We start from the raw sequence: 56,018 nt of genomic DNA on the forward strand, positions 1-56,018 counted from the left end.
GGGGGTTTTACTCCCCCCCCGGCTCGGCGCACCCCCACGCCGGCGCCGCCCCCCCCCCCCGGGGGGGGGGGGGGGGGGGGCGCCCCCCCCCCCCCCCCCCCGGCCCCTTCGCCGCGTGGCTATGCGCCGTACGCCTTGAACGCGATCACATGCGCGTGCCGTGCCCCGTGCGTCGCGTCCACCACGAGCCGCAGCGCGTCGGTGCGCACGGGCCCGCCGTCCGCGCCGTTCAGCTCGTGCACGCGGTGGCGGCGGCGGTTGCCCGTCACCGTCAGCAGTGTGCGCCAGGTGCCGTCGGGCTCGCGGCTCTGGACGCGGTAGTCGCGGACCAGTTCCGGCATGACCTCGAACGGGGTGCGGTGGCGGTGCAGGTTGTTGAGGTACTCGTCGACGTCGTCGTCGAACACCAGGCGCGTTTCGCTGAGCTGCTGCTCCTCGTCCCAGTCGAGGCGCAGCCACTGCGCGGCCCGGTCCGGGTCGGGCAGCAGCTCGGACGACCACATCTGCGGGCCCCCGTAGGCGCGCTGGAACCCCCCGACGGCCCGCTCGGGGAGGAACGCGGCAGTGTCCGGGGTAGCACGGAAGCCGAAGGTCCGGCGGCGCAGGCCCCGGGCCTGCCATTCCAGGACCAGCTGGCCGTCCTCCTCCGGGATGTCGTGGTCGACGGCCGCGTCTCCCTCGACCCTGCTGCGCAGGGCGAGGACGCCGTCGGTGCGCTCGGGGACGAGGACGAGCGCAGCACCCGGGCAGGCGCGCACGATCAGGACGACGTTCCGAGGGGTGTCCGGGTGGTGGTCGAGGCGGGCCGCGACCCAGTGGGGGCCGGCGGCCGGAACGGTCACCGTGGTGGTGAGCAGGTGGTCGACGGGGACCGCGTTCTCGGGCCGGCCGGTGCTCCACAGTTCCACGGTGAGTTCGCTCGGCCCCTCGCCCGGGGCGCCGTGGACGAGCAGGTCGACCGTGTCGAGCGCGGGGTCCACCGGCAGCAGCAGCGCGAGGTCACGGGTGAGCGGGTACGGCTCGCCGGGCGCGGCCTCCGTGGGCTCGGCGGCCAGGCGGCTCAGGTGCGAGGAGGCGCTGACGCGGGCCGTGCGCGCCAGGTTGTCGGGGTCGTCGTCGGCGAGGCCGATGACCGAGGCGTCCTGCCGCAGCAGGGCGCGGCGCACCAGTTCGGGGCGCTTGGCGGCGAGTTCGCGCGGCCCGATGCCCTCGGCGACGCACAGCGCGGCGGCCGTGCCCGCGGCCTCGCCGAGCGTGGCGCAGGTGGCCATGACGCGGGTGGCGCCGAAGGCGATGTGGGTGGCGGAGATGTTGCGCCCGGCGAACAGGAGGTTCGTGACGTTCGCCGAGTACAGGGAGCGCAGGGGGATGTGGAAGATGCCGTCCGCGTAGCGCTGGCGGGCGCCGGGCTCGTCGGCGTACATGCCCTGCACCGGGTGGAGGTCGACGGACCAGCCGCCGAATGCGACGCGGTCGTCGAACTGCCGCTGCTCCAGGATGTCCTGCTGGGTCAGCATGTGGTCGCCGAGGAAGCGGCGGTACTCCCGCTTGCCGGGGAGGCTGCCGACCCACTCCAGCGTCAGGTTCTCGGCGTCCGGGAACTCGCCGGAGTTCTTGATGTGGTCCCAGATACCCATGATCACGGACTGGAGTTCGTCGCGGATGCGCTCGTTGTCGTGGACGGTGTCGAGCTCGCCGCCCCACTCGATCCACCAGTAGTCGCAGCCGTTGTCGCCGGTGCGCAGCACGCGGTTGCGCAGGATGGGCGTGGTGGTGAGGTCCCGGGCGGAGGCGGGCGGTACGAACTTCACCGGCCGGCCCGTGTCCTTGGTGTGGAACAGGATCGTCGATCCGAGCAGCGCCTCGTCCTGCTCCTCGGGCGCCCAGGGTTCACCGAACTCCGACCGGGACTCGCGGCCTATGCGGTAGCGGGCGCCGGCGAGGTGGCCGAGCAGGCCGTCGCCGGTGCAGTCGAGGAACTGCTTCGCGTGGAAGGTGATGCGCCGCTCGGAGCCCATCATCCAGCCGGTGCAGGAGTGCACCTCGCGTGCGTCGTCAGGGCCGCTCGCGTCGGCCTCCCGTACGTCGGTGTTGAGGTACAGGTCGATGCCGGGCTCGGCACGGACGGCGTCGAGGACCACCTGGTCCCAGTAGTAGGGGTTGCCCTCGGGGTTGCGGTACTGGTTCTCGGTGTACAGCTCGCCCATGATGCCGGTCTCGCGGGCCCAGCGGTGCACGCCGTGGGCGGTGGCGCCGCAGACCCAGACGCGTATCTCGCTGCTGGCGTTCCCGCCCAGCACGGGCCGGTTGTTGACCAGGGCGACGCGTCGGCCGAGCCGGGCCGCGGCAATGGCCGCACAGGTCCCCGCCAGGCCACCGCCGATGACGGCGATGTCGTAATGGACCTCTTCTTCCCGCACGGTGCGGCCTCCTTGGTGTGAAGCTCGGATACTCTCCGCCGCAGCGGAGCCGCCATGAACGTACATCACATCCATATTGTGCAACCACTGTTCATCCAGTGGGATGTGTTGTAAATTTCCGGCGCAGCCTGACGACACCGCCGCCGTGGGCCGACGGCCGAGTCCGGCCTGCTCGGCGATGTCGCCGGCCCTGCGCAGAACCGGCGATTCACCGACCAAAAGGGTTGACGCCGTCGCACGATATGGAGAACGATCCCGCATGCTGCAACTTGCGTTCAATGGAGCATGCATGGCATTCACACAGGGCTTCGGTCGAAGCAGGGGACGGGGCGGCTCACCGCTCACACCCGGCCGCGTCGCATCCGCCCATCGGCGCACGACGCCCCGTGCCACGCCCCGCACCAACGCTCCCGCCCCGTTCGAGAGGACACACCCATGAGTACGGCCGCACCTCCACAGAAGGCCGCTCCACGCCGTGAGCGGTCCGGCGGACGGCTCTCCAACGGCGCGTTCGCACTGCTGCTGACCGCACCGGGGCTCGCCCTGTTCGCGACGATCATCATCTACCCGCTGGTGTCGGCGCTGTTCACCGGCTTCTTCAAGCAGGATCTGCGGCTTCCGGGCCGGGAGTTCGTCGGCCTGGACAACTTCGCCTACTGGCTGGACGGCGAATTCCTCACGATCCTCAAGCAGACGGTCGTCTTCACCGTCGGTGCGACGCTCGTCCCCTTCGTGATCGGCTTCGCGCTCGCGCTCGCACTGAACTCGGGTCTGAAGGGAAGCGGCTTCCTGCGCGGCCTGTTCCTGTTCCCGTGGGTGATCCCCGGCGTGGTGGTCTCCTTCCTGTGGATGTGGATCTTCAACGCGAACTACGGCGTCCTGAACGGCATCCTCATGAAGGCCGGAATCATCGAGGAGTCCATCTCCTGGCTCGGCCAGCCCGGCACCGCCATGCTCGCCGTCATCGTCACCAAGACCTGGGCGAGCTTCCCCTGGATGATGGTGATGCTCCTGGCCGGTCTGCAGACGGTGCCCAAGGAACTGCACGAGGCGGCCTCGATGGACGGGGCGGGCTCGATCCGGCGCTTCTTCGCCGTCACCTGGCCGCAGGTCCGCGGCGTCGCCTCGATCGTGCTGCTCCTGGAGTTCATCTGGAACTTCCAGCACTTCGACACCATCTACGTGCTCACCGGCGGCGGACCGGCCGGCACCACCGAGACCTTCGCGACCGCCGTGTACCAGACCGCCTTCAAGGGCTTCGACATCGGCCGGGCGACCGCGCTGGGCGGCCTGTGGATGCTGCTCCTGCTCGTCCTCGTCGCCGTCTACCTCAGGATCACCGAGCGGAAGGGCGACGCCCGATGACCTCCACGACCTCCACCCCCCTGACCGGCACGGACCGACCGGCACCGTCCGTCACATCCGCCGGACGCACCGCGCGGCGCAGGATGCGCAAGGACCTGCTGCGCTCTCGGATCGCCGCCTGGACCGCGGTCCTGGTGATCGGGGCCTTCGGCATGCTGCCGGTCTACTGGCTGCTGGCCACGGCCCTGAGCAGCCCCGAGCAGACCTTCCAGTTCCCGCCGAAGCTCGTACCCACCGACATCACCTTCAGCAACTTCACGGCGCTGGCCGAGAACGACCAGCTGATCCAGTACCTGGTCAACTCCCTCATCGTCGCCTCGATCACCGCCGTGCTGAGCGTGGTCGTCGCCACGTACATGGGCTACTCGTTCTCCAAGTTCCGCTACCGCGGGCGGCGCTCGCTGATGCACCTGGTGCTGGCGTCCCAGATGTTCCCGCAGGCGCTCCTGCTGGTGACGCTGTACGCCGTGTTCTCCAGCTTCGGCCTGCTGAACACGTACACCGCCCTGGTGCTGTCCTTCACCACATTCACGATGCCGCTGTGTGTCTGGATGCTGAAGGGCATCTTCGACACCATCCCGGACGCGCTGCTGGAGGCGGCATCCATCGACGGCGCGTCCCGATGGCGGACGCTGCACTCCATCGTGGCGCCGCTGGCCGCGCCCGGAATGATCGCCGCCGGCCTGTTCGCCTTTGTCCGCGGCTGGAACGACTTCATCTTCGCGGTGACACTGGCCGACAAGGAGAAGCAGACCCTTCCGCCCGGCCTCGTCTCCACCTACATCGGCGAGTTCCAGGCCGCCTGGCCCGAGCTGATGGCCGCCTCGCTGGTGGTGTCCGTCCCGGTGGTCGTCGCGTTCATGTTCCTGCAGCGCTACCTCGTCGGCGGCATGACCGCCGGCTCGGTCAAGAGCTGAGCCCGCGGGCTCCGTCCGCACCCTCCACCACGCACGTCCTCCCTTCCGCCCACTCCCCCAGGAGACACCATGACCACCTCTGGTATCAGCCGGCGCGGCGCGCTGCGCATGTTCGGCATCGGCGCACTCGGCGCTGCCGGCGTCGGCGTGCTGGGCGCCTGCGCACCGTCCGGCGCCGGCACCTCCTCCAACGGAGGCGACACGAAGTCCAAGAACTTCGACTTCACCTCCTGGTCGCTCAACGAGGAGGCCGCCAAGCCCGCGATCGAGAAGATCATCGCGGCGTGGGAGAAGGCCGAGAACTCCAAGATCCGCGCGGTCTCGTACCCGTACAACGAGTACCTGAGCCAGCTCACCCTCAAGCTCGGCGGCGGCGAGACGACCGGCGCGGTGCACCTCGACATCGCCTGGCTCGCCGCGGTCGCACAGATGGGCAAGCTCGCCGACCTCGGTTCCGTGGCCCTGAAGGGCGGCTACACGGACGTGGCGCTGGACAGCGGCGTGTACGACGGCAAGCAGTACGGCCTGCCGTGGAACACCGGCTCGATCGGTGTGATCGCCAACTCCAAGCTCCTGGAGAAGGCCGGCATCAAGAAGCACCCCACCACCGTCGAGGAGTTCGAGGACGCGCTGCGGGAGCTGAAGGGGCTCGGCGGCGGCATCGTGCCCTACGCCGCGGCCACCAAGGTCGCGCAGCTCAAGGACATCTTCCCGTGGATGCAGACCTTCGGCTGCACGCTCATGGAGGACGACAAGGTGACCATCGGCGACGACGCCTCCGTCGACGCGGTCACCTGGTACAAGAAGCTGCACGACGCGAAGCTGATAGCCGCGGACGTGGACCGCTTCGACGCACGCGCTCTGTTCGGGCAGGGCAAAGCCGCGTTCTACGACGACGCCGTCATCGGCAAGGGCGTGACCGCGGCCCAGTCCAAGGACAAGACACTGGCCGACGCGATGCAACCGATGCAGCGCCCGGTGCTGCGCTCCGGCGACACACCGCAGGCGCTGCTGTGGGGCGGCGTGATCGCGGTCGTCAAGGGCAAGGGACAGGAGGCCGCCACACAGTTCGCGCTGCACGCCACCTCCGACCGCGCCACCGTCACCGAGTACTTCGCCTCCCGCGCCCTCCCGCCGTCCACCACCGCCGGCCTGTCCGACCCGAAGGTCGCGAAGGACACCTTCACCACCGAGTGGACGGACAAGATCACCAAGACGGCGACCGGCAGCCCGTTCTGGCAGTTCGCACAGAACGCCCAGATCGAGGAGGCCGTGGCCAAGCAGGTCCAGGCCGTCCTGGTCGGCAAGTCGAAGCCGAAGGACGCGATGAAGAAGGCCGGTGAGGAGATCACCGCCCTCATCAAGCGCTGAGCCCGCACGCGGCAGCTCCAGGGTCCGGTGAAGGCCGTTTGGTCTTCACCGGACCCTTCGTCATGCCGCACACGCCTTCCCTAAGACGTATCTCAAATCCGCATTGTGCAAGCTCTATTCATGATCCGGGATCTGTTGTAAGTTTCCGGCGCAGCGCAGGGGGTGGACCCGGCCCGCGAGGCCGCTCCCGTCCGCCTCACCATCACGCCCGCGAAGGAGTTCACCTTGCGACGTCCCACAGCACTCGCCCACGCCGCCTCGGCCGCGGCCCTGGCCGCCCTGCTCGCACCCGTCCCGGCCGCCCAGGCCGACAGCGCGGGCCGCACGGCAGCCGCGACGGCGGTGATCGAGAAGGTCCCCTACGCGATGGACTCGTCGAACCAGGCCGCCTGGTGGACGCCTGTCGCCACGTACAAGGGCCGCGGCCAGTACACCTACTTCGCCTTCAACGAGCCCGGCGCGACGGCCGCCACGCACCGCCCGGCCATCGCGCGGCGCGACCCGGACGGGGTCTGGAGCCGTCTGCCGCTGCTCGACAAGAGCGGGCAGCAGGCCGAGTTCCCCGACGACAACGGGCACAACCAGCCGTCCGTCGCGCGCGACGGCAGCGGCCGTCTGCACGTGTTCGCCTCCATGCACGCCGACGCCTGGCGCTACTTCCGCACCGAAGCCCCCGGCGGGGACGTCACGGACCACGCGGCCGAACTGCCCGACCAGGGCGTGGGCATCACCTACCCGGTCGTGACCACCGCACCCAACGGCGATCTGTACCTGGCCGCCCGCGTCGGCGCCGGCGCCGACCAGCGTCCCGGCAAGCTGTACCGCTGGGACAACGCCGCCGCACGCTGGAGCACGGTCGCCACCTTCGCCGGCGCGCTGAACCGCTCCGTGTACCCCGACGACCTGATGGTGGACGCCGCCGGGCGCGTGCACCTCCTGTACGAATGGGCCAAGGCCCCGGCGACCGGCTTCCGGCATCAGCTCTCCTACCTGCGCTACGACCCGGCGACCGGTGCCTTCACGAGCAGCGCGGGCACGGCCGTCACCACGCCGGTCACGCCCGGCACGTCCGACGTGATCCAGGACCTCACCGCAGGTGAGGAGTGGAGCATCGACAACGCCTACACGGGACCGGCGGTGCAGAGCGCCAAACTCACCCTCGACGGCTCCACCCCGAAGATCGCCTACCGCTACCGCTCGGCCGACGGCAGCGGCAACTTCCGCGTGTACTACGCGTATCCGAGCAGCGGCGGCTGGGCCCGCCAGACCGTGTACGCCGGCGGCCAGACCGCCGCGGCCCTCGGCCTCACCTGGGACGAGACCGACGCCAAGCGGGTCTACTACGTGACCGGCTCAGGCACCGACCGTGTCTTCGCCGCGACCGAGTCGGGCGGCACATGGACCTCGCAACCCGCCGCGCCGGGCGTCAGCGCGGACCGGCTCGCAGTACGGCGCGACTCGGACGGGAACGACGTACTGTACCTACCGGACACCGCGCACAACACGCTCTACTACGCACGCCGCTGACACCCCGCACCACCAGCACTCCCGACAACGGGGCAACGGGGCACACCCGGTGCCGACGGTCGCACGTCCGGGGCGGCAGGCAAATCGCCGGCTCGCAGAAGGTCCCGCACCCGGCAGCAGCGGATTTCCTTTCCCACGCACATGGCCTTCATCCGGAGGAAAAGGTAGGGCCCATACGGCCCGGACTCCGCACACTGGCACCGCCCAGGTCCCTTCGCTTCCTACGACTTGATCGGCTGGGGGTGCGCTGCGGCCCTGGTGGCCCGGACGGGCAGGCTGCCGTCGCGCAGGCGGCGGCCGCCGCGTCCATTCTCCACCGCGACGAGTTCGCCGAGGATGGACAGGGCGCTCTCGGCGAGGGACGCCCCGCCGAGATCGAGGCCTGCCGGGCCGACCAGGCGGTCCAGCCCGGGGGTGTCGGTCAGGCGCCGCAGACGTTGCGCGTGGGTGGCGCGGCTGCCGAGCGCGGCGACGTATCCGGCCGGGCCTGCCAGAGCCGCGCGCAGGGCGCGATCGTCGATGCGCGGGTCGTGGCTGAGCACGACGACGGCGTCGCGTGCGGCGAGCGGGTGGCGGGCGATCCAGTCGTCGGGCCAGGAACGGACCACGTCGGCGGTGGTGCCGGTGAACGCTCCGGAGGCGACGTGCCCCGGCCGTGGGTCGAGGACGACGACCTTGCGGTGCAGGGTCGTGGCCAGGGTGGCGAGGACTGCGGCAAGATCTGTGGCGCCGATCAGCAACAGCCGTGGTCGGCGGGTCAGTTCCTCGGTGAACGCGTCTCCCATGTCGGGCAGTTGGTCGGTCGTGGCTGCTGTCGACCAGCGCTGGGGCGGTCGCAGACCGACCCGCACCGCGAGCGGGCGGTCCTCGGCCAGGGCTGTGCTGATGGCGGAGCGGGCCGGCTCGGGTGGTGCGGGCGTGATGAGGACCCGAAGCTCGCCCGCGCAGGCCGGGGCGTCTTCCCAGGGCAGCAGGTCCTCCCCCGGGTCGACGGCGGTCATGTGGGGCGGGTCGCCTGCCAGGACGGCACGGGCCCTGTCCAGGACGATGCCCTCGACACAGCCGCCCGACAGCGAACCGCGCCATGTGCCGTCGTCGGCGACGGCCATGGTGGCCCCCAGCGGTCGTGATCCGGGACCGTCCCGGCCCACCAGTCGGGCCAGCACGACGGGCCGACCTGCCTGGTGGTGGGTTTCGACGAAGGGCCAGACTTCGCTCAGCACGTGTGTCTCCCGGTCAGGTGCCGGGCCCGGGCCGAGACGGCCGCGTTCGGGCTGCCGGCCGGTGTGGGCGGCTCACGATCCGGGCCGTTCTTCGAGTACGCGGTCGAGGCGGATGGGCAGGGCTCGCCGGCGGAGGCCGGTGGCGTGCCAGACGGCGTTGGCGATCGCGGCCGCGGTGCCCACGGTGCCGATCTCACCGACGCCCTTGACCCCTGCCGGAATGTCGGGTTCGAAGTCGGGTACGAAGTCGGCTTCGATGTCGGGTACGTCGGCGTGCGCGGCGATGTGGTAGCCGGCGAGGTCCGTGTTGATGTGGCGTCCTGTGACCGCATCGCGCACGCCTTCTTCGTGCAGGGCCATCGACAGCCCCATGATCATGCCGCCGACGAGCTGGCTGCGCGCGAGCAGTGGGTTGATCACACGGCCCACGGCGAACATCCCCAGAAGCCGGCGTACCCGTACTTCGCCCGTCGCCGGATCCACGGTCGCCTCACAGAACACGGCGCTGTAGGCGTGCCGTTCCATGAGGGGCAGCTTGCCGAGCGCCTCGGTGGTCTCGTACGAGGCCGTCAGGGGCAGTGCGGTGCCGTCCAGTTGGGAACGGAGCCTGGCCGCGGCCTCGGTGATCGCCCACGTCCAGGACGCGGTCCCCCGGGATCCGCTGGCGCCCCACGCGGGGCCGAGGTCGCTGTCGGCGATGAGCAGACGTACCCGTTCGGAGGGGACGCGCAGAGTTTCCGCCGCCACCGCGGTCAGCGCGGTGCGCGTGCCCTGGCCGATGTCGCTGGCGCCGACGGCCACGGTGAAGGTCCCGTCGGTCTCGGCGGTGATCGATGCCGAGGAGGGCAGCGCCCCCGCGGCGAAGGACGTGGCCGCCAGCCCGGTGCCGACGAGGAGATGTCCTTCCCTGCGCATGCGCGGCCGGTGGTCGCGGGTGGCCCAGCTGAACCGGCGGGCGCCCTCCGTGAGGCATGCGACGAGGTTGCGGCGGCTGAAGGGCAGGCCGGTGACAGGGCCGACGGCGGGTTCGTTGCGCAGCCGGAGTTCGAGGGGGTCCATGCCCAGGCGCTCGGCGACCTCGTCCATGGCGGATTCGAGGGCGAACGAGCCCGGGGTGGTGCCGGGCCCGCGCACCGAGTACGGCGGCAGGATGTCGATCGGAACAGCGGTGCGCCGGGTACGGATCGCCCGTGCCGCGTAGAGCGTGTTGGTGAGTTCGGTGCAGTTCTCGAGGTAGTCCGCGAGCTTGGAGATCTCGAAGGCCGCCGCGTGGTCGATGGCCCGCAGCCGGCCGTCGGGGTCCGCCCCGATCCGTACGCGCTGGTCGGTCGCCGGGCGCATCGAGACGATCTGAAACACCTGGGTGCGGGTCAGGGTGACGCGTACCGGCAGGTCGAACATCTTCGTCGCCATCACCGCGAGGACCAACTGAGGTCCGCACGTACCCGACTTGGATCCGAAGCCGCCGCCGACGTGGAGGGACCGGACGCGCACCTCCTTCGGGTCCAGGCGGAAGAGCGTGGCCACGGTCATGGCGACCAGGAAGGGTGCCTGGTTGGAGTCGACGATCTGCAGGCGCTCGCCGTCCCACCAGGCGGTCGCGGAGTGCGGCTCCACGGCGGCGCCGTGTTCCTCGGGCGTGACGTAGCGCTCGTCGACGACCACCGCGCTCGCGGCGAGTTCCGCGTCCACGTCGCCGACGGTGGCGTCCTCTCCGAAGTGCGGTGTGGCCGGGCGGGCGGCGGGGTGGCCGGGCGAGAAGTCGACGTCGTGCGGTTCCTCGTCGTACGTGACCCGTAGTGCCATGGCAGCCGACCGGGCCTGCTCCGCCGTCCTTGCCACCACCAGGGCGATCGGCCGGCCGGAGTGCGGGATCTCCTCGCTCTGCAGCAGGTGCATGCCGCCGTCGGGGCCGAAGAACGATCCCGCTTCCGGGTTGAGCCGGGGCGCGTTTCGGTGGTCGATCACACCCAGGACGCCGGGCATGGCCAGCGCGGCGGTGGTGTCGAGTTCGCGGATGCGTCCGCGGGTCACCGTGGAGGTGACGACCCAGCCGTGCGCCAGGTCGCTCATCGGCTCGTCCGCGGCGTAGCGCACCGCGCCGGTGACCTTGGCCGGTCCCTCCACCCGGGGCCGTGATGTGCCGACGGGCCCCGGCGGTGGTTCGTTCGTGTCGGCCGGCGGGACGGCAGGTGTCGGGGCGAGGCTGGTCGAGGAAGTGTCGTCCATGTGGTGATCTCCTTCAGGACCTGTGACGGGAGCGGTTCGTCACTCGGCCCGGTGGGCGAGCTCGGTCAGGACGGCCACGACGAGGTTGCGGGCCAGCGTGACCTTGTACGCGTTGTCGCGCAGCGGACGCGCGGCGGCCAGTTCCGCGTCGGCGGCGGCTCGGAAACGGTCGGAGGTGGCGGGGGCGTCCCTCAGGGCGGTCTCGGCGGCGTGGGCACGCCAGGGCCGGGAGGCGACGCCGCCGAGCGCGATCCGCGCACCTTGCACGACACCCTCGTGGACGTCCAGCGCGGCTGCGACAGACACGTTGGCGAAGGCGTAGGAGGCGCGTTCGCGGACCTTGCGATAGCGCGATCGCGGGCTCGCCGCGCCGGCCGGCAGGGTGATGGCGGTGATCAGGGCGCCGCGGGGCAGCGCCGTTTCCCGCTGCGGACTCTCACCGACCGGCAGGTAGAACTCGGACAGCGGGATCTCGTGGGCCCCGTCCAGGGTCTCGTAGTGCACTCGGGCGTCGAACGCAGCCAGTGCCACGGTCATGTCCGAGGGATGGGTGGCCACGCAGAGCTCGGACCGGTCGAGGATCGCGTGGTTGTGGTGCTCTCCGTTGATCGCGGCGCAGCCGCTGCCGGGGCCGCGCTTGTTGCACGGCTGGGAGAGGTCTGCGAAGTACCCGCACCGGGTGCGCTGCAGGAGGTTGCCGCCGACCGTCGCCATGTTGCGCAGTTGTCCCGACGCGCCTGCCAGCACTGCCTGGCTGAGGGCCGGGTACCGGCGGCGCACCTCGGGGTGGGCCGCAAGGTCGCTGTTGGTCGTCGTCGCACCGACGATGAGGCCTCCGTCGGGTGTCTCGCGGATGCCGTCCAGCGGCAGGTGACGCACGTCCACGAGTCGCGTGGGCATCTCGATGCCGTCCTTCATCAGGTCGACGAGATTGGTTCCGCCGCCCAGAAAACGGGCGCCGTCGTCGGCGACCAGGGCAAGCGCGTCACGTACGTGTGCGGGCCGCTGGTAGGTGAACTCCTTCATCCCGTCGCCTCCGTCCGGGACGCTGTCTCCAACACGGCACGGACGATGGACGGGTATGCGCCGCAGCGGCACAGGTTGCCGCTCAGGCGCTCGCGTACCTCCGCGGCGTCCAGCTCCGGTGCCGGTCCCCCGGGTGACACGTCGGCGGTGACCGCGCTGGGCCAGCCTGCCGCGTGCTCGGCCAGCATCCCGGCCGCGGAGCAGAGCTGCCCGGGTGTGCAGTACCCGCACTGGAATCCGTCGAGCTGGACGAACGTCTGCTGCAGCGGGTGCAGTTCACCGTCGGAGGCCAGCCCCTCGACCGTCGTGACGTCCGAGCCGTCACCGGCGACCGCCAGCGTCAGGCAGGACACCACGCGCCGGCCGTCCAGCAGCACCGTGCACGCGCCGCACTGCCCGCGGTCGCAGCCCTTTTTCGGTCCTGTGTGACCAATGTCTTCACGGAGCGCGTCGAGCAATGTCCTGCGGTTGTCGACCTTCAGACGATGCGTCTGTCCATTGACGCGGAGAAGAATTTCGCTGTGGGTTCCGTCTGTCATTTCGCTCCTCCTTCCTCAACTCAACGGGCCGGCGAATTATGAACCGTGGGGGATGACTGAGATTCAATCAGGTCGCCTGCGCAACTTCTTTGCCCGATAGTCGCGAAGCCTTGCACAATGCTCTCGGCCGTCTCGCAGGGGCAGCAAGGAATGTTGGACCTGTCCCCGTCTTCGGTGTATCAATCGGTGCATGCTGCTGGATGAGCTCCGAACCCTGTTGGCGCGTCATGTCCGAGCCGACGCGACGACTGCCATCGAGGGCGTACTGATAGGCCGTGAGGAGTCGCCGGCCTCTCATGCGGTCATGAGCGGAACGGTCATGGCGCTGATCGCCCAAGGCACCAAACGTCTCGCTCTGGGCGAGTACGTGCACGAGTACGGACCCGGCCAGTACCTGGTCGCATCGGTGGACCTGCCCGTCTCCGGTCACTTCGTCGGGGCCACGGCGGACCGGCCGGCCCTGGGGCTCGGCCTGCTCCTGCAGCCTTCGGAGATCGCCGAGATGATGCTGCAGGCCGCATCCGGCAGTTTCCCGGCGAACGGCAGCGCACCCCCGGCCATCGCCGTCAGCACCGCGTCCGACGAACTCCTCGACGCCGCCGTGCGCCTGGTGCGCCTGCTCGAACGGCCACGGGACAGGGACATGCTCGCCCCCCTGGTCAAACGCGAGATCCTGTGGCGCCTGATCACGAGCGAGCAGGGGGCGACGGTCCGCCAGATCGGTCTCGCCGACAGCAAGCTCTCGCACATCGCCAGAGCTGTGCACTGGATCAGGGAGAACTACAAACAGCCGTTCCGGGTGGACGACGTGGCCGAGCTGATCGGAATGAGCACTTCCGCGTTCTACCGGAATTTCCAGGCGGTCACCGGAATGAGTCCGATCCAGTTCCAGAAGCAGATCAGGCTCCATCAGGCTCGCCTTCTTCTAGCGGCACATCCGAAAGACATCGCGTACATCGGATATCGCGTGGGATACGACAGTCCGTCCCAGTTCAGCCGAGAGTACCGGCGCCTCTTTGGCGCGCCGCCCAGTCAGGACGTGATGCGATTCGCGGCCGCCGACGCAGTGAACTGACCGGCTCGCACACGCGGCCTGCGAGCGGAATACACAAGGGCGGGAGGCAGGTTGCGGTGCACGGTCCTGCTGGTGACGGCCCGGTTCGGCCTGGGTGAACTGCCCGGTGACCGACCGTACTTCCTGACGCAGCGGCCGCTGCCCCTGATGGCGGACGGCGGCGCCATCGTCAACACCAGCAGCAACTCAGCGGCAGCCCTGAAGCCCGGCTACTCGGCCTACGCGTCGATGAAGGGCGGCCTGAATGTGCTGACCCGCTACATGGCCAAGGAGTTCAGCACGCGAGGCATTCGCGTCAACGCTGTCTCACCGGGATCGACCCGCACCCGGATCGCCGACGACGCCTTCACCCGGTTCCCCGAGGTCGTCCCGGCCCTCGCCGCCAGAACCGCGCTCGGCCGCGTGGGCGAACCCGGCGACATCGGCGCGGTGATCGCCACGCTGGTCTCCGACGAGAGCCGCTGGGTCACCGCTCAGAACATTGACGTATCGGGTGGCTACAACCTCTAGTTGATCGAATCCAAGGGGTTCAGTGGCCGTAGGCGGTCAGGACTGGCTGGTCGGTGTGGTCGTTGTGCCAGATCGCGGCGGTGAGAGCGAGGGTGCGTTGCAGGACGCGGACGGCCACTGGTCGGAAGTGCGGCTGCGGTGCCGCTCGAGGTCGAGTTGCCCCTTGCGTCGCTGGGCGGAGGGCCGACCTCGTGTGACCCGGAAGGTTGCGAACGGGCCATGCGGGTCTCGGCCTTGCCAAGTCCACGGAGCCCAGTGATGCTGAGCCGATGCCAGGGCAGCGGAAGAGAAGACGTCAGCGGCAGGATGAGGCGCGGGGGGCTGCTTCTCGCTTCGCGCGCGAGGCGGGCCGCTGGGAAGTGCTCTTCGAGACGCAGGACGAGGCGGCATGGCGCGCTCACATCCACCGTCTCCGGGCGTCGGACGCGCAGATCGACTGGACGGCGGCGCGGATGGACACGTTCTGTGGGCGCCTGATCCAGCCGACCACCTACCGGCTGAGTCTCTTCGTGCCGAACCCCGCGCCCGAACCGGGCCGGAACCCCTCCGGCAACTGATCTCGTGGCTGGTGGCGGTGAGCAAACGAATTCGGCATGAGGCGAATGGAGCGCCTGCTGCCGCAGACGACGGGCGTGCCGGGCGCCGTGACCGGATCGCCGGCCACAGAAGGCGCGGCGTCCGGGCGGTGGCATCCGGAACTTCTGCGGGCACCGGTGCCTGGCGCTTGCGGACCTCGCCCACTGCCTCCCCGACTACGACATCGTCATCGCGCAGCCCCCGCCGCGTCGTTCACCGAGGCGACCGATCGCTGTCGTCACCGTGCGCCCTCTCCGCTCGTCCGGGAGGGACGACGGTCCTCGGCATCGAACACCGCCAGGGAGCGCGCCCCAGGCAGAAGCGCTCGTTCCAACGGGCGCACGAGTGTGTCCTCCAGGCCCCCCAGCGCTTCGGCGAGCTCTTCCGAGACATCCCGGGTGATCTCCTCCGCCACAGCATCCATCGGAGTGCGGGGGCCCATCTTGCTGACCACGGCGGCCGCGCGAGCGGGCGTGAGGAGTGCCGAAGCCTGGGCCAGGAGCCAGGCGGGAACTCCGGCCGCTCCCTGCGGCGGTGGCAGATAGGGACGCGCGCCGTCGAACCGCTCGTCCTCGGCGAAAGCCTTCTGCTTCACCTTGACCACAGGACGCATGCCCGCGCCCTCGGAACCCGCCTCCGTCCATTCGCCGGCCGGCTTGAGGACGTACCCTTCGGCGAGGTTGCCCGCGAGTTCAGGAAGCCCGAAAAGGGCCGGGACTCCTGTGGGGAAGGCGGACGGCAACTCCTGGAGCTTGTTCAGCGCGCCGTGCCCGACAGCGGGAGGGCACAGGAGCCCCGCCGCCGCCGCCGCTCCACGCAGAGCACGGTCAGAGATCCAACAACGTCCCTCAGTCTTCTCGACCGATGCGTCGAACGGCAGCCAGTGCAGGCCCGGCGCGTACCACACGCCCGTCTGCACCGGCTCGACCCCGGCGACGGCAGGAACATCCGGGTGCGGGTAGCACCCGCCGGCCAGCTCACCGTAGATCGTCACCACCTCAGCGCCACCCCGCACACTGCGCAGTGCCGAGGCGAATCGGGCCGCGGCCACCGACAGCACCGGCCAGACCCTGCTCACGCCGAAGAAGCCATCCAGCGCATCGTCGCCCAACAACTCACGCCGCTTTGCCGGATGAACCCCCGAGCCGTCGCACACCACCGCAAAGTGTGCTCCGTGCACCTTTTCCACCGCGACCCACTCCCGGACCCCGGACACGCCGACCCGTCCCTTGGCAGAGATCTTGGGATACGGCCGTAGCGAGGAACCCGCAGACGCAGCGTCGGACATGAGGAGAATCATCGCCGTCCGCCGAGCCCCGGGCAACCAAGAATCACCGTGACCGACGCGGAGGGCCAGCACACGCAGGGCGGCCCATCACGCGCGGGGTCCGTCGTCACGCCAGTCGCGGTCGTCTCCACAGCAGCGTGATCGCCAGTAGGGCCGCCAGGCAGGGAGCCATCCCGGCCCAACCCAGCGCCGGCGGCAGGCCGGTGGCGCCGGAGGTGTCCTTGGTGAGCAGCCCGGTCAACCCGACACTTGTGCCGAGCACGAACATCACGGTCGCGGCAGGACGAGCCCACCGCTTGCCCGTCCTGACCGCCCGGATCGTCCAGAGCCAGGCGATGACGCCGAGCGCTCCGATCACGGACAGGAGGACCAGGTACGTGGAGACAGCCGAGTCGACTCGCGCCTGGGTGTACGTGGGATAGCCGGCCCGGATGTGCTCGGCGAGCAGATGGGTGGTGGCACGGTCGACATACGGAACGGTCGTCGCGACGACGGTGAGCCCGAGGCCCGTGTACATCGCTCCGACGGCCATTCGCTCGTGACGTGTCTTCCTCATTGGAGTGCTCTCCTTGCTGGTCACGCGGTGAGGGTGGCTCGGAGGAATTGGAGGATCTCGGTCCGCGCGGCCCGGGCCTGCGGATCCACGCCCGGCATGGTGAGGAACGCGTGTCCCGATCCGGGGTATTCGGTGAGCCGCGTGGGTGTCCCGGCCGCCCGCAGCCGTTCGGCGTAGCGTCGGCCGTGATCGGCGACAGGGTCGTGGGTCGGCACCACGACGAGCGCCGGAGCCAGTTCGCCGAGGTTGTCGGCGTAGAGAGGTGAGAGCGCACGGGGGTCGGTTCCCGGTGGAACGGAGAGTCGCTGGAAAAGTCGCAGTTGGGGCACGGTGAGGGTCTTATGGGCGTGTTCGGTGACCGAGGCGTGGTCGAGCATCGTGCCGGTGACATCGACAGCGGGGTTGACCAGCACCTGCCCCTGGAGATGCAGGCCGGTCCGCTTGGCCCGGATCGCTGCCAGGGCGCTGATCAACGCGCCGCAGCTCTCGCCGAAGACGGCGATCCTCGCCGGGGCGATGCCCCACCGCGCGGCGTGCCGCACCACGTGCTGGAGCACGTCCCATCCGTCGTCGACGGCCGCTGACAGCGGAGTTCCCGGGTCGAGGAGGCGGTGCTCGACCGAGACGACGACCGCGGGCAGTCGGGCGGCGAGGTGACTGTTGGTCCAGTCGCACTGCACCGCCGTGCCCACGAAGCTGCCTCCGTGCACATGGAGCACGAGGGGCAGCTCCGCCGGGTCGGCGCCTTCGCCGTCGTCCCCGGGGGCCGGCCGGTACACCCGAACCGGAAGTTCGCGCCCGGGCAGCGCAACCTCCTGCCAGCGGATCGTGGCGCCGGGATCCGGTTCCCCGATGATCGCCCGCGCTGCCCGTGATGCCCGAAAGCGGTTCTCCGCGTCGCGGTAGGCGACCAGTTCCTCGGCCGTCATCGCCGGCCAGTCCGGCTCCGGCGGCCGCTCCGTGACAGTGACCTCATCCATATCTCCTCCTCGGCCGGATGACGGTTTGAAACCTACGACGTAGGTTTGCGTTCAGCACGGTAATTTCTACGGTGTAGGTTTGGCAAGGAGGAGAAAGGAGCGGACATGGCCAGACGCGCTCGGGGAACCTCAGCGGGACTCGACCACGCACGCATTGCCGCCGCCGCTGTCGCACTGGTCGATCGCGACGGCCTGGAGCACTTCGGGGTACGCCGACTCGCGCAGGAGCTCGGGGTAGACCCGATGTCGATCTACCATCACATCAAGGGCAAGGCGGCCCTGCTGGACGCGATGTCCGAAGCAGTGCTCGCCGAGGTGGCGGCCACTGTGGACGACAGCGCGTCCCACGGCTGGGAGGACATCGCCCGCCGGACTGCGCACAGCTACCGCGAGATGGCTTACCGGCACCCCCGTGTGTTCCCGCTGCTCGTGACGCGCGCGCAGACCTCGCCGGTTGCCGTCTCCGCCCTGGAGAGGCTGGTCGCCGCGATGAGTGAGGCCGGTCTGCCCCACCAGGTGGTCGCGGACGCGCCCATGGTGCTGTTCAGTTTCCTCAACGGACACCTGCTCGCACGCACGAGCGGCGGGCCCGACGGACCCAGCGCCGTGCCCGCGTTCGATCCCGCCTCGTACCCGGCCATGGCCGCCCTCACCCCCCTCATGGCCGACTTCGGATCCCTGACGGAGTTCGACCGGATGCTCGACACCGTGCTCGGCGGGATCAAGAACCGGACTGCCCGCTGAGGGCTGTCCCGTAATCCCCTGCCGGTGCCCACGGCAGGGGCTCGGTAGGCGTACCGACGGCGTGGAGTGGCACACGAGACTCCGACCCGCGGCAGCGCCCGCCACTGGTCGCTGATGCGTCCGGCGTTTTCGGCGGCGTAGTCGAGGCTGAAGCCGCTGGCATCGGCGTCCCGGCTCCCGGCGGCCGACTGAAGCCCGGAAGGCCGCCGAAGACCAAGGGCTGTCCCGCAATCCCTGGTGGATCAGCGCGCGGCGTCGGATGCGGTGCATCGCAAGGCGGAGGGACGTCCGGGTGCGGTTCGAGCGGCCGTCCCGCGTGGGAGCCGGGGAACAGTCACAGGCGCTCGTACCCGGCATCAGGGGCGCGGTCCTGTCGGCGGCGTACCAGGGGCACGGACGAAGTCCACGTACGCGTCACAGGTCGCCGGATCCCGGCCCGCCGGGACCGGAGCCGGGTGTGCGGCGGCGAAGCGGCTCGGTTCACGTCAGCCGTGGTCAGCTGATGGTGAACGGTTCAGTGGCGGCGTCGGTTTCTTGTGTGGCGGCCCAGGAGGCGAGGAGGCGCAGCCCCTCCTCGGACGGGGAGCCGGGTTCGGCGGTGTAGATGGTGAGGGTGAGCCCGGGTTCGGCGGCCATGTCCAGGCCCTCGTAGGCGAGGGTGAGTTCGCCGACAGTCGGGTGATGGAAGCGTTTGGTGCCGGTGCCGTGGTGGCGGACGTCGTGGGCGCCCCAACGGGAGCGGAACTCGTCGCTGCGGGTGGACAGTTCACCGACGAGGTCGTGCAGATCCCTGTCGTGGGGGTTGCGGCCGGCTTCGGTGCGCAGGATGGCGACGGCGACGTCGGCGAAGGTGTCCCAGTCGGGGTAGAAGCAGCGGGAGGCGGGGTCGAGGAAGTTGAAGCGGGCGAGGTTCGCCTGATTTCCGGGGGTTGCGTAGACGTCGGTGTAAAAGGCGCGTGCGAGCCGGTTCGCGGCGAGGATGTCCATGCGGGCGTTGCGGACGAACGCGGGCCCGGTGGTGATGGCGTCCAGGGTCCATTGCAGGCTGCGGTGCGGCCTCCACTGCCGGGTGCTGCGGCGCCGGGGGCGGGTGAGGGCGTCGGAGCCGTCCGCGGCCTGGGCCAGGTTCAGCAGGTGGGCACGTTCGGCGTCGTCGAGCTGAAGGGCGCGGGCGACGGCTTCGAGGACGGACGGTGAGACACCGGCGAGACTGCCGCGTTCGAGCTTGGCGTAGTACTCCACGCTCATGTCGGCGAGCGCGGCGACCTCGCTCCTGCGCAGGCCGGGCACACGTCGCCGACTGCCGGACGGCAGCCCTGCCTGCTCCGGGGTGATCTTTGCGCGCCGCGAGGTGAGGAACTCGCGGACCTCTTCTCGATTGTCCACACCTCGACGGTACGTCCCGCACGCGGGCCGAGGGATGTACTGCCGGTACACCCCTTGACGGTGACTCGCTGCGCACGCGAGGAGCCGGTTCCCTGGAAGACGTGGCGCTCGTCCTCCGGCCGTGCAGGCGGCCGGTCCGGTGAGGCGCCCGGACCCGGCACGGGCGGCTCGCCGCCCGAGCCCCGTCCGCACCTGCACCCGGCGCCGCCAGTTCCCGCTGCCGGCGCACACCTCAGTACGTAAGGAACCCCTCATGCGCGGAGCAGTGATCCACGCCCCCGGCGATGTCCGGTTCGAGACCCTGGACGACCCGAAGATCCTCCACCCGACCGACGCGATCATCCGCACGGCCGTCACCTGTGTGTGCGGCTCGGACCTGTGGCCGTACCGCGGCCTGGAACCGACCGGCGATCCGCATCCGATGGGGCACGAGTACGTCGGCTTCGTCGAGGAGGTCGGCAGTGCGGTCACCTCGGTCCAGCCGGGCCAGTTCGTCGTCGGCTCGTTCGCCACCTCGGACAACACCTGTGCCAACTGCCGCAACGGCTTCCAGTCCAACTGCCTGCATCGCGAGTTCATGAGCACCTGCCAGGCCGACTACGTCCGCATCCCCAACGCCCAGGGCACCCTGGTCGCCACCGACGAGAACCCCGACGAGCGGTTCTGGCCCGGCCTGCTGGCCGTCTCCGACGTCATGGGCACGGGCTGGTGGGCCGCCGACGCCGCGGAAGTCGAGCCGGGCTCTACCGTCGTGGTGGTCGGCGACGGCGCTGTCGGGCTGTGCGCGATCATCGCAGCCAACGAAATGGGCGCCGAGCGGATCATCGCGATGAGCCGCCACGAACCCCGGCAGAAGCTCGCCCTGGAGTTCGGCGCCACCGACATCGTCACCGAGCGTGGCGACGAAGGAGTCGCCCGGGTCAAGGACCTCACCGGCGGCATCGGCGCCGACAGTGTGCTGGAGTGCGTCGGCACCGCCCAGGCCATGCAGCAGGCCGTGCGAGCAGCACGCCCCGGAGGCAACGTCGGCTTCGTCGGCGTCCCCCACGAGGTCGCCGTCGACGGGCAGGAACTGTTCTTCTCCCACGTCGGCCTGCGCGGCGGCCCCGCCCCCGTGCGACGCTACCTGCCCGACCTGATCGGCCGGGTACTGACCGGCCGGATCGACCCGGGCAAGGTCTTCGACCTCACCCTGCCCCTGGAGCAGGTCGCCGACGGCTACCAGGCGATGGACGAGCGCCGCGCCATCAAAACCCTCCTCACTCCCTGACCCCACCCGCGGCCGGGCATGCAGTGCCCGGCCCCTGCCCCGTCAAGGACTCATCATGACCGCGTTCGCACTGGTCGGCGCAGGCCCCGCCACCGATCTGTGCGCCCCTCCGGACTTCTCGGTCAACGGCCCGGTGACCTGCGTGAACGCGGTCCTGCCGGGCGTGCGGGTCCTGGGTCGCGACACGCCGCTGAAGGAAAGATCGCCATGGAACACGTCACCGAAACCCCCACCGTCAAGGCCCCGGCCGAACGCTTCACCGGCGACGTCTGCCTCAACCCGATCGAGTCGCCCACCGAACCGGCCCGCCTCGCTTCCGCCCTGGTCCGCTTCACGCCCGGAGCCCGCACCAACTGGCACTCCCACGCCAACGGCCAGACCCTCTACATCACCGACGGCACCGGCCTGGTCGGCACCCGTGACGGCGACGTCGTACGTGTCTCGGCCGGTCAGACCGTCAAGTGCCCCGCCGGTGAGGAGCACTGGCACGGAGCCACCGACGTCAACCTCATGGCCCACATCGCCATGGTCGTCGGCGCCGGAGACGGAGACGGCACGACCTGGCTCGAACCCGTCACCGACGAGCAATACGCCAACGCCCTGAACATCACGGGCCGTTCCCCAGCTGCACCTGACCCCGCCGCGGGAGGAGCCGTGCAGGATTGAGCATCCGGACAACGAGGCGGGTCCGGGCACTCGATCGCGCGCGACCCTGCACGAAGCACGGCTCATGAGGCTCCGCACGAGCGCCGAAGTGAACGAAGCCGGTGCTCTGCATCGGGCTTCCCGAACCGCAGGGGGCCGACGGCGCATGACAGACTCGGCGGTCAGCTCACCCAGGCAGAAGGGTCGTACGCAATGTCGGACGCGCCATCGTCCCCGGTCCACCTCCACAAGGTGATGGAGGGACTGGCGATGAACCCCGTTCTGCCGCGTGAGTTCGTGCGCCGCCTCTTCGCCTACCGCAAGGGCCTCGGCGGGGTTGCCAAGCGCCCGGACCTCGGCGATGACATGATCACTGAGATCATCGCCGTCGACGATCACTGGCTCACGCACTCGCTCGCCCTCAACCGCAGCCTCCCTCATGTCTTCCGGATGCAACTCGCCGAGCACCCCGACCCGTCGATTCGCGCGGCCGTCGTGGTCGGCGCGGGCGCCGCACCGCGCGAGCTGTACGAGCGGCTGACCGGCGACGCCGACCCTCAAGTGCGCGAATACCTGGCGCAGAGCGATCACGTGCCCACGGATCTACGCGCCCGGCTGGCGGCCGACCCGGACCCGAAGATCCGGGCGGCCCTTGCCCAATGGTGGACGCAGGCCCCGGAGTCGGTGCGTCGGCTCCTGCTGACCGACCCGGAAGAGACCGTGCGCGCAGGAGCCTGCGCCACCTACTTCCGACGGCTTCCCCACCCCGTCCCGCCCGCCGACCTGCTCCCCGCGCTGCTGGCCGACCCGGTCACGCGCGCCGGAGCGGTACGCCACTGCACACTGGATACGGCCACCGCCGAGCGGCTGGCCGACGACCCGGACGACGAGGTACGCACGGAACTCGCCCAGCACCCCGACCTCCCGCCGCCGCTGCGCGACACTCTTGCCGAGGACCCCAGCCCGCAGGTCACCCTCCGTGTCTTCGCCCGCCAGGACACTCCTGAGCCGACCCGTGCCGCGATCCACGCGCGGATCCTGCCGGAGGTGCCCCCGCTGGACTGGCTCGCCGATCACCGGACCATGGACGATCACGCGCTCGAGCGGGAAATCATGCACGACATTGCCCGGGCGCAGCTTCGGGCGCTGCGCCTGCCGTGGGTGACCGCTGACCCCTTGCCGTACACCGACTCGCCTTACGCCTGCTTCCGCGCTTCGGCAGCGATGTCCGGCTCCCTCCCGGCGCCGGTCGTGGCCCGGCTGCTCGACGACGAGGAAAGCAGCGTCCGCACGACGATGGCCCTGCACGCCCGTGACAGGATCGATCCCGCCACCGCCGAACGCATCGACCGCAGCCACCGCCCGGACAAAACGACGCGCTGGCGTCCGGCCGACGACCTCCCCCTCCCCGTGGACACCCTGCGGCGCCTGGCCACCGATCCCGACCCCAGGATGCGCCGGTTGGCTCCACGCGACCTCGACCTGCCGATGGAGCTCGTCCGTCGCCTTGCCGCCGATCCCGATCACACCGTGCGCCGCGCCATCGCGCCCCACCCCAGGCTTCCGGCCCACGACCTGACGCGGCTGTTGGCCGATCCATCGGAATCGGTCGCGACCGCCGCAGCCGGCAGTCCCAACCTGTCGCCCGAACACATTCACCGGCTCCTCGCCCTGGCAAGCCTGTGACACGAGCCTGCGTGCCTCGAAAGGATCACGCCTGCCCCCGGACCGTGGATGTCAGGGGTTGCGCGGGGCTACCAGGCCGGATTCGTAGGCGAGGACTACGAGCTGGGCGCGGTCACGTGCGTGGAGCTTGGCCATGGCCCGGTTGACATGGGTTTTTGCGGTCATTGGGCTGATCACCATACGGTCGGCGATCTGGTCATTGGACAGGCCCCGCGCGACCAGGACCACGGCCTCGCGTTCGCGGTGGGTCAGCTCTTCCAGTCCCGTGTCGGTGCCGGTGTGGAGCGGCTGGGCGACGTGCCGGTTGATGAGCCTGCGGGTGATCGAGGGTGCGAGCAGGGCGTCACCGCGCGCGGCGACGCGTACGGCGTGCAGGAAGTCCTGCGGCACGATGTCCTTGACGAGGAACCCGGCGGCACCGGCGCGCAGCGCGTTGAAGACGTATTCGTCCAAGCCGTAGTTGGTCAGGATGACGACGTGCACCCCGGCCAGCGTCGGGTCCGCCGCGATGCGCCGGGTTGCCTCGATGCCGTCGACGACCGGCATCCGGATGTCGACGAGGGCAACGTCGGGCAGGTGTTCCCTGGCCAGAACCAGGCCCTCTTGCCCGTCGGCGGCCTCGGCCACCACCTCGATGTCGTCTTCGAGATCGAGGAGGGCGCGGAATCCGCTGCGGATCAGTGGCTGGTCGTCGACCAGCAGGACACGGATCATGACGACTGGTCGACGGGGAGTTCGGCCTGGACGGTGAAGCCGCCCTCGCCACGGGGTTCGGCGCGCAGTCGGCCGCCGAGGGCCGTGACTCGTTCACGCATGCCGAGCAGTCCGACGCCGGGCGTCGGTGCGGTGTCCTGCGTCGCCTTGCCGTCGTCATCGATGCGTATCGCGAGGGCATCGGACCGGTGGTCGATTCGGACCGACGCCGTGGTGGCATCCCCGTGACGCGCGATGTTGGTGAGCGACTCCTGAACGATCCGGTAGACGGTCCGCTCCACCGCGGCCGGCACAACGTGTCGCTGTCCCTCGACCGTCAGAGTTGTGTCCAGACCGAACGTACGGGCCTTTTCGACGAGTTCCGCGACGTGGTCGAGTCCGCGCGGCGGGCTCGCATCGTCGTCGCGCAGCGCCTCCAGGGTCGCGCGCAACTCCCGGCTCGCCTCACGGCCGGCCTCCTGGATCGCCAGCAGGGGCTCCGGCACCTCCTCACCCCGCTTGCGGGCCACGTGCACGGCAACTTCGGCCTGCACCTTGATGACGGAGATCTGGTGGGTGAGCGAATCGTGCAACTCCCGTGCGATGCGCAGTCGTTCCTCGTCGGCGCGGCGCCGAGCGGTCTCCTCCAGGGTGTGCTCGGCCTCGTCCGCCCGCCGCTCGGCCTGCCGCAGCGCTTCACCCGCAGCGCCGGCCGCGATCAGCCAGGCCAGTTCGAGGGCGCCTCGGGCCTGGGCGAACGCCTCGCCCGTGTCGTGCAGGCCCGACGCCAGTGCCGCGAGGGGCAGAGCTGCCAACATGGTCACGCTCGCCCCCACCGTGGCAGTACGGTGTCCCGCTCGTACGGCCGCGTAGACCGCGAACAGGTACGCGACGGCAGGCACGTCGAACCCGGCGGCCTGATATCCCACCGCGCACAGCCCGGTGACGGTCAGTACGGTTACCGGAGATCGGCGGCGAGCGGCCAACGCCAGCCCACCAGCCATCAGTAGCGCGTACCCGAGCAGGTCGACCATCGTGGCGGAGTGCTGCCCGGACAAGCCGGTGACCAGCAGCGTCGCCGCTACACCGATGGCGATCGCCCAGTCTCCGAGACCGATCCATTCCCTGCCCATGCGCGCACCTTAGCCGGGTGTCCGCGCAGGCGACTCCTGCGCGCGGATGATCGGCCGACTACCGCACGCGCGGTACCCGTGTGACTCCTGCAGCATCCGTGGCAGCCGGATGCGGCATCGGCGGCAGCGCGAATTGCCTGCGCCCGCCGGACGACGAGCGGTGGGTCCGGCGCACATGATCAGGCGACGTTCGAGTCACAGGAGGAGAAGGAGTACTTCATGTCAGTCCAATTCATGCTTGCCGCACCCACAACCGCACCCGTCTCGGCGCAGTCGGCCGCTGTCGATGCCTACAGCCTGACCGCCGGGCGACTCGTGGGCACCACGGCCGCGCTGGTGGCGCTGGCCGGCGTGGTCATCGGCGGACTGGCTCTGGCCCGCTCCGCCGACCGTATCGGCACCGTCAACAGGCGAAGCAGGCCGATCGTGGCCCTCGTGGCGGGGTTGACCGGCATGGTCATCGGCGCGGTGAATCTGGCCGTCGCAGACGGCGGCCCCGGCACCGGCAACGGAGTGGTCGGTGGCGCCCTGGCCCTGCTGTTGGGGCTGATCGCCGCGGTGCTCGGTCGGCTGGCTCTGGCCCGCTCCCGCCGCACCACCGCACCGGGCAACGGGCTGACCTGAGCGAACACGGCGGCCGCACCCATACCCGGCTCGTCCTGCCCGTCCGCCGGCCACCGACCTCCGCCGGCCCCGGGAGGAACCGACCCCGTCGAACAAGCTCGTCCGGCGAGGGTTCGGAATCCTCCGCGCGAAAACACCGTCGACGGCGCGTGCGTCGAAACCCTCCGGCCCGGCAGACGGCCCCCGTGCGCTATGGTTGATCTTGCCAGTTCGCCACAACTCACGGCGGCTGAGGCTGCGTTGGTGGTCCAAGGAAAGACGCCCCGCTTCCTGCGGGGAAATGCAGGTGCAAGGCCTGCCCGGCGCTCGCTCACGAGGCCCTTCTCCTCACGGGGAGAAGGGCCTCGTCACGTTCCCGCGCGCCCTGGAGGGCGACTTGGCCGCCGTCCGGCGCCGGCCAGGAGGCTCCGCGCCCGGTCGTACGCGGCCGGCTTAATCGACTTCGGGTTCGCCACCACTGCGCGCGCACTGGCAACCATGCGGGCGCTCTTGGTACCGATCGTGGTGGGGGCGGGGCGACAGTCACTGCGGCGGCTTTGCCCCTCACCGCCGCAGCGAGCCCGGTCCGGACGACGAGGTGCCTGCGATGTCTCCTGCACGACGAAGACTCCGGTTGTTGCCGGAGGGATCCTGCCCACACGAGCAATGGGCTCTTGGCGTCGACGGTCCGGCAACGCCTTCGAACCACGCGGCCGAACGCAACGACGCCCAGCACCCATGCGCACGAACGCGGTGACGACAACCCCGTTTGATGCGGTCGTCGTCGAGGGCGTCGGCCCGCGTCACGGCGTGGGAGGAGCGTGTCAGCCTGCGAAGAGAGTGCTGGCCAGGGCCACACTGACGACGGTGCCGCCGACGATGCTCAGCAGGGCGTTGCGACGCCACAAGTGCAGCCCGACGGTGACGGTCAGAGCGGCCAGGGGCGCGGCGGCGCGGGACTCGGCCAGCGGAAGATCGCGCAGGCAGTAGACGAAGAGGATCACCATCACACCGGCCGGCATTCGGGCGCCGAGGTACTGCACGGTCCTGCTGGCCCGCAGCGAGGCCAGAACGGTGAAGGGCAAGGCCCGCAGGGCCCAGGTGACGAAGGCCGAGACGGCGACGGCCAGGAGCAGGTAGCGGGTGTCAGGCACGAGACGCCCCCTCACCGGTTCTCCCGCCGGTGGTGAATTGTCGGGCCAGAAGAGCGGCGGTGAACAGGACGAAGGCGGCCAGCAGCATCTGGCCGGGGAAGAGCAGGCGGGCAGCCAGGGCGCTGAGCAGCGCGAGAACAGGCGTGGGCAGGTCACCACGCCGTTCCCGGACGGCATCGAGGGCCAGCACGGCGAACAGGGCTGTCATCGCGAAGTCCAGGCCGGTGACGCTGTTGGGTACCACCGAGCCGAGCAGGGCGCCGGCGGTGGCGCCGCCGACCCAGTACAGCTGCATGAACACCTGCAGCCACACGATGCGCGCGCCGGACCAGGACCGGGCCTGTTCGCCGGTGGTCAGTGCGTACGCCTCATCGGTCAGGGCGAAGGTGCTGTAGGCCCTGGCGAGACGCCCCCGCACGCGGTCGAGGGGGAAGGACAGTGCGTAGAACACGTGCCGGACATTGACCAGGAAGGCGGTCAGCGCGACCGTCGCCAGAGGCGTGACCGCCAGGGCGAGGTTCACGAGGAGAAACTCGAACGAGCCGGCGTAGACGACGGCGGTGAACAGGCTCGCGCACCACCAGGGCAGACCGGCATGGGTGATGAGCACCCCGAAGGCGAGGCCGAGCGGCAGCAGGCCCAACCCCACAGAGGCGGAGTCCTTCAGGGCCGCCGGAGCCTCCGACCGGCGTCGGGGCGCGGAGGCGAGGGCAGGACGAGGAGGGTCGCTCGCAGCGACCGAAGGCATGCGCATGCTGAAATTTTAGTAGGATTGTCGACACATATGGTTTCCAATCATTCCCATATTCTGAGCCTGTGAGCAATGAACTCCACCTCGATGCAGTCGACAGAGAAATTTTGTTTCATCTCCGTCAGGACGGGAGGTTGACCAACGTCGAACTGGCCAAACGAGTCGGACTGACCCCGCCGCCGTGTCTGCGCCGCCTCAAGCGCCTGGAGGAGGCCGGCGTCATCACCGGCTACCGCGCCGTCATCAGCCCGGAAGCTGTCGGCCGGGGCCTGGAAGTCATGATCGACATCGAGGTCTACGCCAACGACCTGAAGACCATCGAATCGCTGGAGGAGACGCTGGCCTCGTACGAGGAGGTCATCGAGTTCCGCCGGATGTTCGGCCGTCCCGACTACTTCCTCCGCGTCGCCGTCGCCGATCACGCCGCCTACAACGTGTTCCTCACCGGCAAGCTCACCGGCCTCCCCGGGATCCTGCGTGTCGAATCCCACCTGACCATGAAGAAGATCAAGACCGACGACTGACCGTCACCGGCGGGGCTTCGAGGCTTCCAGAGTTGCGTTGTCGCAGGCCGGCGTCCTGCGCCCCGGTGGAGAGGGGCGTCTGCGGCATCGGCCGGAGGTCGGCATGGGCACCGGTCGGGCCTGCCGTCACTTGCGCAGCCGCGGGGCCCGGCTCGGGCGCCCGCCGACGGCAGGACAGCCGCGATCGCCGCCACGGGATGCGCGATGCAGACCGCCATCACCGGCGCCAACAGGATGCCGGCCACAGTGCCGCCCGACAGCGCGCCGACGGCCGCGCACGGAACGGTCTCGGCATCCACGGGACCCCTCGCGTTCGCCGCGACGCCGATCACCGGCATCCTCCTCGACCCGCCCGTCACCGGTTTCCTGCTCCACGGCGCCGCACCGTCTCCGCCGGACGCGAACCGGCCGTTCACGCGGCGGCAGGTCACACCGGCTGGACACTGCCTTGCAGTTGCTGGACGGCGTGGACCAGGGGCGCGAGCACGGGCTCGGCGGCTGCCTGGTCGAGGGCCTCGCGCAGGGCGGTGTTGTGGGTGGGACGGGCCTCCTCCAGCAGGCGCAGGCCGTCGTCGGTGACGTCGGTGTAGATGCCGCGGCGGTCGGTGGGGCACAGGTAGCGCGAGAGCAGCCCGCGGTTCTCAAGCCGGGTCACCAGCCGCGTGGTGGCGCTCTGACTGAGGACGACGGAGTCGGCGACCTGCCGCATCTGCAGGTGTCCGCCCTCTCCGTCGTGCTGGCGGCTCAGCACGTCCAGCAGCGAGTACTCGCGTGCACTCAACCGGTGTTCGGCCTGAAGCGCACGTTCGACTCTGTTCTCGATCCGCCCATGCAGCAGCGAGAGCGCCGACCAGTTGTGCGCCAGTGCGGTCATCGCCGGGTCGGTGGCGGTCATGAGCAGCTCCCTCGGTCGGGTCGTACGAGCGGGAGGCGCAGGCGGGGACCTGCCCCATATCACGGACCTCACTATACCCGCGCTTGCCATTAGCCTTCGTATGCAACTATTGTTGATGCACGTAAGACGCTCACGCAACTTCACTCTGTAGGTCAAAGGACCCTCGTCATGCCACTCGCACTGCTGGCCCTGGCCATAGGGGCCTTCGGAATCGGCACCACGGAATTCGTGATCATGGGGCTGCTGCCCCAGGTCGGCGCGGACCTCGGCGTGTCCGTGCCGACGGCCGGCTTCCTGGTCACCGGCTACGCCCTCGGCGTCATGATCGGCGCGCCGATCATGACCGTCCTCGGCACAAGGATCTCTCGCAAGAACATGCTCATGCTGCTCATGGGACTGTTCATCGTCGGCAACCTCATCTCCGCCGTCGCACCTGTCTTCGCCGTCATGCTGATCGGCCGAGTGGTGGCCTCACTGGCCCACGGCGCCTTCTTCGGAATCGGCTCCGTCGTCGCCGCCGAACTGGTGGCACCGGAGAAGAAGGCCGGCGCCATCTCCATGATGTTCACCGGCCTGACCGTGGCCAACGTCGTCGGTGTGCCCCTGGGCACGTTCGTGGGCCAGAGCGCCGGGTGGCGCGTGACCTTCCTGCTCGTCGCCGCCCTCGGCGTTCTCGGCCTGGTCGGCGTCGCCAAGCTCGTACCCGACGTACCCAGGCCGGATGGAGTACAACTGCGACACGAGGTCGCCGCCTTCAAGAACGTCCAGGTCGTTTTGGCCATGGCCATGACGGTTCTCGGTTTCGGCGGCGTGTTCGCCGCGATCACCTACATCGCACCGATGATGACCGAGGTAGGAGGCTTCGCGGAATCCTCCGTCACCTGGCTGATGGTGGCTTTCGGGCTGGGCATGGTGGCAGGCAACCTCATCGGTGGCCGTTTCGCGGACCGCAAGCTCATGCCCATGCTCTACACCGCCCTGGGCGGCCTGGCACTGGTCCTGCTGCTCTTCACCTTCCTGGCCTCCGGCAAGGCCACGTCCGTCGTGGCCATCTTCCTCATCGGTGCTCTCGGCTTCGCCACCGTCCCGCCGCTGCAGAAGCGCGTCCTCGACCATGCCCACGGCGCGCCGACGCTGGCCTCCGCGGCCAACATCGGCGCCTTCAACCTGGGCAACGCCCTGTCCGCCTGGCTCGGCGGCCTGGTGATCTCCTCCGGCCTCGGCTACACGGCACCCAACGCCGTCGGGGCCATCCTGGCCGCCGCCGCCCTGGTGCTGGCCGTCATCTCGCACCGGCTCGAACTGCGGCCCAACCGCACCACTGCGGCTTCCACTCCGGCGAACCTCGACCTCGCCGAGGCCTCCGACCACGGTGCGACTTCCGCCGCGACGGGAGCTGTCCGCTCCTGATCCCCCGTACCCGCGCCGCACCGGCAGGCCCTCCCCCACCGACACAAGGAAATCTCCCATGCGCACCACCACCGCGGCCCCGCTGACAGCCACCGACGCAGAGACCCTCGTCCTCGCCGCTCGCCGCGCTGCCGACGCAGCCGATGTCCCCGTCAGCATCACCGTCCTGGACGCCGGCGGAAACCTGCTGGCCTTCCGCCGCGACGAGCGCGCCGTCCTCGTCTCCGGCGAAACCAGCACGGCCAAGGCCTACACCGCCCTGCAACTGAACGCGCCGACGACCGACCTGGTCGACCTCGTCAAGCCGGACGGCCCCTTCCACTCCCTGGCCACCGCGCTGAACAAGCCCCTGCTGTTCATCGCCGGCGGTGTGCCGATCCATCGCGACGGACAGCTCATCGGGGCCCTCGGCCTCGGCGGTGGCGCCCCCGAGCAGGACCACACCTTCGCCCGGACCGCCCTCCAGGCTCTCTGACCGAACTCGACCGGCGGGGCGGCGATGGTCGGCGCCTGCTGACCACGCCCTGCTCCGCTCTCCTTCACAGCAGAACCGAAGAAAGGACACCTGATGACTTCCGTACCGAACGTGACGCTCAACAACGGTGTGACCATGCCGCAGTTGGGATTCGGCGTCTTCCAGGTCCCCGACGAGGAGACCACCGTCGCGGTCGCCGGCGCCCTGGAGGCCGGCTACCGCAGCATCGACACCGCCGCGATCTACGGCAACGAGCGCGGTGTCGGCAGGGCCATCGCCGCCTCCGGCCTCCCCCGCGAGGAGCTGTTCGTCACGACCAAGCTGTGGAACGAGGACCAGGGGCACGACCGGACCCTGGCGGCGTTCGACGCCTCCCTGCACAAGCTCGGCCTCGACCACGTCGACCTCTACCTCATCCACTGGCCCACCCCGGCCCGCGACCTGTACGTGGAGACCTACAAGGCGCTGGAGCGGATCCTCGCCGACGGGCGTGCCCGCGCCATCGGCGTCTCGAATTTCCAGATCCCCCACCTGCGGCGCCTCCTGGAGCACACCGGCATCACCCCGGCGGTCAACCAGGTGGAGCTGCACCCCGGTCTCCAGCAGACCGCGCTGCGCGCCTTCCACGCCGAGCACGGCATCGCCACCGAGGCCTGGAGTCCCCTCGCCCAGGGCGCGGTACTCGGGGACGACGCGATCGTGGGAGTCGCCGAGGCGTATGGCGTAAGCCCCGCGCAAGTCGTGCTGCGCTGGCACCTGCAGACCGGCAACATCGTGATCCCCAAATCCGTCACCCCCGACCGCATCCGGCAGAACCTCGACGTCTTCGGCTTCGAGCTCACCGACGCCGACATGGCAGCCCTCGCGGGCCTCGACCGGGGTCTGCGCACCGGCCCGGACCCCGACACCTTCAACTGATCCCGAACGTCCCGGAGCGCCCGTCCACGTCGGACGGGCGCTCCGGGACGCCGACATCGCCTCAGCAGCTCCACAGCCTCGACGAGGGGAACGCATCATGCAGATCGATCTCTCCGGCCGCACTGCTCTGGTCACCGGCTCCACCCAGGGCATCGGCCACGCCATCGCCGTCGGCCTCGCCCGCGCGGGAGCCCGCGTCGTCGTCAACGGCCGTGACGAGGAGCACGTCGCGGGAGCCGTCCGCACGGCACGCACCGACTCCGGCAGCGACGATGTCACCGGCGCCGTGGGCGACCTGGCGACGGAGCAGGGGGCCGCCGCTGTACTGAAGGCCGTGCCCACGGTCGACATCCTCGTCAACAACCTCGGCATCTTCGGCGCCTCCCCTCCGCTGGAGATCGACGACGCCGAGTGGCGCCGCTACTTCGAAGTCAACGTCCTGTCCGCCGTGCGGCTCATCCGCGCCTTTCTGCCCGGCATGAAGGAACGGGGTTGGGGGCGGGTCCTCAACCTCGCCAGCGACTCGGCCGTGGCCACCCCCGCCGAGATGATCCACTACGGCATGACGAAGACCGCACTGCTCGCCGTGGGCCGCGGGTTCGCCAAGGACGCCGCCGGAACCGGCGTCACCGTCAACTCCGTCATCGCCGGGCCGACCCACACCGGCGGCGTCGAAGGATTCGTCCGCGAGCTCGTCGGCGACGCGTTGCCCTGGGACGAGGCGCAGCACGAGTTCATGGTCAAGTACCGCCCCCAGTCACTGATTCAGCGCCTCATCAAGCCCGAGGAGATCGCGAACATGGTCGTCTACCTCGCCTCGCCCCATGCCTCCGCCACCACCGGTGGCGCCGTGCGCGTCGACGGCGGCTACGTCGACTCCATCCTGCCCTGAGCCCGGCACCGACCACGGCGCTCCCGCGCCACCCGGCACCACCAGCTCCCGAAGATGTGGCCCGGGTCTTCCTCCGCGGAGGAAGACCCGGGCCACAGGACCTTCCACCGTTCCCGCAGACCGAGGACGCCCCCGAAACAACCCGCACACGCACTTAAAACGCCCATGCATTAAAGAGCGCTTGCATTAGTCGGCGTCTGCAAGTATCGTCGTACGCAAGCAAGCTGCGAAAGGGCGTACGGGGAGGCGCCGAGCGGCCCACCACCACACACGAGAGGGAGCTCCTGATGAGCCTCACCGATCTGCTGCCCGGCCCGCTGGGCTTCGGTACCGCCCCCATGGGCAACATGTTCCGCGCCATCCCCGAGGACGAGGCACAGGCCACCCTGCAGGCCGCCTGGGACCAGGGCATCCGCTACTACGACACGGCCCCGTTCTACGGCGCGGGCCTGGCCGAGATCCGGCTCGGCCGGATGCTGTCCCAGCAGTCGCGGGAGTCCTACGTCCTGTCCACGAAGGTCGGCCGTGTCATCGCCGACGAGGTGGAGGACCCCGCCGCCCGCGACCTGGGCGAGAAGGGCGGCCTCTTCGAGCACGGCCGCCCCAACAAGATGACCGACGACTACAGCGCCGACGCCACCAAGCGCTCCATCGAGGACAGCCTCCGTCGGCTGAACACCGACCGGCTGGACATCGTCTGGGTCCACGACATCGCCCAGGACTTCCACGGCGACCGCTGGCTCGCCCAGTTCGAAACGGCCCGCACCGGCGCCTTCCGTGTCCTCGACGACCTGCGCGACCAGGGCGTGATCAAGGCCTGGGGCCTGGGCGTCAACCGGGTGGAGCCCGTCGAACTCACCCTCGCCCTGGACGAACCGCGCCCCGACGCGTTCCTCCTGGCCGGCCGCTACACCCTGCTGGACCACCGGCGGGCGCTGCAGCGACTGCTGCCCGCGGCACAGGAGCAGGGCGTCGACATGGTCGTCGGCGGCCCCTACAGCTCGGGCGTCCTGGTCGGTGGCACCCATTTCGAGTACCAGCCGGCTCCGGCCCACATCCTGGAAACCGTCCGGCGCATCCGGGTGCTGGCCGAGCGGCACGGCGTGTCCGTCAAGGCCGCCGCACTGCAGTTCGCCCTCGCACACCCGGTCGCCGTGGCCGCGATCCCCGGCGCCACCCGCCCGTCCCGCATCGCCGAGGACCTCGACGCCCTGCGCGAGGAGATCCCCGTCGCCTTCTGGCACGACCTGCGCGAGACCGGCCTGCTCGACCCGGCCGCCCCGCTCCCGGCCGGTGCCTGACCCACCCCCACCACCCCCGGCAGGACCACACCCCCACGCACGAAGGACCCCACCATGGCATCCACTTCAGTCAGCCGCGTCGTCCATGCCTCCCCCGATGAGGTCTGGAACCTGATCGGCGGCTTCCACTCCCTGCCCGACTGGCTGCCCTACATCCCGCAGAGCGTCTCCGAGCAGGGCGGCCGCGCACGCCGGCTGGCCAACGCCGACGGAGAGGTGATCATCGAACAGCTGACGGCCTACGATCTGCAGGAGCGCGCCTACAGCTACGCCATCCTGCAGGCGCCCTTCCCCGTCACCGGCTACCTCTCCACCCTCCGCGTCCACACCATGCCCGGCAGGCCGGAGGCCGCCGAAGTCCAGTGGAGCGGACGCTTCGTCCCCGTGGGCGTGAGCGACCAGGAGGCAGAGGCCCTCTTCACCGGCATCTATCAGGACGGCCTCGACGCCCTGGTCACCGCGATCGAGACGCGATGACCAGCACCTCGTAGGAGGCATCCCGGCAGAGACGGATCGCATCCGATGCCCCGAGACTCCGGCGTGCCACCGGACGGCGCAGGCAGGCTTCTCCACTCCGCCTGACCGTCCGGGGCGCACGGGGCGGCAGGCGTGCTCCGATGTCCATCGGTCGACTTCCGGACCTTCTGGACGACCACCGCGACAGCCCCTCTCGGTCGAAGCACGCCCGCGTTGCCGCCGCAGCAAACGGCAACAGCGCTGTTGCACGCAACGAGTGGGCTCATGCGGTTCACCTGCGAGCGACTGCTCCAGCGACTGGTGCCGCAGGCGAGGGCCCGGCCTCGGGGTGGAGGCCGGCCGTGGCACGCCGCCTGTGGAAATCGGGCCGCGGGCCAGGCCGTGTTGCCCGACCCACGACGACGAAGTCACCGCGCGCCTGTGCCGACAGATGAACGGGGGCGCCATGCCCTCACAGGCGAGGGCTTGGCGGGAAGAGCCCGGAACGCCGTCAGCGGACGACGTCGAGGACCTGCTTCTGCAGGCCGTTGCTGTAGACCTCGTGCTCGACCAGCTTCAGCTTCTGGGTGTCCTTGTCCGTGGCGCTGAACAGGCGCTTACCGGCGCCGAGCAGCAACGGAAAGACCAGCAGATGGTAACGGTCGATCAGACCCGCGTCCGAGAGGCTGTGATTCAGCGAGGCGCTGCCGTGGACGATGATCGGTCCGCCGTCGGTCTCCTTGAGGGCGGCGACCTCGTCGAGGGAGCGCAGGATCGTGGTCTCGCCCCAGCCGGAGACCAACTTGTCCTCGGTGAGGGTGGTGGAGACGACGTACTTGGGCATCGGCTTGTAATGCGCGAACTCCGCCATGTCCGGCCACACCGGGCTGAACGCGTCGTAGCTGACCCGGCCCATCAGGATCGCGGTGGACTCCCGCTGTTCCCGCTCCTTGATCTCGAACGCCTCGGGGACGAACTCGACCTCCTTGAAGGTCCATCCGGAGTTCCGGTAGCCGGGTTCACCGCCCGGCGCCTCCACGACGCCGTCGAGCGAGATGAAGGCCGTGCTGATCACAGTGCGCATGGGAGTCATTCCTCGGTGTCTTGGATGTGCTTTGTGTGACTGCTCGGTGCGCGCTCGGGCCGTGTTCACGGCGCAGGCGCCCCGATGGTGAGGTGCCGGTGACCGCCGCAAAGAGCGACTGGTCCGGCAGTTGTTTCAGGAGGGCGAGGCGGACCCCGGTACCCGACAGGGTGGCCGTGCACCCGGACCCGCCAGAGGTCAGGCGAGGAGGCCGGTCAGCCAGTGCTGCCAGGCGGCCTCGGCGCTGTCCGTGTCGGGGCCGAAGAGGTGGTGGAACATCAGCACCACGCCGGGGAAGTGGTGAAAGGTGTAGATCCCGTCGGCGGTACGGACCTCGAAGCGCTCGTCGTCCGACCAGGTCACCTCGCCTTCCACCGGCGGCAGGCCGGCCGGTTCGGCGTGAGCACGCGCGCCCACGGCAGCCTGACTCGGCAGCGACAGCCCGCGAGTGAGGGCCGCCCGGACCTGCTGCGCGGGCTGCTCGCCCGAAGGCGCCAGGGCGAAGACGGGAACGCCGGTGCGTCCCGGGAAGTGGGCCAGGTACTCGCGGAGCGTGTGGAGGTGGAAGGGCCAGCCGCGGCGCAACGCGTCGTACTCGTCCTGCCAGTCGTCGCCGAGCACGCCGCTCTGGACGATGCGGAGCACGGTGCTGCCGCCGTCGCGCCCCTCGATCAGGTACTCGAAGGCCATGAAGCGGCCGTCCTCGGCGGTGGCCGTGCGGGTGGCGAAGCGTTTGCCCGGTTCGTAGGCGGTGACCACCGCCTCCTCCCGGTTTCCGCCGGTGTCCATGGCGGCGGTGCCGCCCTCGCGCGGCTCCACTTCGTTGCGCCCCATGAACCAGGAGTCGATCCCCGGTCCGGTGGCGATCGCCTCCCAGACCTGTTCGGGACTCGCCGGCAGGGTCGTCTCCTGCTCGATCTCGAAGGGGTGCGTCATCGTGGGGTCTCCTGTCGCGCTTCGGATTCGGGCCCTTGTGTTCCCCCGGCCGTCTGCTGCGATTCGGCCGGGCTCCCGGGCGCGCCGGGCTGCTCGGCGGGAACCTGATGGAGCGCGACGATCACCCGGTGACTGCGGCCCCCGGGGGCGAACTCGTCGTGGTAGCGGCCCACGAGGTCCGTCACGGCCTGGGCCAGCTCGTCGGCGAAGGCCGTCCGGTCGGCCGCGGAGGCGAACCGCACCTCCGCGTCGATGCCGAAGGTGGCAACCCGTCGCGCGGCCCGGGAGGCACCGGTCAGCAGAGCACCGACCTCCTGCACCAGCCGCGCCCCCAGCGCCAGCAACCAGCGGGCGGAGAGCTGGTCCCGGGACCTGGAGGGGTCCGGGCTGACGGCGGCCAGGGCGCTGGGAGAGATCACGTAGGAGGCGGCGGTGGCACGGTACACCCGCTCGGTGACGTTGCCCTTGCGCCGTTCCTCGGCGAGTTCGACCAGGCCGTGACGCTCCAGTTCCTTCAGGTGGTAGTTGACCTTCTGCCGGGGCAGCCCCAGGCGGGAGGCCAGCACGGTGGCCGAGCCGGGCTCGGCCAGGGCGGCGAGGATCCGGGACCGTATGGGGTCCAGGGACGACTCGGCCGCAGCGGGTTCTTCGATCACAGCGACGTCCAGCACCGCTCCAGAATGGTTCCGACGAAAATAATTGTCAAGAAAAGAAAAGTTGTCGGTGCTGTCGCCGGAGGATCCCCGGGGCGGATGCGTCCGGCCCTGGATGCTCCGGCATCGGCCGGAGCGGGAGAAGGGAGGACGGGACCCCCACCAGAAGAGGCCGGCCTCACAGCCGGACGCCGTGCCTCTGTCGGACGCGCCACTTCCCCGTGCGGGCGGCTGTTCTCGCGTGCTGCGGCAGGTCCGGAGTTGCTCCGATCCGCTGATCCCGACAGCCGGCGAATGACGTCGACCCCATGGGTGGAGGCCCGATGGAAACCACCGATCGCGGCGGGGATGGTTGAGCGGAGGGCCACGACCACGACCACCTGCACCGATGATCGTCGACACCAGGCATCCAGCACCGGATCACCGCAAAGGGGTCGAGAACGCGCAACGGCTGCGCCACCGCCGGTGGACCGTCGAACGCACCGCGGCCCGGCCACGGCGGCCGAAGCCGGATCCGGCAGGCGCACCGCGACGGACAGGAAGACCAGGCGAGCGAATCACCTGAGGGCGAGCCGGCCAACTCCCGAGGATCGGCGCACGGCGACGAAACCGAGCGCCGGCCCCGCCGACCGGCTCCGGGATCCGTGCCACCCCGCCGTCCCGACGCGCCGTCATAGCGGGCCGCCGAAGACCACGGCAACTCAGGTACAGGAGGGCACACCGCTACGGGGCGTCACGTCGCTCGCCGCACCAAGGGCCGGACGGGTCGAGGAGACCGGCGATCCGCCGCTGCCGCACCGCCGCGCCGACCGCTCGACCCCGGACTCGGCCGGGCTCCACGCCGACTGCGCCGCGGGTCGTGGCCGCCGCCTGGAGAGCCGCCTCGCGGACGGGGCGGCATGTGAACCATGCATGGCCGCGAGGTACTGGTCAGTCCGTAGTGGGCCGGCGTCGGGCGTAGGCGCGGGCTGCGCGGGCGCGGTCGCCGCAACGGATGGAACACCAGTGACGGCGGCCGTGCCGGAGCAGGTAGCGGTTGCAGGGCGTGGAGCCGCAGGCGGTGAGACGTTCGGCATCGGGCCCGGTCAGCAGGTCGGCGGCGTTGGCCGCGAGGACGGCGAGGGCGTGCTCGACGATCTGTGTGACGGGGTGGGACGCCTCGCGGTACAGGCCACGGGTGGGATCCCAGCGGAGCAGAGAGGCGGCGGGGGCCCGGGTGAGCGCGTCGTTGACGGCGGTCAGCGCCCCCGCAGGGGCGGGCAGCCCGGCGACATGGGCTGCGAGCAGGGCGCGCACCTGTTCACGCAAGGAGCGCAGCAGGGTGGCGCACATCTCCATCATGCCGGTGTCGGCCGGGGCGAGGCCGCGCTCGACCAGCCACTGTTCGGCGCCCCCAGGGGTGCCGAGGAGATCGACGTACTGCCCGCCGGGCAGAGCGATGGCGCTGTTGGCGAGATCGAGGGCGGGGTACTTCTCGGCGCCCGGTGCGGACGACAGAGGTTCGGCGGTCACGGTCTCCTTCATGATTCTCATGGTACGGCTTGCATGCATGCGTGAGAAATACTTACAGTGGCTCACGGATAAACCAACACTCATCCGTGAGGTGACTCTTTCATGTCTGCCACGAGCTCCAGCAGCGAGCAGTTCCCCGTGCGCGTCTTCGGCGGCCCGACCGCTCTCTTCGAGTACGGCGGCCTGCGGTTCCTGACCGACCCGACCTTCGATGACCCCGGCGACTACCAGGCACCCGGCGGCCCGCTCCTGACCAAGACAGCGCTTCCCTCCGGCAGCCCCGCCGACCTCGGCCGCATCGACGTGGTCCTGCTCTCCCACGACGAGCACGCCGACAACCTCGACAACTCCGGCCGGGCCCTGCTGGCCGACGTCCCGCTCACCCTCACCACCCCCGGTGGCGGACAGCGCCTGGGCGACCGCGCCAAGGGGCTGGCCGACTGGGAGTCGATCGAGTTGGACCGTCCCGGGGGCGGCACCGTCACTGTGACGGGAGTACCCGCCCTCCATGGACCCGGGCCGCGCGAGGAAGTCGAGGCGATCCTCGGCCAGGTCGTCGGCTTCGTTCTGACCGGGGAGGGCCTGCCCACCGTCTACGTCAGCGGTGACAACGCCTCTCTCGACCTGGTCGAGGAGATCGCCGAGCGCTTCTCCCCCGTGGACACCGCCATCCTCTTCGCCGGGGCTCCGCGCTTCCCCGTCGTCTTCGACGGCGCGCTGATCGTCCTGGACAGCGCACAGACCGCCGAGGCCGCCGGAATCCTCGGCGCCCGCCGGGTGGTACCCGTCCACTACGACAGCTGGGCCCATTTCACCGAGGGCCGTGACGAACTGGTGGCCGCCTTCACCGCCGCCGGTCTGGCCGACCGACTCCAGATGGGGTGAGCGAACCCGGCCACCGCTCTTGCCCGGAAGACTCCGGGAGGCGCAGCGGAGCGCCGCCCCGGTCCGGCTCGCGCACCTCATCGACATCTCCCCCACAGGCGCGGTGAAAACGGGTTCGGGCTCGTACCCTCCAGGACTCCGCGAACCCGCGCGGCCTCCTGCACGGTGCTCGACGCGCGAGGCGAACGGCTGCGGGTGCAGCGCGAGTTCCGGCCGACGACGTCGGCGGCGCGGGCCCGACAGGCGGCGGGGAACGCCGACGGGGCGGCATACACCGACGTGATGCAGGAGTACGCCGCCCCGGGGCGGGACGAGCTGTCGGCCGCTACTTCGGATCGCGATCGAACAGCGACTTGGACCAGACGTAGCCGAGCACGGCCAGCCCCACGCACCACACCACGGCCAGCCACCCGTTGTTGCCGATCTCGCTGCCGAGCAGCAGGCCGCGCAGGGTCTCGATGGCCGGGGTGAAGGGCTGGCACTCGGCGATCGGCTGGAACCAGCCCGGCATCGTGTCGGCCGGGACGAAGGCGCTGGAGACGAGCGGCAGGACCATCAGCGGCATTGCGTTGCTTCCGGCCGCCTCGGGGTTCGGACCGGACAGGCCCATCCCGACCGCGATCCAGGTGAGCGCCGGGGAGACGAGCGCCAGCAGCCCGACCGCCAGGATCCACTCCAGAATGGTGGCATCCGTGGTCCGGAAGCCGATGGCCGCGGCGGCAACCAGGGACGGTGTGACACCGTCCACGGTCCACCGGCGCCGGGGAGACCTGCAGGAACTCCTGTCCGGTGTCGCGGCTGAGCAGCTCCGTCCGGAAACCGATCCCGCCGACCTGGAATCCAGCCGGAAGGCGCCACTGCCCATCCAGCCGTCGCAACCGCCGGCCCTGTGAACCCGGTTGGTCACAGCAGTGGCCAACCCTCAGCATTCGACACATCACACCGGAACGAGGAGGCAGTTTCGCAGGCACCTCAGGAACCACAGAGGCTTCTGCCACGTCCAAGGAGATATCCAAGGCAACAGCGCCGCCGACTCCGTGGCTTCGAAGCCGCCGTCCCGGACCACTCCCGCACCCATTCCCGTCCCCGGACCTTTTGAAGGAGAGCGGAAGGCCGTCTCCTTCACTGGTCGGTGAGCAGTATGCGAGCCGTGAGAGGCCCCGTCGCACCATGAGCGATAACACAAACGCGTCGACGCACCATGCGTCCACGATCGGTGCACCGAATCGGCGCAACACCGAGCTGGCGCTGCTGGTGTTCGCCGTCGTCATCCCGGTGTTCGCCTACGCCAACGTGGGCCTGGCCATCAACAACCGGGTGCCGTCCGGCCTGCTGAGCTACGGCCTGGGCCTGGGTCTGCTGGCCGGCGTCGCCCATCTCGTCGTACGGAGGTCCGCGCCGTACGCGGACCCGTTGCTGCTGCCGCTGGCCACGCTGCTGAACGGACTCGGCCTGGTCGTCATCTGGCGGCTGGACCAGTCCGAACTGCTGCAGTCGGTCAAACAGGCGGGAACAGCCGCGCCGCGCCAGCTGATGTACACGACGATGGGCATCGCCCTCTTCATCGTTGTCCTGATCTTCCTCAAGGACCACCGCGTCCTGCAGCGCTACACCTACATCTCCATGGTGGGCGCCCTGTTCCTCCTGCTGCTGCCACTGGTCCCGGGCCTGGGCGCCAACGTCTACGGCGCCAGGATCTGGATCCATGTCGGCAGCTTCAGCATCCAGCCCGGTGAGTTCGCGAAGATCGTGCTCGCGGTCTTCTTCGCCGGCTATCTGATGGTCAAGCGCGACGCACTGGCCCTGGCCAGCCGCCGCTTCATGGGCCTGTACCTGCCGCGCGGCCGCGACCTCGGCCCGATCCTGGTCATCTGGTTCCTCTCGATCCTGATCCTGGTCTTCGAGACCGACCTCGGCACGTCTCTGCTGTTCTTCGGAATGTTCGTCATCATGCTGTACGTCGCCACCGAACGGACCAGCTGGATCGTCTTCGGTCTGCTGATGTCCGCGGCCGGTGCCGTCGGCGTCGCCTCCTTCGAGTCGCACGTCCAGCAGCGTGTCCAGGCCTGGCTCGACCCGATGAAGGAGTACGCGCTCAGCCGCCAGGGCGTCGGCGGTCACTCCGAGCAGTCGATGCAGGCGCTGTGGGCGTTCGGCTCCGGCGGCACTCTGGGCACGGGCCTCGGCCAGGGCCACTCCGACCTCATCCGGTTCGCCGCCAACTCCGACTTCGTCCTCGCCACGTTCGGCGAGGAGCTGGGCCTGACGGGCATCATGGCGATCCTGCTGATCTACGGACTGGTCGTGGAGCGCGGCGTGCGCACCTCCCTCGCCGCCCGCGACCCCTTCGGCAAACTGCTTGCCATCGGCCTGTCGGGTGCGCTCGCCCTGCAGGTCTTCGTCGTCGCCGGCGGCGTGATGGGCCTGATCCCGCTGACCGGAATGACAATGCCGTTCCTGGCGTACGGCGGTTCCTCCGTCATCGCCAACTGGGCCCTCGTCGGCGTCCTGATCCGCATCAGCGACACCGCACGCCGTCCCGCCCATGACCCCGACGCCGAGATGCCCCAGGTGGTACGCCCGTGAACAAGCCCCTGCGCCGGATCGGGATCGTCTGGTTGCTCACCCATGGCGAGCGGCCTCGTAGAGGAGGACCGCGCCTGGTTCTTCCCGTACCGGGGCTCCGACCGGCCCGCGGGTGACCGTCCCCGCCGAAGCGAACGAGCTCCGAGCCGGGCTACTGGAAGGCCGCCTCGCGCAGGACGGCCCCGCCTGATCCCGGCATGGGGGCCGTCGGTCGGATGGAGAACTGGTGGCCGGCCACTGCTACGGGGTCGGAGCGTTCAGAAACGGCGCAGGCCCTGACGACACCGCGCCCTGCGGGCGGCGCTGGGTGATCCGGTGCGAGCCCCGCCGTAACGGCCTCGCCGGCTCTGCGGTGGGCACACCGGACCTTCAGGCACGGAACATGACGGGGCCCTTCCCCCGAGAGGGGAAGGGCCCCGTGAGCGAGCGCTGGGCAGGCCTTGCACCTGCATTTCCCCGCGGGAAGCGGGGCGTCTTTCCTTGGACCACCAACGCAGCGTCAGCCACCGCGAGTTGCGGCGAACTTCCAAGATCGATCATAGCGCGTGCGGGCCGTCGGCCGGCACCGGCCCTTGCGCGGCACGGACTTCGAGAAGTACCGAGCGAGCACTCCACCGGTACCGAGCAGCAACGCACGCCAGCCGAGTGGTTCTCGCACGCGATGCCCCGTTCCTGATCGGGGTGCCCATCCGCAGGGATTCGGACCCGTATGGATTTCGATGGTCAGGCATGAATAGCTTCATCATCTTCCATTCACCCGGGCGCGACTGCCAGCATCGGCGCACCGCCACCCCGTGAGGGAGAAATCCGATGAATCGTCCCTGTTCTCTGCGCTGTCTGGCAGCCCTGGCCGTGGTGGCTCTTGCGACCACCGCCTGTGGACGCTCCGGCCAGGGCGACGCCCCGTCCGGCAGTTCCTCCCAGGCCGCCGCCGGCCGGACCGCAGCCGAGCTGCTCCCCGCGCAGTACCGGCAGAAGGGCGTGCTGTGGGTGGCCACCGCGGTGGGATATCCGCCGATGGAGATGTACGAGCCCGGGACGACCCGGCTCACAGGTGTCGACCCCGACCTGGCCAAGGCCATCGCCGAGCGGCTGAAGCTGAAGCTCGAACTCACCAACGCCGCCTTCGACGGGCTGATTCCCGGTCTGGAGTCCGGACGCTTCGACCTGGTCATGTCGTCCATGACGGACAGTGCCCAACGGCGCCGGGCAGTCGATTTCGTCGACTACTTCCGTACCGGCGGCGTCATCATGACGAAGAACGGCAATCCGCAGGGCATCAAGTCCCTCACGGACCTGTGCGGAAAGACCATCGTCCTCGCCAAGGGCAGTTCGAACCTCCACATCGGCGAGGAGCAGAACGCCAAGTGCAAGCAGAAGATGCGGATCTCGCAGAGCGAGGACGCGCCGACCGGGCTGCTGCAACTGGACAGCGGACGCGCCGTCGCGACCATCGTCGACTATCCCGTCGCCAGGATGTTCACGAAGAAGAGCAGCGCGTACGAGGTTCTGCCGACACAGTACGGCACCGCTCCCTGGGGCATCGCGGCCGCAAAAAGCCAGAGCGGACTGCGCGACGCCGTCCGGAAGGCCCTGCAGGAACTGATCGACGACGGCGGCTACCGGAAGATCCTCGACACCTGGGGAGTCGGCGACAGCGCCGTGCCCGAGGCCACCATCAACGACGGTCGGTGAGTACCGACATGACCCACCGGAAGATGCCGGGCACCGCTCCCGGTGCGGCACCGGGAGCCACCACCGCCGTCACGCCGTCGGATGACGACCTCTCCCTCCAGGTGAGCCGGCGCCCCCGTCCCGGGCGCTGGCTCGCGGTCCTCGCCGCCGCACTGCTCGCGGTGTGGCTCGCCTACACCGTCATCGTCAATCCCAACCTCCACTGGGACATCGTCGCCGAGTACCAGTTCGACGGCGTGATCCTCAAGGGCCTCGGGGTGACCATTCAGCTCACGCTCGTGTCGATGGCTCTCGGCATCGTCATCGGGGTACTCGTCGCGGTGATGCAGCTCTCCGACAGCCCGGTTCTGCGTCTCACCGCCGGTGCCTACACCTGGTTCTTCCGGGGCACCCCGCTGCTGGTACAGCTCATCTTCTGGTTCAATCTGGCCCTGTTGTTCCCGGTGATCAGCATCGGTGTCCCGTTCGACGGTCCGAAGCTCATCAGCTGGCAGTCCAACCAGATCATCACCGGCTTCGTGGCGGCCCTGCTCGGCCTCTCCATCAACGAGGGGGCCTACATGGCCGAGATCGTTCGGGCGGGCATTCAGAGCGTGGATCCCGGCCAGCGCGAGGCGGGTGCGTCGATCGGCATGTCGAACCGTCAGATTCTGTCCCGGATCATCCTTCCGCAGGCGATGAGGGTCATCATCCCGCCGTTCGGCAACCAGTTCATCTCCATGCTCAAGACGACCTCGCTGGTCTCCGTCATCGCGGGAGCCGATCTGATGACGGTCTCCCAGCACCTCTACCTCGCCAACTTCGAGGTGGTGGCGCTGCTGCTGGTGGCCTCCCTCTGGTACCTGGTGCTCACCACGATCGCCAGCATCGGCCAGCACGCCGTCGAACGCCGGTACAGCCCGGGCGCCGCCCCGCCGCTGCGGCGCAGGGTCCTGACGAATCTCGTGCCCGGGCGCGACAGGAAGGAGGCGGCGGCATGAACGAGGTCGTCCTCAGGGCCCGTGGGGTCCGTAAGCGGTTCGGTGACACCGAGGTGCTGAGAGGCATCGATCTCGATGTCCGCAGCGGTGAGGTGCTGTGCGTCATAGGCCCTTCCGGATCCGGGAAGTCGACGCTGCTGCGCTGCTTCAATCACCTTGAGCAGATCGACGCGGGGCGGGTGTGGATGGACGGTGAGCTGATCGGCTACGAGCAGCACGGCCCGTCCGGGCGCGTCCTGCGCGAGCGGCGCCCCCGGGACATCCGACGCCAGCGCGAGCGGATCGGCATGGTGTTCCAGCGGTTCCACCTGTTCCCGCACCGCACGGCGCTGCAGAACGTGATGGAGGGGCCCGTCGCCGTCAGGGGTCTCTCCCGCGCGCAGGCGGAGAGGCAGGCCCGGGAACTGCTGGACCATGTCGGTCTCGCGGAGCGGGCGGACCACTATCCGGGGCAGCTGTCCGGTGGGCAGCAGCAGCGTGTCGCGATCGCCCGCGCACTGGCCATGGAGCCGGCGCTCATGCTCTTCGACGAACCCACGTCCGCTCTCGATCCCGAGCTCGTCGGTGAGGTCCTGGGGGTCATGCGCGACCTGGCCCGCAGCGGTATGACGATGGTCGTGGTCACCCACGAAATGGGCTTCGCCCGCGAGGTCGCCGACCGTGTCCTGTTCATGGATCGGGGCGCCGTCGTCGAATCCGGGATCCCGGAGCTTCTGTTCACCGACCCGCGGCACGAGCGCACGCGGGCCTTCCTGTCGACGGTGCTGTGATGGGGCGCCCTGTGGATCTGCTGCTGCGCGGCGGCACGCTGGTCGACGGAACCGGCGCACCCGCCGTAGAGGCGGACATCGCGGTGGTGGACGGACGGATCGCCGTACTGCCCGCGGGCACCCCGGCCGCGGCGGCCGAGACGCTGGATGTCACCGGCCGGGTCGTCGCGCCCGGCTTCATCGACGTGCACACGCACTCCGACGCCCTCGCGGCTCCCCACGGCGCCGACGGCACCGCCGAGCCGATCGACGACCTTCGCCTCGCACCACTGCTCCAGGGCGTCACCACGGAGATCTGCGGCAACTGCGGGACGAGCCTGTTCCCTTCGCTACCGGAACGGCTGCCTTCACTCACCGAGCACCTCAGGGTGACGTTCGGGCTCGGACCTGTCCGGCCCGCAGTGGACTTCGACTCGTTCGCCGCGGGGCAGGATCCCGCGCTGCGCCGCACCCACATCGCCTCGCTCGTCGGTCACGGCACGCTGCGCGCCGGGGTGATGGGCTTCGAGGCCCGCCCGCCCCGGCCCGAGGAGCTGGACACCATGTGCGCGCTGCTCGACCGGGCACTCGGCCAGGGTGCGGCCGGCCTGTCCACCGGGCTGATCTACCCGCCCGGCACCTACGCCGGCACCGAGGAGATCGTCGCGCTGGCCGGGGTCGCCGCGCGTCACGGCAAGCCCTACGTCACTCATCTGCGCGACGAGATGTCACAGGTGGAGACCGCTCTGGAGGAAGCCCTGGAGATCGCGGCGCGTTCCGGCGCCCCGCTGCAGATCTCCCACCACAAGACCGCGGGCCGACACGCCTGGGGCGCCACGCTGCGCACCCTGCCCCGGCTGGAACGGGCCCGAGCCGAAGGGGTGGACGTGCTGTGCGACGTCTACCCGTACACCGCGGGCAGCACCGTCCTGCACGCCATGCTGCCGCCATGGACGAGCGAGGGCGGTGTCGGCGCCTTGCTGGAACGGCTGCGCCGGGACGATACGCGCGACCGGATCCGCAGGGACATCGCTCAAGGCGTCAAGGGGTGGGAGAACACCGTGGGCAACGGCGGCTGGGACCTCATCACCGTGGCCGCCGCGCAGGCGCACCCGGAGGCCGAGGGCCGCAGCATCGCCGATCTCGCCGCCGGACGCGGAGTCCATCCGGTGGACTACGCGTGCGACCTGCTGCTGGCCGAGCAGGGCGAGGTGACCATCATCAGCCACTCCATGCGCGAGGACGACGTACGGCGGGTGCTCGCCAGCCCGCTGTCGATGATCGGCTCGGACGGCGTCCCCAAACCCGGTCGCCCACATCCTCGTTGGGCGGGAAGTTTCGCCCGTGTGCTCGGTCATTACGGCCGCGACCAGCAGCTGATCCCGCTGGAGGACGCGGTGCACAAGATGACCGGTCTGCCGGCCCGGCGGTTCGGGCTCACCGGTCGCGGCGTGGTCCGCGACGGCGCCTTCGCCGATCTGGTCGTCATCGACCCGACGTCGGTGCGTGACACCGCCACCTTCGACCGGCCGCTGCTGGCCCCCGAGGGCATCGATACCGTCGTGGTGGCGGGACGGGTCGCCGTGAGGGGCGGTTGCCCGACCGCGGCGCGGGCGGGGGAAGTGGTGAGGATCCGATGAGTCTGGCCCAAGTGGCCGCGGCGGCGCGGCGTTCGGCCGCGCTGCCGCTCACCCTGACCGTGGCCGCCGTCGACATCGACGGCGGCGAGACGGTGGGGGTCGACGAGTGCACCGTGCTGCCGGTCGCGTCCGCCTCGAAGCTGCTGCTGCTCGCCGAGGTGTCGCGCCGACTGGACACCGGGGAGCTGCTCGCCGACCGGCTCGTCGAGGTTCTCGACGAGGACCTGGCGGACGGGACCGGGCTGCTGCGCCGGATGAGCAGGCGCGGCTGGACCGTCGAGGATCTGGCCTGGCTGACCGCTTCGGTCAGCGACAACTCCGCCACCAACGCACTGCTCCGCCTGGTGGGGCGCGAGTCCACGGCCCGGCTGGCGGAAGAACTCGGGCTCGACCACCTCGCACTGCACGACAAGGTCCGTGACATCCGGGGCCCCGATGCGCCGCCCGTCTTCGCGACCGGCACCGCACGGGACCTGGCGCGGCTGGTGACACATGCGGTGCGCGGCACGCTGAGCTCCCCGTCGGCCTCCGCACGGCTCCTGCGATGGATGCGCGCCAACACCGACCACGGCATGGTCCCCGCCCTGGTGGATCACGACCCGTACGCCGCCGGCTTCCCGAATCCCCTGCCCGACGGGCTTCTGGTGGCCAACAAGACCGGCACCGACACCGGGGTCCGCGCCGATGCCGGTGTCGTCATCGGCGCGCGTCGGCTGACGTACGCGGTGGTGGCGCACTGGGACCCGGCGCTGGGCCCCAGCACGGAGCGGGCCGCAGTGCATGCCATCCGGGACGTCGGCCGCACCCTCGCGGCGTGCGCCCGGCGCCGCGTCGGCGAATGAGAGCCGTACGCCCCACCTGTCAGGACCACTGCATATCCAGCAGCGACCGGATCTCCTCGGCCGCCGACCGCAGCTCCGCGAGAAATATCCGAAGCAGCGGATTGCGGTTGGTGGGCCGGGTGGCGACCCCGATGCGCCGGTGCAGTCGGGGATGGTCCAGGCGACAGACGTGCACACCCGTGGTGTCGCCGAGCCCGAGGGCCGGGACGAGCGCTATCCCCATGCCCGCACGGGCGAGGTTGATCGTGACCTGGTAGTGGTCGCTGCGGCAGCGGACCCGTGGCCGGAACCCCTCGGCCGCACACGCGCGTTCCAGTACCGGTTCGCCGGTGTGACCGCCGTGTGTACCGATCCAGCTCTCCCCCTCCAGAGCGGCGAGCCCGACCGCGGTGCGCCGCCCGAGGCGGTGCCTCAGAGGGAGGACCACCAGCTGTGGCTCGTCGAAGAACATCTCCACGTCCACACCCGCCTGTCGGCACCAGGGGTCCAGCGGATGCTCGAAGACGACCGCCGCATCCAGTCGGCCCGCTTCCAGATCGGGCACCAGCTCGTGCGGCTGCCCCAGGATCAGCTCCAGCTCGACCCGGGGCCGCTCGGCGGCGAAGGCCGAAAGCGCCCGGGGGAGCAGTTCCAGGCCCGAGGAGGCGAAGAAGCCCAGCCGCAGTACCCCGGCTTCGCCTTCGGAGTGCGCCCGGAGATCGTCCTGTGCAACGGCCATCAGGTCGGCGACGGCCTGTGCGTGCTCGGCCAGTCGCACACCGGCCGCCGTCAGCCGCAGGCTCTGCGGCTGACGTTCCACCAACGCCACCGCGAGCTCCTGCTCCAGACGGGCGAGTTGATGAGAGACGGCGGACGGGCTCAGATGCAGCGCCCGGGCCGCGGCCACGATGGTGCCCGTGCGGGCTATTTCCAGCAGGACGAGCAGTCGAGCACTGTTCAGCATCGGGTCAGGTTAGGCCGTGCCGACGCGCTGTGCCGCCCCGGCACCCGACCCTGCGGTCGCCGGTGGCACGTCGGGCCCGGCGCACTCGTCCACGTCCAGGCGCAGCAGGTCCTCCTCGGTCTCCCGCCGGACCACGGTGCGGGCACGGCCGTCTGACACGAAGACGACTGCGGGGCGCGGCAGCTTGTTGTAGTTGGACGCCATGGCATATCCGTATGCGCCCGTGACCGGCGTGGCCAGGAGGTCGCCCACCGCGAGCTCGGACGGCAGGGCGGCGTCGTCGACGATCACATCGCCGCTCTCGCAGTGCTTGCCGACCAGCCGTGCCCGCAGCGGTCGAGAGGCACGGGGCCGGCGTGGCAGGAACACCTCGTAGCGGCTGCCGTACAGGGCGGGGCGCAGGTTGTCGCTCATGCCGCCGTCGACGCTGACGTATGTCCGCACGCCCTCGATGCGCTTGATCGTGCCCACCCGGTACAGGGTCAGCCCCGCGCGGGCGGCGATGGACCGGCCGGGCTCCACTGTCACGTCACCGCCCCAGCCCGCGTCACGCACCGCGGTGCGCACCCGGGCCGCCCAGTCGGCGAACGAGGGTACGGTCTGCCCCGCCTCGTACGCGACTCCGAGGCCGCCGCCGACCGTGAGCCGGTGAACCCGCGCCTCCGCGGCGAACCGTGCGACGGCCGCGGCTCCTGCCGCGAGCTCCGCCGTGTCCAGCACCTGGGAACCCACATGCGCGTGGACGCCCTCAAGGATCATCGCCGGGGAGCCGGCGGCCCGGCGCACGGCGGCTGCGGCGGTTCCGCCGACGAGGCCGAAGCCGAATTTCGAATCGTTGCCACCGGTCCGGATCGCCTCGTGTGCGCCTGCGGCGACACCGGGCGCCACCCGCAGCTGGACCCGGGCGGGAGGCAGTTGTCCCTCGGCGTGCAGGCGCTCGATGCGGTCCATCTCGTCGAAGCTGTCGACCACCACGTGCCGCACCCCTGCCGACATCGCCGTGCGCAGCTCCGCCTCGTCCTTGTTGTTGCCGTGCAGCACGATCCGTCCGGCCGGAACATCCGCGTGCAGCGCCACCCGCAGCTCTCCGCCGGAGGCCACATCGAGCAACAGCCCCTCCTCGTGGGCCAGTCGGGCCATGGCCGTGCACAGGAATGCCTTGGAGGCGTACGCGACGTTGCCCTGGCCGAAGGCGGCGACCGCCTCCCGGCAGCGTCGGCGCAGGTGCTCCTCGTCGTACACGAAGAGCGGTGTTCCCGAACGCCCCGCCAGTTCGGTGAGCAGGACCCCTCCGACGGCGAGCCCTTCCGGGCGGACCTCGGCAGTGAAGGGCAGCAGACCCGTATCGATGGCTGACGACATGATTCCTCCCCGCAGGCCGGTTCTCCGCCATCCTGCGGCCTTCAGGAGGGGTCACAAAAGCGCATTCTTCTATGGCTGAGCCTCATGGTCTTCGATGCTCGGGCCGCGTCGAGGGTCGTGGGAAGGGCCTCGTAGCGGGCCGGGGAACTTCCACCACGAGGTCGTGATCGGTCCTCCGACGACGTGGTCCGATCCGTCGGCTCCGGCGAGGACCGCACCGCCTCGGCTCCAGCCCCCGCTCTCTCCACACCCAAGTCGCCGGCCGGCCCTGCTGAAGAGGCCCGGGTGGCGCGGAGCTCAGGCGTCGATGCCCCGTCGCGCGAGATCGGCTGCGATGCCGTCCAGGACACCGGCGAGACCTGAGGCGAACAAGGCGTCGAGGTCCCAGGGGTCGGCGCCCGCTCGCATCGCGCGGGCGAGCCGGGGATACGCCCCGGGTTCGTACAGCGGGCCCTGCGCGTGGTCGGAGGCTTTCGCCCCCTGCTTCGCGGCGAGCCTCGACCGCCGCTCCGCCTCCGCGTCGCTGACGAGGATCAGCGCCACGCCCTGCACGTAGGAGGCGAACATGAACATGTACCGGAACGTATCGGCGGGTTCGAGGTCGAGCCCGTCGAACGAGGCGAAGGCGCTTTCGCTGTCCGCTGCGAGAGCCGGGCTGAAATACGCGCGAGTCGTCATCATGACCCTCGGCAGGATCCATGGGTGGCGGTGGTACAACTCCCAGTCGCGGCAGGCGGCGCGTTCAAGTCCGTGGCGCCAGTTCCGCGACGGCGAGTCGGGCAGCGGCACGTCGGCCATCGCGGCTTCCACCATCAGGGTCACGAGGTCGTCCTTGGATGCCACATGCCGGTACAAGGACATCGTGCCGGTGCCGAGTTCCGTGGCGACCCGGCGCATCGACAGCGCGTCGAGCCCCTCCGCGTCCGCGACGACGATGCCGGCCCGCACGATGCGCTCGACGGTGAGATGTGGCGCACCATCGCTCCCCTCCGGGACGTCGGCCGACGTCTCCATCCTGCGTGCCCGGTAGGCCCTCGCCTGGCACGCACGGGAGCAGTAGAGCCTCGGCCGCCCCCGGTCCGCGGGCTCCAGCGCCCTTCCGCACGAGGCGCATGCCGACTTCACGGACATCACCGAGCTCCTTTTCGTCACACATCAGGTTGTGTCGAAATTCTAGCCCGCCAATGCAAGCATGCGCGCATCCCTCATGAATCAGCAGCTCAAAAAGGTGTTGGTTCGATTCGACATGCGTGCGTACTCTGCACGCATTGGTGCGTACAAAGTACGCATCCAAGGGTGGCTGAGTCCATCCGAACCTGCACGGCTCAGGAGAGGGCATGACTGAAGAAGAGAAGAGAGCCGGAGCCGGGGAGTGGGTCGGTCTCGCCGTCCTGGTGCTGCCCTGCCTGCTGGCGTCCATGGACATGTCCGTCATGTTCATCACGCTCCCGTCTCTGACGGCCGATCTCGGCCCGAGCAGTTCCGAGCAGCTGTGGATCATGGATGCCTACGGCTTCCTCCTCGCCGGCCTGCTCATCACGATGGGCACACTCGGTGACCGTTTCGGGCGGCGACGCGTGCTGCTCACGGGTGCCGCGGCCTTCGGTGCCGCCTCGGTCCTGGCGGCCTGCTCGACCAGCCCCGGGACACTCATCGCGGCGCGCGTGCTCCTGGGCGTCGCCGGAGCCACCTTGGCCCCCTCCACTCTCTCCCTGATCCGGAGCATGTTCCACGACGCCGCACAGCGGGCCACCGCGGTCGGCATCTGGACAGCGGGCTTCGCGGGCGGCGCTGTGCTCGGCCCGATCATCGGTGGTCTGCTCCTGGAGCACTTCTGGTGGGGATCGGTCTTTCTGATCAACGTGCCGGTGATGATCCTGCTACTGATCCTCGGCCCACTGCTGCTGACCGAGTACCGCGACCCCAGGCCGGGCCGTTTCGACCTGCTCGGCGCCGCCATGTCTCTGGTAGCGGTGCTGGGCATCGTCTACGGCGTCAAGGCGACGGCGGAGCAAGGCTTCGGGTGGACTTCCCTGGCGTGCTGCGCCGTCGGGCTCGCCGTGGGAGCGGCGTTCATCCGCCGCCAGCACAGGACCGCGAACCCGATGATCGACATGACGCTGTTCCGCACACGTCGATTCAGCGTGCCCCTGCTCATCGATGCACTGGCGACGTTCGGACTGGTCGGCTTCAGCCTGTTCAACTGGCAGTTCATGCAACTCGTGCTGGGCATGGGTCCGTTGGAGTCGGCTGTGTGGTCCTTGCCCACCTTCCTCGTGATGCCCGTGGGTATCGCCCTGGCCACCGCGTTCGCCCCTCGCATCGGTCAACACAACGTGATCGCCGCCGGCCTGCTCGTGGCGACTGCGGGCTACGTCATGCTGGCCCTGCTCCGGAGCGATTCAGGGATCGTCCACCTCGTCAGTGGCATGACCGTCGTCTCGATCGGCATCGGCGCCGTCTCCGCGGTCGTCACCGAAGTGATCCTGTCCGCCGCACCACCGGAGCGGGCCGGGACGGCCTCCGCCCTGGCCGAGACCTCTGCCGAGTTCGGCGGGGCGCTGGGCATCGCGCTCCTGGGCAGCATCGGCTCCGCCGTCTACCGTTCGGAACTGGCGGCCAACGCTCCTGACGACCTCACGTCCGAGGAACTGGAGGCGGCGAGGAGCACTCTCGGCGGCGCCGTCGAGACCGCCACCGCCCTCCCGCGCGGCACCGCCGAATCCCTACGGAACGCGGCCTTCGACGCCTTCGCCCGTGAGGCCCGGATCGCCTCGGTGGTCAGCGCCGCCCTGATGACGGGCGCGGCAATCCTCATCGCCGCCCTGCTGCGCACCGCACGCACCCGGACCAATCCCGACGACCCTCGATCCTCGGCGGAGCACCATGACGGGGACCGGGCGGGCGACCCGCACTCCCGGGCAACCTCGTCCTGAGCTGTGCCCTCGCGGGCCGTACCGGCTCCCGCGCCCGCGGCAGCACACTCGCCCACGCTCGCCGAGGAGGAGCCGGGTCGCCCATCGTGACATTCTGCGAGGCATGTCGGGCGTGAGGGTGTGACTGTCACCGTGACCGCGGTCGATCGCCCGCCCGGTCTCCCTCGGTTCGCCTGATACGGGGTGCGGACACGGGTCCGGCGGCGGGTCTTCCGTCAGGACTCCGGCTCCGCCCGGGAGTGGGGCTTGGCCCGGACGTGCATGCGTTCTCCCTGGGGGCCGAACAGATTGAGGACCTCCACCGGGGACTCTCCCGTGGGGCCGAACCAGTGCGGCAGGCGAGTGTCGAATTCGGCGGCCTCGCCCGCTTCCATGATCAGGTCGTGGTCGGCCAGGATGAGTCGCAGGCGTCCGGACAGGACGTACAGCCACTCGTACCCCTCGTGCGTGACCGGATCGGGCCGATTGCGTTCCGCAGGGATGATCGATTTCCAGGCTTGCAGGCGTCCCGGCTGCGTCGACAGCGGGATCACCGTGCGGCCGTTGTGGACGCGGGGCCTGCAGCGGATCCGCGGGTCACCGACCTCGGGCGCCCCGACGAGTTCATCCAGGGGCACCTGGTGGGCCTGCGCGATGGGCAGCAGTAGTTCCAGACTCGGGCGGCGCTGGCCGGACTCCAACCTCGACAGCGTGCTCTTGGAGATGCCGGTGACCTCGGCCAGCGCCGACAGGGTCACGCCGCGCTGGGCGCGGACGCGCCTGAGGCGGGAGCCGACCTGGGCCAGCGTGGCGGCGATCGGTGATTGCTCGTCCATACCCCCATTCCACCTCGCGCGTCCCAGAAATGGCAACAGAAGTTGTCGCCGGAGTGCCCGGCACGCACTATCGCGCCAGGAGGTTGTTTCCATGATCAATACGACGAATGACCAGAACAGCAGGGCACAGCACGGCGATGTCGACGAGATCCACGACGTGGTGGTGGTCGGCGCCGGAGCGGCCGGTCTGAACGCCGCCCTGCTCCTCGGCCGCGCTCGCCGCAAGGTAGTGGTGATCGACGCGGGCCGACCGCGCAACGCGCCGGCCTCGCACATGCATGGTTTCCTGTCCCGCGACGGTCTGCCCCCGGCAGCGCTGCTCGACCTCGGGCGCGCCGAGATCGCCCGCTACGGCGTCCAGCTCATCCATGGACAGGTGGAACAGATCGACCACGGCTACTACGTCCGCATGGCGGGTGGGGTGGTGCTCAAGGCCCGCCGCATCCTGATCGCGACCGGGCTGCGCGACGAGTTGCCCGACATCCCCGGCGTGCGCGAGCGGTGGGGCAGGGACCTGCTGCACTGTCCGTACTGCCACGCGTACGAAGTCCGCGACCAGCCCCTCGCAGTCCTCGGCACCCACCCGGGAGCGGTGCACCAGGCCCTGCTCCTGCGCCGGTGGAGCGACGACGTCGTCTTCTTCCCGCACTCCCTGGACCTGACCGCGCAGGACCGGGAGCGGCTGGCGGCGTGCGGCCTGCGCCTCGTCGAGGGCGAGATCAAGCAGCTCGTCGTCGACGGCGACCGGCTGCGCGGCATCGAACTCGTCGACGGCCGCGTCGTCCCCCGCGCCGCCGCGTTCGTCTTCCCCCGCCCAGTGGCGCACGACGAGCTGCTGACCCAGCTGGGCTGCGACAAGGACGACAACGGCTGGGTCGCCACCGACCGCACCGGCCGCACCAGCGTGGTCGGTGTCTGGGCCGCCGGTAATGTCATCGACCCACGAGCCCAGGTCGTCGTCGCCGCAGGCATGGGGTCCGCCGCCGCCTTCGCCATCAACACCGACCTGCTGGACGAGGACATCGACCGCGCCGTCGAGCAGCGCCGCCACGCGGCTGGTGCCACTCGGTAGCCCGCTGCGCGGCAACACCGGACCGCACTCCCCCACCCGTACAGGACAGCGAGCCCCCGCATGGCCCACACCTGGTGGACAGCATCACCGAGCAGACGTTCACCATGCGTCCTCCAGGTGGAGCGGCCCGTCCTGGTCCAGTTCCGGGCCACCTGGTGCCCTGTGCCGGATGGCCCCCGGCGTGGAGCTGTTGGCCGCCGGACGGTCCGGCAGAACCTGGCCTTCGTCCCGGTCGACCTGGACCAGCGGTGCGGCCCGGCCGCCCGGGTCGGCATCCAGCCGCGTTCCCGCCTTCGTCGTCCGTGCAGCCGGCCGCCCCGCTGGCCCATGAGGCAGGCAAGAAACCCGAGGGTGTCCCGGCTGCGTCTGCCCGCGTGAACGACCCGCGCCGCCCGTCCCTCACTCGGTGGTTGCGCTGAGGGGGTGCTTCAGGAGAGCCAGTCGGTGTAGTGGGTGGGGGCGATGCGGGCATCGTCAGGGGCGGTGATGGCGTCGCCGTGGACGACGGCGAACATGCCGGCGGTGTCATCCGTCACGACAGAGCGCCCGTCGCTCTTGGCGGTCACGGTGAGCCGGCCGAGTTCATCGAGGGCGTAGACGTCGGGACCCGCGATGTTGACCACGCCGTTCAGAGGGCTGCCCGCGGCGACTTCGGCGACAGAGCTGGAGACATCCGCAGCGGCGATCGGCTGAATCGGTGTACGCGGCAGCCGGACGGTGTCGCCGTCGGTGGTCATGGCCAGGGTTGCGTCCATGAACTCCATGAACTGCGTGGCGCGGACGATGGAAT

At 70.0% G+C, this 56,018-nt stretch carries 51 protein-coding genes and 2 pseudogenes (1 of these 53 only partly in view); 28 read left to right on the top strand and 25 right to left on the bottom strand.

Going from position 1 to position 56,018, the window contains the following annotated elements; genetic code table 11:
- Window positions 1–119 precede the first annotated feature (119 nt).
- On the bottom strand, window positions 120–2,420 hold the full coding sequence (locus ACIRP2_RS20060; protein ID WP_404252024.1) for an FAD-dependent oxidoreductase: 2,301 nt from the start codon (window positions 2,418–2,420) through the stop codon (window positions 120–122).
- A gap of 435 nt (window positions 2,421–2,855) precedes the next feature.
- Between ACIRP2_RS20060 and ACIRP2_RS20065 the strand changes: the two genes are divergently transcribed.
- The 4 genes from ACIRP2_RS20065 (at window position 2,856) to ACIRP2_RS20080 (ending at window position 7,600) form a co-directional block, all read left to right on the top strand.
- On the top strand, window positions 2,856–3,785 hold the full coding sequence (locus tag ACIRP2_RS20065) for a carbohydrate ABC transporter permease (RefSeq protein WP_404252026.1): 930 nt from the start codon (window positions 2,856–2,858) through the stop codon (window positions 3,783–3,785).
- Window positions 3,782–4,702, top strand: a complete 921-nt coding sequence (locus ACIRP2_RS20070; RefSeq protein ID WP_404252028.1) for a carbohydrate ABC transporter permease — start codon at window positions 3,782–3,784, stop codon at window positions 4,700–4,702. Before ACIRP2_RS20065 ends, ACIRP2_RS20070 begins: the two co-directional genes overlap by 4 nt.
- Before the next feature lie 69 nt (window positions 4,703–4,771).
- The gene (locus ACIRP2_RS20075) at window positions 4,772–6,073 is read left to right on the top strand and encodes an extracellular solute-binding protein (protein WP_404252030.1); all 1,302 of its coding nucleotides are present in this window, start codon (window positions 4,772–4,774) and stop codon (window positions 6,071–6,073) included.
- Between the two features lie 225 nt (window positions 6,074–6,298).
- Entirely contained in the window at window positions 6,299–7,600 is a 1,302-nt protein-coding gene (locus ACIRP2_RS20080) for a BNR-4 repeat-containing protein (RefSeq protein WP_404252032.1), read from the top strand.
- Between the two features lie 221 nt (window positions 7,601–7,821).
- Here the strand turns inward: ACIRP2_RS20080 and ACIRP2_RS20085 are convergent, their stop codons facing one another.
- The 4 genes from ACIRP2_RS20085 to ACIRP2_RS20100 form a co-directional block, all read right to left on the bottom strand.
- Complete coding sequence (locus tag ACIRP2_RS20085) at window positions 7,822–8,823, bottom strand: XdhC family protein (RefSeq protein WP_404252033.1); 1,002 nt, start codon at window positions 8,821–8,823, stop codon at window positions 7,822–7,824.
- A 72-nt stretch (window positions 8,824–8,895) separates the two neighbouring features.
- Window positions 8,896–11,052, bottom strand: coding sequence for a xanthine dehydrogenase family protein molybdopterin-binding subunit (locus ACIRP2_RS20090; protein WP_404252034.1), 2,157 nt, complete (start codon window positions 11,050–11,052; stop codon window positions 8,896–8,898).
- A 39-nt stretch (window positions 11,053–11,091) separates the two neighbouring features.
- Window positions 11,092–12,078 carry an FAD binding domain-containing protein gene (locus ACIRP2_RS20095; RefSeq protein ID WP_404252036.1) on the bottom strand — a complete coding sequence of 329 codons (987 nt, stop codon included), beginning with the start codon at window positions 12,076–12,078 and terminating at the stop codon, window positions 11,092–11,094.
- Window positions 12,075–12,617, bottom strand: coding sequence for a (2Fe-2S)-binding protein (locus tag ACIRP2_RS20100; RefSeq protein ID WP_404252038.1), 543 nt, complete (start codon window positions 12,615–12,617; stop codon window positions 12,075–12,077). The genes ACIRP2_RS20095 and ACIRP2_RS20100 overlap by 4 nt, the downstream gene beginning before the upstream one ends.
- Before the next feature lie 190 nt (window positions 12,618–12,807).
- Here ACIRP2_RS20100 and ACIRP2_RS20105 point away from each other — a divergent pair, with 190 nt between their 5' ends.
- Together ACIRP2_RS20105 and ACIRP2_RS20110 are read left to right on the top strand one after the other, a co-directional pair.
- Window positions 12,808–13,692 (top strand): AraC family transcriptional regulator N-terminal domain-containing protein, encoded by an 885-nt coding sequence (locus tag ACIRP2_RS20105; RefSeq protein ID WP_404252040.1) that lies wholly within the window; start codon window positions 12,808–12,810, stop codon window positions 13,690–13,692.
- Window positions 13,693–13,743: 51 nt separating this feature from the next.
- On the top strand, window positions 13,744–14,202 hold the full coding sequence (locus tag ACIRP2_RS20110) for an SDR family oxidoreductase (RefSeq protein WP_404252042.1): 459 nt from the start codon (window positions 13,744–13,746) through the stop codon (window positions 14,200–14,202).
- 19 nt (window positions 14,203–14,221) lie between these two features.
- Here ACIRP2_RS20110 and ACIRP2_RS20115 read toward each other — a convergent pair.
- Window positions 14,222–14,376, bottom strand: a pseudogene (locus ACIRP2_RS20115) (IS982 family transposase); the annotation flags it as partial.
- Window positions 14,377–14,471: 95 nt separating this feature from the next.
- Here ACIRP2_RS20115 and ACIRP2_RS20120 point away from each other — a divergent pair.
- On the top strand, window positions 14,472–14,759 hold the full coding sequence (locus ACIRP2_RS20120; protein ID WP_404252044.1) for a hypothetical protein: 288 nt from the start codon (window positions 14,472–14,474) through the stop codon (window positions 14,757–14,759).
- Window positions 14,760–15,016: 257 nt separating this feature from the next.
- On the opposite strand, the gene ACIRP2_RS20125 is transcribed toward ACIRP2_RS20120, so the two are convergent.
- The 3 genes from ACIRP2_RS20125 to ACIRP2_RS20135 form a co-directional block, all read right to left on the bottom strand.
- Window positions 15,017–16,078: an RNA ligase family protein gene (locus ACIRP2_RS20125; protein WP_404252046.1), complete on the bottom strand. Its 1,062-nt coding sequence runs from the start codon at window positions 16,076–16,078 to the stop codon at window positions 15,017–15,019.
- Window positions 16,079–16,172: 94 nt separating this feature from the next.
- Window positions 16,173–16,622, bottom strand: a complete 450-nt coding sequence (locus ACIRP2_RS20130; RefSeq protein ID WP_404252048.1) for a hypothetical protein — start codon at window positions 16,620–16,622, stop codon at window positions 16,173–16,175.
- 20 nt (window positions 16,623–16,642) lie between these two features.
- Entirely contained in the window at window positions 16,643–17,602 is a 960-nt protein-coding gene (locus tag ACIRP2_RS20135; protein ID WP_404252050.1) for an alpha/beta hydrolase, read from the bottom strand.
- Window positions 17,603–17,707: 105 nt separating this feature from the next.
- Here ACIRP2_RS20135 and ACIRP2_RS20140 point away from each other — a divergent pair, with 105 nt between their 5' ends.
- Window positions 17,708–18,346, top strand: a complete 639-nt coding sequence (locus tag ACIRP2_RS20140) for a TetR/AcrR family transcriptional regulator C-terminal domain-containing protein (protein WP_404252052.1) — start codon at window positions 17,708–17,710, stop codon at window positions 18,344–18,346.
- Between the two features lie 495 nt (window positions 18,347–18,841).
- Here ACIRP2_RS20140 and ACIRP2_RS20145 read toward each other — a convergent pair whose 3' ends face one another.
- Complete coding sequence (locus ACIRP2_RS20145; RefSeq protein ID WP_404252054.1) at window positions 18,842–19,732, bottom strand: helix-turn-helix transcriptional regulator; 891 nt, start codon at window positions 19,730–19,732, stop codon at window positions 18,842–18,844.
- A gap of 253 nt (window positions 19,733–19,985) precedes the next feature.
- Here ACIRP2_RS20145 and ACIRP2_RS20150 point away from each other — a divergent pair, with 253 nt between their 5' ends.
- From ACIRP2_RS20150 to ACIRP2_RS20160, 3 genes are all read left to right on the top strand, one after another.
- Window positions 19,986–21,002: a zinc-dependent alcohol dehydrogenase family protein gene (locus tag ACIRP2_RS20150; RefSeq protein ID WP_404252056.1), complete on the top strand. Its 1,017-nt coding sequence runs from the start codon at window positions 19,986–19,988 to the stop codon at window positions 21,000–21,002.
- Window positions 21,003–21,209: 207 nt separating this feature from the next.
- Window positions 21,210–21,668, top strand: coding sequence for a cupin domain-containing protein (locus tag ACIRP2_RS20155; RefSeq protein WP_404252058.1), 459 nt, complete (start codon window positions 21,210–21,212; stop codon window positions 21,666–21,668).
- Between the two features lie 192 nt (window positions 21,669–21,860).
- Window positions 21,861–23,333, top strand: a complete 1,473-nt coding sequence (locus ACIRP2_RS20160; RefSeq protein ID WP_404252060.1) for a hypothetical protein — start codon at window positions 21,861–21,863, stop codon at window positions 23,331–23,333.
- A 51-nt stretch (window positions 23,334–23,384) separates the two neighbouring features.
- Here the strand turns inward: ACIRP2_RS20160 and ACIRP2_RS20165 are convergent, their stop codons facing one another.
- Both ACIRP2_RS20165 and ACIRP2_RS20170 read right to left on the bottom strand, forming a co-directional pair.
- Complete coding sequence (locus ACIRP2_RS20165; RefSeq protein ID WP_404252062.1) at window positions 23,385–24,047, bottom strand: response regulator; 663 nt, start codon at window positions 24,045–24,047, stop codon at window positions 23,385–23,387.
- On the bottom strand, window positions 24,044–25,159 hold the full coding sequence (locus tag ACIRP2_RS20170; RefSeq protein WP_404252064.1) for a sensor histidine kinase: 1,116 nt from the start codon (window positions 25,157–25,159) through the stop codon (window positions 24,044–24,046). Before ACIRP2_RS20170 ends, ACIRP2_RS20165 begins: the two co-directional genes overlap by 4 nt.
- Before the next feature lie 219 nt (window positions 25,160–25,378).
- On the opposite strand from ACIRP2_RS20170, the gene ACIRP2_RS20175 reads away from it, so the two are divergent.
- Window positions 25,379–25,783: a DUF6223 family protein gene (locus tag ACIRP2_RS20175; protein WP_404252066.1), complete on the top strand. Its 405-nt coding sequence runs from the start codon at window positions 25,379–25,381 to the stop codon at window positions 25,781–25,783.
- An 803-nt stretch (window positions 25,784–26,586) separates the two neighbouring features.
- Here ACIRP2_RS20175 and ACIRP2_RS20180 read toward each other — a convergent pair.
- Window positions 26,587–26,916, bottom strand: coding sequence for a branched-chain amino acid transporter permease (locus tag ACIRP2_RS20180; protein ID WP_404252068.1), 330 nt, complete (start codon window positions 26,914–26,916; stop codon window positions 26,587–26,589).
- Window positions 26,909–27,565 (bottom strand): AzlC family ABC transporter permease, encoded by a 657-nt coding sequence (locus ACIRP2_RS20185; RefSeq protein WP_404252070.1) that lies wholly within the window; start codon window positions 27,563–27,565, stop codon window positions 26,909–26,911. The genes ACIRP2_RS20180 and ACIRP2_RS20185 overlap by 8 nt, the downstream gene beginning before the upstream one ends.
- Before the next feature lie 209 nt (window positions 27,566–27,774).
- Between ACIRP2_RS20185 and ACIRP2_RS20190 the strand changes: the two genes are divergently transcribed.
- Window positions 27,775–28,191 carry an Lrp/AsnC family transcriptional regulator gene (locus ACIRP2_RS20190; protein ID WP_404252873.1) on the top strand — a complete coding sequence of 139 codons (417 nt, stop codon included), beginning with the start codon at window positions 27,775–27,777 and terminating at the stop codon, window positions 28,189–28,191.
- Window positions 28,192–28,618: 427 nt separating this feature from the next.
- Here ACIRP2_RS20190 and ACIRP2_RS20195 read toward each other — a convergent pair whose 3' ends face one another.
- Window positions 28,619–29,086: a MarR family winged helix-turn-helix transcriptional regulator gene (locus tag ACIRP2_RS20195; protein ID WP_404252072.1), complete on the bottom strand. Its 468-nt coding sequence runs from the start codon at window positions 29,084–29,086 to the stop codon at window positions 28,619–28,621.
- 168 nt (window positions 29,087–29,254) lie between these two features.
- On the opposite strand from ACIRP2_RS20195, the gene ACIRP2_RS20200 reads away from it, so the two are divergent.
- The 6 genes from ACIRP2_RS20200 (at window position 29,255) to ACIRP2_RS20225 (ending at window position 34,559) form a co-directional block, all read left to right on the top strand.
- Entirely contained in the window at window positions 29,255–30,496 is a 1,242-nt protein-coding gene (locus ACIRP2_RS20200; RefSeq protein WP_404252074.1) for an MFS transporter, read from the top strand.
- A gap of 58 nt (window positions 30,497–30,554) precedes the next feature.
- Window positions 30,555–30,971 carry a heme-binding protein gene (locus ACIRP2_RS20205; protein WP_404252076.1) on the top strand — a complete coding sequence of 139 codons (417 nt, stop codon included), beginning with the start codon at window positions 30,555–30,557 and terminating at the stop codon, window positions 30,969–30,971.
- Between the two features lie 93 nt (window positions 30,972–31,064).
- Window positions 31,065–31,889 carry an aldo/keto reductase gene (locus ACIRP2_RS20210; RefSeq protein WP_404252078.1) on the top strand — a complete coding sequence of 275 codons (825 nt, stop codon included), beginning with the start codon at window positions 31,065–31,067 and terminating at the stop codon, window positions 31,887–31,889.
- 97 nt (window positions 31,890–31,986) lie between these two features.
- Complete coding sequence (locus ACIRP2_RS20215; protein ID WP_404252080.1) at window positions 31,987–32,781, top strand: SDR family NAD(P)-dependent oxidoreductase; 795 nt, start codon at window positions 31,987–31,989, stop codon at window positions 32,779–32,781.
- Between the two features lie 287 nt (window positions 32,782–33,068).
- Window positions 33,069–34,082, top strand: coding sequence for an aldo/keto reductase (locus tag ACIRP2_RS20220; protein WP_404252082.1), 1,014 nt, complete (start codon window positions 33,069–33,071; stop codon window positions 34,080–34,082).
- A 54-nt stretch (window positions 34,083–34,136) separates the two neighbouring features.
- Window positions 34,137–34,559, top strand: coding sequence for an SRPBCC family protein (locus tag ACIRP2_RS20225; protein WP_404252084.1), 423 nt, complete (start codon window positions 34,137–34,139; stop codon window positions 34,557–34,559).
- Between the two features lie 490 nt (window positions 34,560–35,049).
- Here the strand turns inward: ACIRP2_RS20225 and ACIRP2_RS20230 are convergent, their stop codons facing one another.
- From ACIRP2_RS20230 to ACIRP2_RS20245, 4 genes are all read right to left on the bottom strand, one after another.
- Window positions 35,050–35,622, bottom strand: a complete 573-nt coding sequence (locus ACIRP2_RS20230; protein WP_404252086.1) for a dihydrofolate reductase family protein — start codon at window positions 35,620–35,622, stop codon at window positions 35,050–35,052.
- Between the two features lie 198 nt (window positions 35,623–35,820).
- Complete coding sequence (locus tag ACIRP2_RS20235) at window positions 35,821–36,558, bottom strand: SRPBCC domain-containing protein (RefSeq protein WP_404252088.1); 738 nt, start codon at window positions 36,556–36,558, stop codon at window positions 35,821–35,823.
- Window positions 36,555–37,229: an ArsR/SmtB family transcription factor gene (locus ACIRP2_RS20240; protein ID WP_404252090.1), complete on the bottom strand. Its 675-nt coding sequence runs from the start codon at window positions 37,227–37,229 to the stop codon at window positions 36,555–36,557. The genes ACIRP2_RS20235 and ACIRP2_RS20240 overlap by 4 nt, the downstream gene beginning before the upstream one ends.
- A gap of 912 nt (window positions 37,230–38,141) precedes the next feature.
- The gene (locus ACIRP2_RS20245) at window positions 38,142–38,744 is read right to left on the bottom strand and encodes a CGNR zinc finger domain-containing protein (protein ID WP_404252092.1); all 603 of its coding nucleotides are present in this window, start codon (window positions 38,742–38,744) and stop codon (window positions 38,142–38,144) included.
- A gap of 81 nt (window positions 38,745–38,825) precedes the next feature.
- Here ACIRP2_RS20245 and ACIRP2_RS20250 point away from each other — a divergent pair, with 81 nt between their 5' ends.
- The gene (locus ACIRP2_RS20250) at window positions 38,826–39,608 is read left to right on the top strand and encodes an MBL fold metallo-hydrolase (RefSeq protein WP_404252094.1); all 783 of its coding nucleotides are present in this window, start codon (window positions 38,826–38,828) and stop codon (window positions 39,606–39,608) included.
- Window positions 39,609–39,933: 325 nt separating this feature from the next.
- Here ACIRP2_RS20250 and ACIRP2_RS20255 read toward each other — a convergent pair.
- Window positions 39,934–40,326, bottom strand: a pseudogene (locus tag ACIRP2_RS20255) (ABC transporter permease); the annotation flags it as partial.
- 452 nt (window positions 40,327–40,778) lie between these two features.
- Here ACIRP2_RS20255 and ACIRP2_RS20260 point away from each other — a divergent pair.
- From ACIRP2_RS20260 to ACIRP2_RS20285, 6 genes are all read left to right on the top strand, one after another.
- Window positions 40,779–42,194 carry an FtsW/RodA/SpoVE family cell cycle protein gene (locus ACIRP2_RS20260; RefSeq protein ID WP_404252095.1) on the top strand — a complete coding sequence of 472 codons (1,416 nt, stop codon included), beginning with the start codon at window positions 40,779–40,781 and terminating at the stop codon, window positions 42,192–42,194.
- 810 nt (window positions 42,195–43,004) lie between these two features.
- Entirely contained in the window at window positions 43,005–43,889 is an 885-nt protein-coding gene (locus ACIRP2_RS20265; protein WP_404252097.1) for an ABC transporter substrate-binding protein, read from the top strand.
- An 8-nt stretch (window positions 43,890–43,897) separates the two neighbouring features.
- Window positions 43,898–44,869 carry an amino acid ABC transporter permease gene (locus tag ACIRP2_RS20270; RefSeq protein ID WP_404252099.1) on the top strand — a complete coding sequence of 324 codons (972 nt, stop codon included), beginning with the start codon at window positions 43,898–43,900 and terminating at the stop codon, window positions 44,867–44,869.
- On the top strand, window positions 44,866–45,639 hold the full coding sequence (locus ACIRP2_RS20275; protein WP_404252101.1) for an amino acid ABC transporter ATP-binding protein: 774 nt from the start codon (window positions 44,866–44,868) through the stop codon (window positions 45,637–45,639). Before ACIRP2_RS20270 ends, ACIRP2_RS20275 begins: the two co-directional genes overlap by 4 nt.
- The gene (locus tag ACIRP2_RS20280) at window positions 45,639–47,258 is read left to right on the top strand and encodes an amidohydrolase family protein (protein ID WP_404252103.1); all 1,620 of its coding nucleotides are present in this window, start codon (window positions 45,639–45,641) and stop codon (window positions 47,256–47,258) included. Before ACIRP2_RS20275 ends, ACIRP2_RS20280 begins: the two co-directional genes overlap by 1 nt.
- Window positions 47,255–48,100, top strand: a complete 846-nt coding sequence (locus ACIRP2_RS20285; RefSeq protein WP_404252105.1) for a serine hydrolase — start codon at window positions 47,255–47,257, stop codon at window positions 48,098–48,100. The genes ACIRP2_RS20280 and ACIRP2_RS20285 overlap by 4 nt, the downstream gene beginning before the upstream one ends.
- A gap of 19 nt (window positions 48,101–48,119) precedes the next feature.
- On the opposite strand, the gene ACIRP2_RS20290 is transcribed toward ACIRP2_RS20285, so the two are convergent.
- From ACIRP2_RS20290 to ACIRP2_RS20300, 3 genes are all read right to left on the bottom strand, one after another.
- Window positions 48,120–49,043, bottom strand: a complete 924-nt coding sequence (locus tag ACIRP2_RS20290) for a LysR family transcriptional regulator (RefSeq protein ID WP_404252107.1) — start codon at window positions 49,041–49,043, stop codon at window positions 48,120–48,122.
- Window positions 49,044–49,052: 9 nt separating this feature from the next.
- On the bottom strand, window positions 49,053–50,405 hold the full coding sequence (lysA, locus tag ACIRP2_RS20295; protein ID WP_404252109.1) for a diaminopimelate decarboxylase: 1,353 nt from the start codon (window positions 50,403–50,405) through the stop codon (window positions 49,053–49,055).
- A gap of 297 nt (window positions 50,406–50,702) precedes the next feature.
- The gene (locus ACIRP2_RS20300) at window positions 50,703–51,536 is read right to left on the bottom strand and encodes a TetR/AcrR family transcriptional regulator (RefSeq protein ID WP_404252111.1); all 834 of its coding nucleotides are present in this window, start codon (window positions 51,534–51,536) and stop codon (window positions 50,703–50,705) included.
- A 206-nt stretch (window positions 51,537–51,742) separates the two neighbouring features.
- Here ACIRP2_RS20300 and ACIRP2_RS20305 point away from each other — a divergent pair, with 206 nt between their 5' ends.
- A complete protein-coding gene (locus tag ACIRP2_RS20305; protein ID WP_404252113.1) occupies window positions 51,743–53,341 on the top strand; it encodes an MFS transporter in 1,599 nt (532 codons plus the stop codon).
- A gap of 215 nt (window positions 53,342–53,556) precedes the next feature.
- On the opposite strand, the gene ACIRP2_RS20310 is transcribed toward ACIRP2_RS20305, so the two are convergent.
- On the bottom strand, window positions 53,557–54,156 hold the full coding sequence (locus ACIRP2_RS20310; RefSeq protein ID WP_404252115.1) for a helix-turn-helix domain-containing protein: 600 nt from the start codon (window positions 54,154–54,156) through the stop codon (window positions 53,557–53,559).
- 91 nt (window positions 54,157–54,247) lie between these two features.
- On the opposite strand from ACIRP2_RS20310, the gene ACIRP2_RS20315 reads away from it, so the two are divergent.
- Window positions 54,248–55,228: an NAD(P)/FAD-dependent oxidoreductase gene (locus ACIRP2_RS20315; RefSeq protein WP_404252117.1), complete on the top strand. Its 981-nt coding sequence runs from the start codon at window positions 54,248–54,250 to the stop codon at window positions 55,226–55,228.
- Between the two features lie 428 nt (window positions 55,229–55,656).
- Here ACIRP2_RS20315 and ACIRP2_RS20320 read toward each other — a convergent pair whose 3' ends face one another.
- Window positions 55,657–56,018 carry the 3' portion of an SDR family oxidoreductase gene (locus ACIRP2_RS20320; RefSeq protein ID WP_404252119.1) on the bottom strand. Its footprint extends 370 nt past the window's final position, so 362 of the gene's 732 nt are visible here — the last part of the coding sequence; its start codon lies off the right edge, out of view; the stop codon is at window positions 55,657–55,659.

The organism is Streptomyces sp. NPDC101194 (genome assembly GCF_044767885.1).
Classification (GTDB): Bacteria; Actinomycetota; Actinomycetes; order Streptomycetales; family Streptomycetaceae; genus Streptomyces.

Coding starts and splice junctions, on each gene's coding strand:
- ACIRP2_RS20235 (WP_404252088.1), bottom strand. CDS start 36,558: ATGACGCACCCCTTCGAGATCGAGCAGGAGACGACCCTGCCGGCGAGT.
- ACIRP2_RS20285 (WP_404252105.1), top strand. CDS start 47,255: ATGAGTCTGGCCCAAGTGGCCGCGGCGGCGCGGCGTTCGGCCGCGCTG.
- ACIRP2_RS20160 (WP_404252060.1), top strand. CDS start 21,861: ATGTCGGACGCGCCATCGTCCCCGGTCCACCTCCACAAGGTGATGGAG.
- ACIRP2_RS20315 (WP_404252117.1), top strand. CDS start 54,248: ATGATCAATACGACGAATGACCAGAACAGCAGGGCACAGCACGGCGAT.
- ACIRP2_RS20265 (WP_404252097.1), top strand. CDS start 43,005: ATGAATCGTCCCTGTTCTCTGCGCTGTCTGGCAGCCCTGGCCGTGGTG.
- ACIRP2_RS20250 (WP_404252094.1), top strand. CDS start 38,826: ATGTCTGCCACGAGCTCCAGCAGCGAGCAGTTCCCCGTGCGCGTCTTC.
- ACIRP2_RS20105 (WP_404252040.1), top strand. CDS start 12,808: ATGCTGCTGGATGAGCTCCGAACCCTGTTGGCGCGTCATGTCCGAGCC.
- ACIRP2_RS20125 (WP_404252046.1), bottom strand. CDS start 16,078: ATGATTCTCCTCATGTCCGACGCTGCGTCTGCGGGTTCCTCGCTACGG.
- ACIRP2_RS20200 (WP_404252074.1), top strand. CDS start 29,255: ATGCCACTCGCACTGCTGGCCCTGGCCATAGGGGCCTTCGGAATCGGC.
- ACIRP2_RS20290 (WP_404252107.1), bottom strand. CDS start 49,043: ATGCTGAACAGTGCTCGACTGCTCGTCCTGCTGGAAATAGCCCGCACG.
- ACIRP2_RS20300 (WP_404252111.1), bottom strand. CDS start 51,536: ATGTCCGTGAAGTCGGCATGCGCCTCGTGCGGAAGGGCGCTGGAGCCC.
- ACIRP2_RS20305 (WP_404252113.1), top strand. CDS start 51,743: ATGACTGAAGAAGAGAAGAGAGCCGGAGCCGGGGAGTGGGTCGGTCTC.
- ACIRP2_RS20090 (WP_404252034.1), bottom strand. CDS start 11,052: ATGGACGACACTTCCTCGACCAGCCTCGCCCCGACACCTGCCGTCCCG.
- ACIRP2_RS20310 (WP_404252115.1), bottom strand. CDS start 54,156: ATGGACGAGCAATCACCGATCGCCGCCACGCTGGCCCAGGTCGGCTCC.
- ACIRP2_RS20220 (WP_404252082.1), top strand. CDS start 33,069: ATGAGCCTCACCGATCTGCTGCCCGGCCCGCTGGGCTTCGGTACCGCC.
- ACIRP2_RS20205 (WP_404252076.1), top strand. CDS start 30,555: ATGCGCACCACCACCGCGGCCCCGCTGACAGCCACCGACGCAGAGACC.
- ACIRP2_RS20195 (WP_404252072.1), bottom strand. CDS start 29,086: ATGACCGCCACCGACCCGGCGATGACCGCACTGGCGCACAACTGGTCG.
- ACIRP2_RS20155 (WP_404252058.1), top strand. CDS start 21,210: ATGGAACACGTCACCGAAACCCCCACCGTCAAGGCCCCGGCCGAACGC.
- ACIRP2_RS20165 (WP_404252062.1), bottom strand. CDS start 24,047: ATGATCCGTGTCCTGCTGGTCGACGACCAGCCACTGATCCGCAGCGGA.
- ACIRP2_RS20150 (WP_404252056.1), top strand. CDS start 19,986: ATGCGCGGAGCAGTGATCCACGCCCCCGGCGATGTCCGGTTCGAGACC.
- ACIRP2_RS20120 (WP_404252044.1), top strand. CDS start 14,472: ATGCCAGGGCAGCGGAAGAGAAGACGTCAGCGGCAGGATGAGGCGCGG.
- ACIRP2_RS20230 (WP_404252086.1), bottom strand. CDS start 35,622: ATGCGCACTGTGATCAGCACGGCCTTCATCTCGCTCGACGGCGTCGTG.
- ACIRP2_RS20270 (WP_404252099.1), top strand. CDS start 43,898: ATGACCCACCGGAAGATGCCGGGCACCGCTCCCGGTGCGGCACCGGGA.
- ACIRP2_RS20215 (WP_404252080.1), top strand. CDS start 31,987: ATGCAGATCGATCTCTCCGGCCGCACTGCTCTGGTCACCGGCTCCACC.
- ACIRP2_RS20140 (WP_404252052.1), top strand. CDS start 17,708: ATGGCCAGACGCGCTCGGGGAACCTCAGCGGGACTCGACCACGCACGC.
- ACIRP2_RS20095 (WP_404252036.1), bottom strand. CDS start 12,078: ATGAAGGAGTTCACCTACCAGCGGCCCGCACACGTACGTGACGCGCTT.
- ACIRP2_RS20225 (WP_404252084.1), top strand. CDS start 34,137: ATGGCATCCACTTCAGTCAGCCGCGTCGTCCATGCCTCCCCCGATGAG.
- ACIRP2_RS20100 (WP_404252038.1), bottom strand. CDS start 12,617: ATGACAGACGGAACCCACAGCGAAATTCTTCTCCGCGTCAATGGACAG.
- ACIRP2_RS20070 (WP_404252028.1), top strand. CDS start 3,782: ATGACCTCCACGACCTCCACCCCCCTGACCGGCACGGACCGACCGGCA.
- ACIRP2_RS20245 (WP_404252092.1), bottom strand. CDS start 38,744: ATGAGAATCATGAAGGAGACCGTGACCGCCGAACCTCTGTCGTCCGCA.
- lysA (WP_404252109.1), bottom strand. CDS start 50,405: ATGTCGTCAGCCATCGATACGGGTCTGCTGCCCTTCACTGCCGAGGTC.
- ACIRP2_RS20275 (WP_404252101.1), top strand. CDS start 44,866: ATGAACGAGGTCGTCCTCAGGGCCCGTGGGGTCCGTAAGCGGTTCGGT.
- ACIRP2_RS20135 (WP_404252050.1), bottom strand. CDS start 17,602: ATGGATGAGGTCACTGTCACGGAGCGGCCGCCGGAGCCGGACTGGCCG.
- ACIRP2_RS20210 (WP_404252078.1), top strand. CDS start 31,065: ATGACTTCCGTACCGAACGTGACGCTCAACAACGGTGTGACCATGCCG.
- ACIRP2_RS20175 (WP_404252066.1), top strand. CDS start 25,379: ATGTCAGTCCAATTCATGCTTGCCGCACCCACAACCGCACCCGTCTCG.
- ACIRP2_RS20260 (WP_404252095.1), top strand. CDS start 40,779: ATGAGCGATAACACAAACGCGTCGACGCACCATGCGTCCACGATCGGT.
- ACIRP2_RS20065 (WP_404252026.1), top strand. CDS start 2,856: ATGAGTACGGCCGCACCTCCACAGAAGGCCGCTCCACGCCGTGAGCGG.
- ACIRP2_RS20280 (WP_404252103.1), top strand. CDS start 45,639: ATGGGGCGCCCTGTGGATCTGCTGCTGCGCGGCGGCACGCTGGTCGAC.
- ACIRP2_RS20170 (WP_404252064.1), bottom strand. CDS start 25,159: ATGGGCAGGGAATGGATCGGTCTCGGAGACTGGGCGATCGCCATCGGT.
- ACIRP2_RS20075 (WP_404252030.1), top strand. CDS start 4,772: ATGACCACCTCTGGTATCAGCCGGCGCGGCGCGCTGCGCATGTTCGGC.
- ACIRP2_RS20130 (WP_404252048.1), bottom strand. CDS start 16,622: ATGAGGAAGACACGTCACGAGCGAATGGCCGTCGGAGCGATGTACACG.